The organism is Cellulosilyticum sp. ST5 (assembly GCF_046529625.1).
Classification (GTDB): Bacteria; Bacillota; Clostridia; order Lachnospirales; family Cellulosilyticaceae; genus Cellulosilyticum; species Cellulosilyticum lentocellum.
In genome coordinates, this window is the sequence record NZ_CP132338.1 from 3,400,921 (window position 1) to 3,458,591 (window position 57,671).

The window sequence follows — 57,671 nt, forward strand, 5'->3', positions numbered from 1 at the left end:
ATGTCCATACCCCGACCTTAACTCATTCCCCGACATTCCTCCATAAACATCACTTACAGCCTCATAAGTAGCACCACTAACCCCACTTGTAAATTCACTTTTTACTGCATTATATAAGAGAAGATCCGCATTACTTAAATCACTTCCACTACCTTGTTTTAATGCATCAATCACATTCTGTACATCGCCTTTACTACCACTTCCACCACTAGCAATAATTCTGTTAGCAATACTGGTTATACTATGTTCATTGTTATCATTATAATAAACGTCATATTCTATAGCCTGCCTCATGGTCACATCCTTTCCCATTGCCTCACTATATACCTTGTATTCTTCGCTATCACTTCCCAGCCATTTAGCTACATCACTAAGGTCATCTATGGCATGACCACACTCATGGAAGAATACTGTATAAGCTCCTCGTGGGTCACTAGCAAAGGAGTCTGGATAGGAATAAGTTACCGTATGCTTCCACGCCTTATAAAAAGCACTCTTGCCATCCGCATCAGCTATCTTAAACTTGGTAATTGATTCCATAAAAATGCTTCTATATGGTTCTGGTGCTGTATAAATAAGATATTTAATATTGCGTTTATCTTCCTCTGTTAAAATATCCGCACCATCTCCATTTAGGAAGTCATTTAACTCCTCCACTTCCTTCTCATGTTCTTTTTCATAGGCGGCAATTGCCTCATCCATCTCCTTCTTCGTCACATGGTTTAAAGGATTTTCTCCTCTATTAGGATTAATATTAGATACTAAAAGAATCTGATTTTCAGATTTAAGATAAGCATTTTTAACGCTATTTAAAGCAACTGCCATTCTTTTCATTTCTTGCTGAAATTGAGCAATTTTTTTCTTTTCAGTCGCAATTTCTTTAAGGATTGCCTCGGAGCAATAATCATTCCATCTACTCATTGCAAAATAAAGTATGTTCATCTGCCCCGCTATTTCCCCCATTTGAGTACTTAAGCTATTAATATCATCTGCTATTTCTTTTATATTTTCAATGCGAATATCAAATGCCATATAATATTATATTCCCCCTTTAACTATTTTGTCTTCACTCACCTGATAATAAGTACTAATTTTCTCTAATGCTTCTTTCATATATTTATATTCCATTGCTTGTTGTAATACATTTTTCCCTGCTAGATCTAATAATCTTTTTATACCAAAAAAATCACCATTCAGATAACTACAAACACTCTTAATTGCTGCTACATAATCTATTAATTTATTATAGCTTTTTTCTAATTCACTTGTCACAGTAACGAGTTTTTCAGTCTGAACTGTAAATGCCCATGGTTGACCTTCAGCAGGTTGTGTTTCATTAGGCTTAGCTGGTATAACAATATCTACTCCATTAAAACCTGCTTCTACCAATTCACCTATCATTAACAAAGTCTTTTGTTTATTTTCTGGAGATAATGTTCGTAAATAATTGTCAAGAAATTCATCAACATCTGCCATTCTCTCATCTCTAGTACCAACAGTCATTTGGACCGTTCCATCAGATTTAAAATCAAAAAAGTATTCGGATAATGATTCTCTAGGAATCCTCCTTCTCCATAATCATAACCTTTATAAAAGGTAGTGTTTCCCACATCATTTAATAGTAAATTAACGCAATCACTCTCTACATTATGATTGGATATCTTATCTTGATTCATTGCAACCTGTTAATAATATTTTGCCAATCATCGCCTGTCATATAAGAGCCATAATCCTTATTGGAGTCAAATTAATTTGAATCTGCATTTTTAGTGATATTTGAAACTAACTGTTCCACCGTCATTCCTTCTAAGTCAATCACCTGTTGTAACGGTTTATTATCTGTCATATACATTAAATTATTTAATAATAATACCTGTTCAGTTGATAATTGCTCTGACATATTAACCTCCGAACGCTTAGTTATATTTCATCAAAAGGCTTCATTAAACACTTCTTTATTCTCATTGACAGAATCATAAATGCTCACAATATAATAACCGGATACTTTCTTTTGATTGATTACCTGTTTAATTTTCTCAAACTCTTCTTTATAGGATTCATTTCCCAGCCTATTGCTATCAATATAAATAAAAGTTGTATTTTGCACATGCACGTTGCCGTTAATAATATCACTAACCTCTAGCTTTTCATTGAAGTCATTACCCTCTACAGTAGTAATACGTGCATCTACTCTATCACAAGGGATATCTTCCTGTAACAATACTGCTTTCAATTCATTTTCATACTCTTCCTCTATGATATATCCATAAAAATTATCCTCTGCAGAATACTCCCCATCCTCTACATATAAGTACAGGTCATAATAACTTTCACTGTCATCTGACTCTTGAAAAACAAATTTAGAATAGGCATTATTCAACTTATTTTTTGGTTCGCAGTCTACTATATGAAATGTATAAGAAGGATATTTGCCTAGCAAATAATCCATTGCATAATCATATTGTCTTAAAACTTCCTCCTGCCAAACAAAGAGTTTCCCTTCCTTAACTCTGTCTTCGTTTATTGAAATCTTGCATAACAAGGCTTCTTGTTCTGGTGTCATATCAACCTTTGTTTCCATGTCACTACTCTCCTCTTTCAAATTACTCTTTTCTAATACAATACCATTGCTTCCTTCTACCATACTGCCGCATGCAGTAAGTAAAATAATCATGCTAATCATTTCCCAAAATGCATATTTTATTTTCACTTCAAAGCATCTCCAATAACTTTATTCATCCGTTCAGCCCTCTGAAACATCAAAACCACTATCACCTAGATCTAATGCATAATTTAGCTTATCTTAGAATACTCGTAAGCCTTTTTATATTTATACAGAACTCCATGTATCATTTCTGCTCTCCCATAAAATGTATTACTATGAAATACTGCTCACTTTTCCCCTTTTTTAAAATAATTGGCAAGCGGAAATGTCTTTTTCCTCTCGCCAATTATTATGTACTACTATGAAATTACTGAATCTGTTAAACCTTGACCCTGTTCCATATTAAGATTTTCAGCTTGTTTATATTGCTCTGCCATTGTATTTAAATCTTGTGAATGTTCTTGGATCATACGATTCATTTTGTCAATGTCAGCTTGTAAACCTTGAAACTTACGTAAGTAAGTAGCTGATGCTTCCCCTTGCCAAGAACCACTTAAATTCTTTACGATTCCCATCATTTGATCCATTAACCCTTTAATTGTATTTCCTTTACCACTAAAGTCACCTGCAGTTGCTTGTAACTCTTCTGGGGTTACCTTTAAAATTCCTTCCATATGCTTGACGCCTCCTTGATATTTTTCTTATCTGATATTTTAATAAACACTTCTTAGTAATTTCTAGTTCTTGCAACTTCAGCGTTAGCTGATTCAGTCTTTTCATATTGTGCTGCGATTTGTAATAATGCAGCTATATAGTTCTCCACTAACTTATAGAAGTTATCCATTTGTCCTTTATCTTTTACAAATGCTGCATGGAAATTGTCATTCGCTTGGCCAACCCATTTACTCTTTAAAGCACCTTCAATCGTTTCTAAATTTCCCACCTCTCCTTTAAAGCTTCCATTTAATCCTTTTAGTTCTTCAGCTTTTGCTCTTAATTCTGATGCTGTTACTTGAAAAAATGCCATATTACTTTCCTCCTTGTTTTCCTTGATAATTGTATATTATCACAAATTTCTGTTTTCTATTATTTTTACTACCAAATGCACTTTTAAGTGTTCGAATGACCACTTTTAGCATCTTCAGATGCTTTATAGCCTATGGGGGGATATCAATAAATAGGCATCTAGATAAATCTATGGCTTTTGCCATTCTTTCTTGGCTATAGGCTCAAGTTCACTATAGTTTGTTGCACTGCCATTTGCTGTATAGCTATAACCATCATCAAAATTAAAACGCTCTTTAGTTAGGCTTCTTACCTTTCCATCACAGCTCCCAGGTTGTCAATCTAAAAAGGCCCATGAAAAGCTAAAGTATTATTGACACATATAAAATAGGTCTGAAATTTATATTTCAGACCTATTAGCTGCTTTGGCATTATAGACTTTCTAGGGGGACAAAGTCTATAATGCCAAAGCAACCCATGCGAGTCAAATTATACTCTGGGATTATCTCTATTCCGTTTAAAGTATGTTCTCACCTTCGAATCAGCAAAACAGCTACGTCATTTACATTGGTTCCTGTTGCCCCTGTCATAATCAGACCACCTACCCGTTGTAGTGCCTGATACGAATCATTCTCCTTGAGTATCTCGAAAATTTCTATACCCTGCTTTCTTAATTTTTCCTGCGTATCTTGATCTACATAACCTCCAGCCGCATCTGTAGGTCCATCTGTTCCATCTGAGCCTACACTTAATAGAGCCGTTTGATATAAGCCTCCTATTTCACGAGCTGCTGAAAGTGCTAATTCTTGATTTCTTCCTCCTTTTCCATGTCCCGTTAAATGAACTATGGTCTCTCCTCCAACAATAAAAGCTAAACTTTCTTGACTTCCCTGATAAGTTTTGGCGATAGCTGCTAGAAAAGTCCCTGCTTCTCTTGCTTCACAATTTAAGCAATCTGTTAGTATAAGTGTCTTATATCCAAGCTGCTGACAGGCCTCTGCTGCTGCCTTACAAAGTAATTTAACTGAACCCGTAATCCTAGTCTCAACATGTGTTAGATCTTTAGGTGTTTCTATATCCATCAGTTTCATCGCTTCTGCGCTTAATTTCAAATGGTATTTGGCGATGATTTTCTTTGCCATTTCATTGGTAGAACTATCTGGATAAGCCGGTCCCGAAGCAATCATATCTAGTGGATCGCCAATAATATCACTTAGTACAACACTAAATACCTTAGCAGGTAAACAGAGCTTTGCAAACTTTCCGCCTTTAACAGCTGATAATCTTTTGCGAAGTATATTTATTTCCACAATATCTGCACCACAAGCTAAAAGCTGCCTGGTTATATCCGTCAGTTCCGCCTCGCTTACAAGGGGCTTTTCAAATAAAGCAGATCCGCCACCTGATAGCAAAAACAGTACCGTATCCTCTGCATTAAGGCCTGTAATTAAATCAATCGCTACCTGAGTTGCCCTGAAGGAATTGGCATCAGGTATAGGATGCCCTGCTTCATAGCACTCTACATTAGGTAACTCACCCTTCATGTGTCCATATTTCGAAATACAGATGCCTTTTTCAATCTTCTTATCCAAACAGTCACTTGCAGCTTTGGCCATCTGCCATGCTGCCTTACCTACTGCGACCATATAAATTTTACCTTCACCAAAATCTTTAGTTTTTAGAGCCTGTCTTACTGCTTCATCTGGAAGTGCTGAGGAAATAGCCTTATTTACAATGTAGTCTGCTTCTTCTCTTAGAGTCATCTCATCATCTCCTTGTACAAAGACCAGGCACTAATCACTAGATGCCTGGTCTGTTTTTCAACTATTTATACAATAAACCTATGTAGCCAGTCTAGTGTAAAAATAATGATAATATAAAGATACCTATCATAGAACAAATACCTTCTACTAATGTAACAGCTGTTTGTGTTTTATATCCTTGTTCCGGTGTCATTTCTCCAAAGTTGGTAACTACCCAGAAGTAAGAGTCATTGGCATGAGATACTGTCATAGAGCCTGCTCCTATTGCCATAACACATAATACAGACATTACGACTGAATCCATTCCTAAAACCCCCATTAGTGGCGCCATAATACCTGCTGTCGTCGTAATGGCAACTGTTGATGAACCTTGAGCTGATTTCAAAATAGCTGCTAGAAGGAATGGGAAGAAAATACCAATACTCTCTAGAGTTGCTGCGTTTTCTGTAATAAACGCCACTAGACTTGTAGATGCAATCACTTTTCCTAATACGCCACCTGCTGCTGTTACAAATAAAATAGGACCTACTGTTTTTAAAGTTTCATTTGTAATATCGTAAAGCTGACTTCCTTTGTTAACTTGAAGCATTAATATAATTCCAAATATAACACCTACAGCTAACGCAATAATAGGTGTTCCTAGGAAGGTAAATGCTGTACTAACTGCACCACTCCATCCTAAAATGCTTGATACGTTTGACATAGCCATTAAGAAAATCGGTACAATGATAGGTGCCAGACTCATAAAACCACCTGGAAGTTTCCCATAAGAAGCTACTAACTCTTCATAGCTTTGAACAACCTCTCCTTGATTCTCCTGTTCATCCTTAGCTTTTACTCTCTTTCCTACCCATTTAGCATAAAAATAAGCACCTATTAAACCAGGAATGGAAGCTAATGTACCTAATCCCATAACAAGTAGTATATGGTCTCCGACACCTAAGGTATTTGCTGCTGCAATAGGTCCTGGAGTAGGTGGGATAAAAACATGTGAAGCATATAAACCTGCTGACAAACAAACAGTCATTGCTACAGATGAAGTCTTTGTACGTTTTACTAAGGCTTTACGAATTGGATTTAAAATGACAAACCCTGAGTCACAAAATACTGGTATGGATACTACCCATCCCATGATTTCAATAGCAAGTTCAGGATGCTTTTCACCTACTAGCTTAACAACCATATCCGCTAACTTCAAAGCGCCTCCTGTTACCTCTAGGATCGTTCCAATTAATGCACCAAATATAATGACGATTCCGATACTTGTAAATGTAGATGAAAAACCATTTCCAATAACAGTTGCAATACCACTTACCGTACTTCCATCCGCATTGGTATAGGATGCAAAAGGAATACCTCCTATTAATCCTAACACCAGAGAAATGGACATAATAGAAAGAAATGGATGAATCTTAAACTTACTAATCATAACAATCATAAGAATGATTGCTACAATAAATACAATTAAAAAAGGAATGCCCGTCATAAAAATACCCCCTTTAATAGCTTTTATCCCCAATGCATTATATACACTTGGGTGTTATCTATTAACAATATTATATTATTTGAAATATTTTGTATATATTCTCCATAACATATATTTGAGGAAATTATTGTTATTCATAATAACCTTGAATTGTTTTAAATACGTGTAAGTCGTTCTTTCTTCCGTAATCTTTGGTAAAACTCTCTGGCAATATAGTAGGCAGCTGCTTCTGAAGGAGTGCGTATGTCCTTTCCTGTAATAGTCTCCATCTTCTTCAATTTATACTGCAAGGTATTTTTATGGATATAAAGTGCATTAGCCGCCTGAGTAATTGAACCCTCATAAGTAAAATAAACATCTATCAGTTGCATATATTCTTCCACATCTTCCTCGCTTTGCCCACTAAATAATTTCCTAATATATTCTTCCATGCTCCCTAATGGAATTTCATTCATAAATAAATCCATATAAAGATCGTCATAAAATACAATTTCCCTTACCAAAGGTACTGCACAATTCGCTGCTTTTTCTGCTTCTTCACACATCTTAAATACAATACGATCATTATTCGAGTTACTATCTATGCCTATCAGCAGCGTTTCTTCATATCTGGAATAGATTTTCTCCTTTAACCGCTCAGCTATTTGCTTCATTTGTTCATTGGAGCAAATCGGTACTAACACAATTTGTTTGGGTGGCATACGTAAATACAGGCACTCACCTTCACGCTCTACACTATGCCGAATAGTGGTCTCCATCTGCTCTAGCTTTTCTTGTCCCTGCAACGTTACCGATAACTGGTGATATGTAGCAATATTAATGATCATTACACGACGAGGTCTCCTAACATCAATCCCCAGTTTTTCTCCTCGCTCCACAAATTCCCAATTATACTTATTTCTCACACCAGATATCCATTCTTCCAAGAAGCGATATCGTACTCTCCTGTCATAGCGATGTTCATCTTTTATAAGTCCATCTTCAACCATAATCTGTGTCATATGTTGTACAATCTTTCCATAGCCAACCACTCGTTCTACTTCACCCGTAATACCAATCACACCTACAATAGCTTCATGAATCACAATAGGTAAATTAACACCCGCTTTCATAGTAGGCGTTTCCATATCTGCCGTCACATATAAGCACTCCAGTTGCTCTCTAATCACTTTTTGTGCGCCTTCATGCAGCATACCAATTCTGTTTTCATCCGTACTTGCAATAATGTAGCCATCTGCATCCATAAAATTAATGTGTGCATGTATTTCATTGCCAATTTCATCTACAATTACTTGCGCTGTTAGGGGACTAATACGTCTCATAGACTATCACATCCTTTGGGATTAGTATTTCTTTTTCTTAGTATAACTATTTTTATATGTTTTTAGAAAGCCTTTATTATAAATATTTAAAAATTATAAAATTTTATAACGGTTAGGTTTTCCCCTGTTTTTTATGCCTACATAGTGATTGAACTCATCTTATTTATTGCTATGCTCAGGGGGTAAGTAAATAATAAAAGAAATGGACATAGGAAAGCCGGCAATAGCGTATCATCCATTGCCGGCTTTCTTTTTTATTCCACTAACAGCTATCCTAAAAAACGTCTAGCAGTTTTCTGCAATCTTATAAAGCAGTTTTTCTGTTTCTTCCCATCCAAGGCAAGGGTCTGTAATAGACTTACCATATACTTGATTCTCACTAATTGGCTGTGTGCCACCTTCGATATAGCTTTCAATCATAACCCCTTTTACAAGCTTCTTTAAGTCATTATTGTATGATCTACTATGAAGTACTTCACTCACAATACGGATTTGTTCCATATATTGCTTACCAGAATTAGCATGGTTAGCATCAATGATGGCTGCTGGGTTCACTAAGTCATACTTGTCATAAAGCTCCATCATATACATTAAATCTTCGTAGTGGTAGTTAGGAATAGAGATGCCTCTCTTATTCACTGCGCCACGTAAAATAACATGAGCAAGATCATTGCCATCTGTTGTTACATCCCAGCCACGATAAATAAAGTTATGAGACTTTTGAGCTGCAACGACAGAGTTAAACATAACAGAAAGATCTCCACTTGTAGGATTTTTCATCCCTACAGGAATATCCATACCACTAGCTGTTAAACGGTGTTGTTGATTCTCTACAGAGCGTGCCCCAATAGCTTCATAAGATAAGATGTCATCTAGATATCTACGATTTTCTGGATATAACATTTCATCTGCTGCAGTAAGCCCTGTTTCCTCAATAGCACGTACATGCATTTTACGAATAGCAATAATTCCTGATAATAAGTCAGGGTCTTTAGTTGGATCTGGTTGGTGAAGCATACCCTTGTAGCCTTCACCTGTTGTTCTAGGTTTATTGGTATAGATTCTAGGGATAATCATTAATCTATCTGAAACCTTTTCATTCACCTTTGCAAGTCTACTTACATAGTCACATACTGAATCTTCATTATCTGCAGAGCATGGCCCTATAATAACTATAAATTTATCAGATTCCCCTGTGAAGATTTTCCTAATTTCTGCATCTCTTTTTGCCTTTATTTCAGCTACCTTTTGAGAAATAGGATATTGCTCCTTAATCTCCTTAGGTATTGGTAGCTTCTCTTTAAAGTTCATTCCCATATTCTATTCTCCTTATCTAAATGAGTCATGCGTATTTTTATATTGTATACCATACCACAATACTTTCCAATAACTTTATCCATTATTACATTACTCTCTAGTACTTTTTGATAAGCCACTGCAAAGATTCCTCTAGCATTTTTTCATCACCTATTTCTAAGCTCCACTTTGCATCGGGTGTATCATGTTTAAGCTGTTGTAATATTGTTTGAATAGGCAGAGTACCGTATTCTAAGCCTTGATGTGCATCCCTGGTACCATCATTATTATGCAGATGTACATAACCTATTCTTTCCCCCAATGCTTTAATCCACTCTTCTACTGTTTGATTTGAATACGCATTAACATGTCCTATATCCAAACATGCTTTAAAATTGGGCTGATTTACTCTATCAACTATTTCCTTTAGTAACTCCCAATCCGTATCTAATACATTTTCTATATAAAACATACATTCCTTACTTTTGTCTTCTAAAAATTCTTTCCAAAAAGCCACTACATTCTCTAGCCAATATTTATCGATATAAACATTTGGCAGATAGCCTGTGTGAAAAATCATAGCTTTGCTCCCAAAAGCCTGAGCTGCCTTATAACTTGCGTTAAAACGTTCCTCTGTCAAACTTCTTACCTTTCCATCACAGCTTCCAGGTTGTAAATCTAAAAAAGGGCCATGAAAAGCTAAAGGTGTATTGTCTTTAAATGATGCGAATTCCTTTTGATAGTAGCTAATTGAATGTTCTAAGTCATCTAGCACCTCTCCAATACCAAAGCTAATAACCTCTAGGCCCACTGGGTACCTTTTTAATAATTTTTCTATTTTATCTGTCTCCAATAATTGCGAAAAATAAATCATGTTCTTGCTGTACCCTTTCCAAATTTGTTTTTATCACGTTCTTATCATTATAAGTATGCTTGTTTTCTGGCCACACTTCATCACTCATTATTATACTATACATATCCTCACTTTATTATATACATTCTTCTTATGTATATAACAAAGAAAATGGACATGGGAAAGCCTGCAATGAATGCTAATCCATTCAATTGCCGGCGCTTTTTTTTTCTATAACTATCTATGTGTATGGTCTAGCAAGCATCTATTATTTATACTATTTCTCTAGATACAGCCTCCATCTCTATGCATATCTTTCATACACTTCTTATATCGTGCCTTTCATAATATTCAACTGCATTTTTACCTATGTCTTTTATATTCTTAAACATGCCCCTACTCTCTATATCATTGACTCAATTTCTACCAAAAGCGCCTGCCTATCTTCAATTAAAATGTGCTCAAAAACCCACTTTTGTAATGCTTCTTTTATTTCTTTAAGCTTCTTTTGTGGATTCTGTAGTAACTCTCCACAATCTATGCTATTTACCCACGCTATAAATTGATCGTGTTCATTTTTATGTTTTCCAAATAAATGAGGGTTTAATTCTTTAATAACCTTCTCTTCCTCATAAAAATGATATGTAACATATTCCCTAATCTCACATAATAATTTTAAAAGATATTCTTCATCCGCATTCATACATTGAGTTAATATTTCTTGTTCTAACTTTCTCCCTATACTAAATAACTCTTGGTGTTGTTCATCGATAAAAGGGATTCCTACATTCAGTGACTCATCCCAATCAAATTTAAAATCAAACATTTCTTCTCCCTCTTCTTTAACTCAAATTAATTAACGTCTAAAAACCTCTTATAACCTAATTTTTGAATTTGCAATAAAAGATTACTTTAAAATTTCACTTTCTTGGGCTCTCCCTAATTCCATTAATTTTCATAATTCCTTCTCTATATTTGTTTACATAAATAAATTTTCTGCAGATATTATATATTTTTTTACGTTACATAACAATCCTTTTATTCAAAAGTTTTGTTATTTTAAATATACTTTCTAGTTTATAACTATTTACTTCTATTGCTTATTGACTTCTCTATTTGTAATATGAAATATGAGTTTATAAGAGCAATTCTTTTATTTAGTAGTTTAATTTTACTTAATGCGCTTATATTAGTAGGCGCATTAGCATTATATCTTTATCTTTGGTAATATAGTTGCCCAATAGATAAAGGCTCTAGTATAAATTACCAGAGCCTTTTCGTTTGTACAAAACCAATAATATAGAACTCCTTATAGCCCTCTACTAAATAGTAATGACCTCTTCCTTAGGTAAATTTACAACCTTCTCCTCCTATTGTAAATGTTTCTAAATCAACACTCTTTTTATAGAAAAGACATAGCTTATATCCTGAGTAGCATCAATTTGATACTGAGGCATTACATCACTTCCCCAACTGTCAATGCCTCCTACACCACGTACTTTTCCTAGTATAGAGACAACTGTTCTTCTAGGCAGTGGTAATTCTTCGTGATGTGTTGCATTTTCCAGTTCTTCTGCGGTATAAGGTATGCAAGAAAATGCAAAGGGCTCTCCTAGTGCCTCAAACTGTAAACTAAAAGTAGTCTTGTCAGTATCCGCATTATTTAAGGTAGTGGCACGTGTTACTGTCAGTTTTTTAGTTGCCATATGTACATTACAATCCTGAGGTACCATATACGGTGTTACAGGTAAGCCTTCTATATGATAAGTTCCTGGCACTCCTCCTGCCATACGATCAGGATAGGTTTCACCAGATAAACCTTCATAGGTGTACCCTACTGCTTTTGTTGGCATAATAAAACGCATTCCAAATACAGGCAGGCTAGGTAAGCCTTCTTTTCCATAATAATGCACCTTTACCTCTATGGTACCATCTACTTGAACTGTGTAGGTTACCTCTACTTCTGTAGCTGGCACTGTATTCGTTATATAGGTAAAGCAAAGACTTACACTTTCGGCATGCTCCTCATCTGTATACTTATTATTAGTAGGTGCTATAGGCTTTTCTACTTTCTTGCCATCTACTGCTACTACCACATTGCTGCATTTTATAAATAAATCAGCACCTAACCACATACCTGATTTGTAGGAAAAACCGTTTCCTCTATCATTATCTGTAGTGGCACGCCAAAAAGTTGGCTTAGGTGTGCGATAAAGCCATTCTTTACCTGCTACACTCAAAGATTCTAATCCTCCTGTTTGGTAGGAGAAAATATAATGAAAGTCTTCTCCACTCACCCCTAAGGTCACATCACCGAAAATAAGTTGTAAAGTTTGATTATTTATAGCGTTCATAGTAGTATTTTACCTCCTGCATGGCTGGTTTTTCTTCCCTAGTGGCAAAGACGATCCCATTACCTGAAAATTCATAATCTGATGGTCTGTCATCAAAGTCTCCACCATAACGAATTACCTGGGCCCCTGTCACTTCATCCTTTACCATTAAACCTTGGTCAATGAAATCCCATATAAATCCGCCTTGATACATTTCAAAACGGTCAAATAGTTCCATGTAGTCTTTCATTCCCCCAAGAGAATTCCCCATATCATGCATGTATTCACATAAAATAAAGGGTTTCTTGGGCTGATTTTCTAAATAGGCTATAATCTCTGCTGGCCTAGCATACATTCTGCTCTCCACATCAGAAATTCTATCCTCATAAGCGCGGTTGTGATGTACGCCTTCATAATGGACTAATCTACTACGATCAACTGCTTTATAGTAGTCATGCATGGCAGCTATATTCTCCTCGGCATAGGATTCATTACCTAATGACCAGAATAAAATAGAGGGATGATTTTTAAACACTTCAAAGTTAGTCTTTGCCCGATCTAAAACGGCTGCTAGCCATTTCTTATCACTTCCTGGTAGATTCCAAGAGGGCTCAACTGCCCCCATCTTTTGCCAACTACCATGTGTTTCCATATTAACTTCTGCCATGACATAAAGCCCTGCCTCATCACACAAAGTGTACCATGGGATTTGATTTGGATAGTGACTGGTACGTACCGCATTGATGCCATTTCGAAGCATGCAACCTATATCCCACACCATTTCTTCCTTAGTAATGACTCTACCTGTTTTGGCGCTCCATTCATGACGATTAACGCCAAGTAGACGTAGTCTTTTTCCGTTTAATAACATCATATTATCTTTAATCTCTATTCGTCTAAACCCTACTAGATAAGGGACTAGCTCCACTAGTATATTTGCCTCATTATACACCTCTATTAAAAATTCATATAAATAAGGTATTTCATGACTCCATGGGGTAATATCTTCTAAAGTTACCGGTGCAAAAATCACTTTTTCAGAAGCAGGCATTTGGGCTGCTAAAAGCCCTTTCCCATTTTGATCACGTAAATAAATCTTTACAGTTCCCTTCACTACTTTGCCACTTAGTTTCATTTCTACGCCAAAACTACCTGACCTCTGATCTTCTGCTAGCTCTGGTTTGACATAGAAGTCTTCTACATGAAGCTCTGGTTTGGCATATAAGGTTACATTTCTAAAAATACCAAAGAAACGGAAGAAATCTTGATCCTCTAGGAAAGCCGCGCAGCTTCTCTTATGTACCTCTACACAAAGCACATTGCCCTGTTCTTTTATAAAAGGTGTTAAATCAAACTCTGATGGTGTAAAGCTATCCTCTGCGTAGCCTATAAATACGCCATTTAACCAAACATACATAGCCTGTTCTACACCTTCAAAGCAAATGGTTATAGGCTTATTCCTTAAACCTGGTGCTAAATCAAAGGTGGTTCTATAGGCACCTACAGGATTGTAGCTTGCCTCACTAAATAACCCTATCCCCTCAGGTGTATCTTCCTTTACAGGACGTCTATAGATATGGCCTTCCCAAGGATACATGGTGTTGATATAGTGGATTTTATCATGATGATTGAGTTCGATATGGCTTGGCACTTCTATGCTGCCAAATCCACTGGCATCATACTCCGGCTTATAAAAATCAATAGGTCTTTCTTTGGCATTCTTAGCATAAGCAAACTGCCATACCCCATTTAGGCTTTGCATAAGAGAAGATTCCTTCTTAAGCATTTCCTCTTTACTAGGATAAAATAAATGGTCACTATGAGCTGCCAATTTGTTTACACCAAATACTTCTGGGTCATCTAACCACGTCATTTTTGCATTCATCGTTTATCTCTCCTTATTCTTTTACTGCTCCAGCTGAAACCCCTGCTAAAATATAGCGTTGGAAAAATACATAAAGTAAAACTGTAGGAATCATAATAATAATAATCCCTGCCGCCAAGTTCTGCCAAGAGCCTTGTTGTGCATTGGAATAATTCATTAAAAAGGTGGTTAATGTTCTTAGTTTATTTTTCGGCATATACAGATATGGAATATACATATCATTAATAATCGTAATGGCTTTGATAATACATACCGTTGCAGTAGCAGGTGCTAATAACGGAAATATAATTTTTATAAATAGTCCAAAGTAAGAACAGCCATCAATGAGTGCCGCTTCATCTAATGAAGGGGATAAATTTGAAATGAACTGTCTATAAATATAAAGTTGCATCAAATCTGAGGCAATATAAATGACAATAGGTGCCGCCAATGTATTATACAGATTTAACCCTTGAATAACCTTAAACCTGGCTATCTCTGTCACAAAGGTCGGTATGAGCATCCCAATAAAGAATAGTGCCACCACCAATTTCTTCCCTTTAAAGTCAAAACGTTCAATGATAAATGCTGTAATCGTTCCAATGATGACATTAAAAAATAATGAAACCACTAGCAAAATACCTGTATTCTTAAAACCAATGAGCAAATATTTATCTGTAAGTACCTTCTTAAAATTGTCGAATGTTATATTTTCTATTGCTGGTAAAAGAAGTGGTGAAGTCTGTACCATATCTGCCTTCGTTTTTAAAGCTGCAAATAAAGTGATTAAAATAGGTGCTAGTACAATCGCTACCATGCTTAAGCAAATCAGTTGTTTAATAAGCTGCACAAAAAATGATTTTCTTAATCTCATTGCTTTTTCCCCCTATCTTTTAATACCAGGCCATGAATGAGCTCATTTTGAATAAGATAGATGACTACAATCATAATCATAATCGTCACTGCCATAGTAGATGCCAGGCCGAAGTTAGAGAAGGTAAAAGCGGTTTTTATGGTATAGAGTGTAAACGTAGAAGAAGCATACCCTGGCCCTCCTGCTGTCATGACAAATGGGATATCAAATACTTGCAAGGCCCCACGAATATTATCAAATAGTACAAAGTCTACCATGAGCATAATAGCTGGTACCTGAATGTATCTAAAGAGATGCCATGTATTAGCACCATCTACCTCTGCTGCCTCTTCAATATCCTTTGGTATAGACTGCAAAGCTGCCATAAACAAAATAACGTGGTAACCACTAAAGCGCCATAAAGACACAAACGCTAGTACATAGTTGACAACCTTCTCGTCTGATAACCAATTACGGATCCAGCCTTCTAAGTTCACAGCTTGTAAAATGGCATCAAAAGCACCATTAATAGGTGAAAAGAAATAAGAAAATGCATAAGCAATGGCTACGCCATTAATAATATAGGGTAAAAAGACCATTGTTTTATAGAACTTCGCTGCTCTTAGCTTGCTTGTTAGTAATACTGCAAAGGCTAATTCTACTACGATCATTAATAAATGTACGACGAAATAAATACCATTATTTCTTAAAGATAACCATAAGTCCTTGTTTTTTAACATTGAAATGTAGTTCGCAAACCCTATGAAGCTACTACTTGGAGAATAGCCATCCCAGTTGGTAAAACTCATTTTGAATAAATCCATAGCCGGAAATACTACAAAAGCAATTAATAGGGTTAACGGAACTATAAGCGATACAATGATAAATAGATTACGTTGTTTAGTAAGCTTATTCATAGTTTCCTCCTTGTTTTGCAAGAGGGCAGCCCAGGCTGCCCTCTTCTTTTTTTACTGAATACCTAATTTTGCTCTTGCATCCTTCCATTTTGTATTTAAGGTTTCGAGTTCTGCCTTTAAATCAAAGCCATTCATTACCATTTGCGCTCCAAGTTTTTTGTAATCAAAAGCTGTTTCATTTTGAATAGCCGTAAAGTCATCTCCACCACCATCATACATAATAAGTACTTTATCTGAAGCAAGTGTATCTGCTTCTGCTAGTACAGGATCTTTTTCTTTAGGGAAGTTCTTCATAGCTGATGCAGAAGAAACATAAGCTAGGTAATCTGGATACCATGCATCAGAATAAAACCATTCTACAAATGCAATAGCTGCTTCTTGATTTTTAGACTGTGAAGTTACACCCATAAAAGAGTCTCCTTGAACAACCACATTATAAGGGTCATTTACAGTATCTCTAACTGGAAGATAGAAGGTACCTAGCTGAGAGGTGTCCTCTGCTGCATTTTGAATATTTTGAAGTCCCCAGTCACCTAGTGCAATCATGGCTGCACCTTTAGTAGCAAAAAGATTGGTTACTTGATCATTTCCAAGTCCTAAAGGATCTTTTCCTAGTACACCTGAAGTAAATAAGCTATTTACCTTTTGATAAGCTTTATAAATATCTGTACCTTCTGCAAATGGTTCATCTTGAGTCGCCATCGTATTCCAGTTCTGACCATTTCCTGACTCTAGTGCTGGCATGAATTCCATATAAGGATAGTCTGGCCACTCATCTTTTAAACCGCATGCTATTGCCATAAAATCTGGGTTAGCTGCCCCAAAATGGCTTTGTAGTTTTTTAGATACTTCTTCTAATTCTCCCCATGTAGTAGGCACTTCTACGCCTGCTTCCTTAAACATATCTTTCCAGTAGTAGACATATTCATAGCCTGATGTCATTGGGATGCCTAATACTTTGCCGTCTATAGCATAGCCTGCTGCTAGTTCATTATTGGCATTAGCTGTCGTTCCTGATAAATCTACTAAGTAATCTTTAAATCTAGCTAAAGTAAAGGTTTTATTAAACATCACGTCTGGCAATTGATTTGCTGATGTTCTAATCTTCATGGTATTCCAGTACTCACTATCATCTTTAATTTTTTCAACTTCGATTTCTACATTAGGGTACTGTTCTTGAAATTTTCCAACCATATCTTGTTCTTCTATAAAAGTATTTAAGTTATTATCCCATATAGCAAAAGTAATTGTTCCTTTTAAATCAGCGCCTGTACTTTGATTCGTTTCATTATTGCTTGCCGGATTAGTACTGCCCCCTGGATTAGTACCTGCTCCTGAATCACCACAACCTACTAATGTAGCCATGGCTAATGCCCCAGTTAAAAATGTTGCTACCAGTTTTCTTTTCATAAATACATACCCCCTTCGATTTGGTACCTTTAGCATATCTATTTGCTTCCAAACCCACTAGGTTTTATAGTTGTTTTTCTTGACAATTCTTCACTTTTTAAGATTAACCATTTTTCACTTTTAGTTAGAATTCCTTGCAAAAAGTAAGAAAAACCACGTATTTTACATGGTTTTTCTATATTGAAGTGGACTTATTCCATAATATTTCTTAAAAACACGATTAAAGCTTTCTACATTACGATACCCTACCATCTCAGCAATTTCATATATTTTAAAAGTAGTTGTCTTTAACAATTCTTTTGCCTTTTGCATACGAAGGCCTGTTAGGTAGTTCATAAAGGACTCTCCCGTCTCTTTAGAAAACTTACTAGTAAAATATTTCTCATTTAATCCTACATACTCTGCTACTTCTCCCAGAGATAAATCTGGATTTTCATAGTAACTACTAATATAATGCTTTGCTTTCTTAATGGTGTCTGTTTCTTTTTCCCCTAATTTACTTGCTTCATAATCCACCAACCATTCTATATAATTGGTAAGCCATAGTTTAAGGCTCTTTATATCTTCGATACGTGCTAGCTTTATTTCATAAGGGACTGCTTCTCCAAAAACCTCGTGAAAATTTGCCTGTGCTTCTTCAAACTTTTTAGCAAGTGCTAATATAACTGCTAGTACCTGCCACCTAGCTTCTTCTATTTTCTCTTTACCCATCTTATTAATGGTGCTAAATAACTTTTCTTTTTCCTTTAATATATTTCTTTCATCTGCCACATAGATAGCAGTTGCCAACGCCTCATACTGTGGTACTAGGGACATCACCTTATTTACTAGGGAATCCTCTAAAGAAAACATCACCTGTTTCCCTTTTAAATATCTATAAAGCTGTGTTTCTTTTACCTTGGCTATCTGGATATAAAAGGCTTCCCCGCCAAATACTTTTTCCCCTATACAAACATCTATCTCAATGCCAAATTCAGCTTTTGCTACTTTTTGTAAGGCACTAATCATCTGATACGTTACATCTAAATAGGCTTCTTCTGTCATACGATAAAAGGCATACATATGCATACTGTCTTCCACATATACCGTACATCTCGCACTAAATCTAGGATTTCTCATAAAACAATGAATCACTTTTTCTATTTCGATCTTTTCTATTTCTTTTCCCTTTGAATCATTTAATACAAAGTATAAAATGGCGTAGCTCTCCTCAAAAAAGTCCTTCGACTGCTGCATAACTTCTTTAGGCGTAATATTCCCTGTCATAAGTTCTTCAAAATAGGTTTCCATAGACTTTTCTACACGTTTCATCTTCTCCTCATACTCAGAAATAAGCGCCTGTAATCTACGTACCATGGCATTAAAGGAATGAATCATCGTTCTAATTTCATACTGTCCTTCTGGTGATATATGTATAGCCAGTTCCCCTTCTTCTACTTGTCTTAATCCTGTATTAATTTTTTCTATAGGTGCAACGATACTACGTATGAAATACCTAGAGCAATATCCCACTAATAGAAGCATCCCAATAGCTACTAATAGTACATATTTTGCCGTCTTCCAAAACTCACTTGTTAATTCTTTTGTAGGTATATAACTTTCAATATACCAGGTATCTTCATACAATGTAACGGGTGTCTTCACGTAGGTATACGTAGGTCTTAAAAGTATTTCTTGGTCCGTAATAGTAGAAAATATAATCTCTCCATCTGCCGAGCGTAGCTGCATTAAACCTAGCTTATTTTTGCCACTTAGATATTCCTTATTATAAGCCTTCATCTTATCTCCTGTACGTGATAACTGATAAAGGGCTATCATTTCAATCCGTTCAGATCGATCTGTCTTCCTATCTGGTGCCAAGGCAAACACTAACATCAGGTTATCTTGTTTACTTCCACTGTATAACTCATTACGCCCTTCACTTGTTATCCAGCCTACTACTACTTGGTTGTTACGTTGCAAAGCTGTTTGATACCATTTGGTCCCCTTTATTTTTTCATAGGACCAATTAATAGAATTCTTATAGAAGCTTGATTTGCCATCCTTCATATAAAAACCTACCGATATAATATCTGATACAGGCTCTAGTACTAAGCCTCCTGCTTGATTTAATTTATTTTGATAAACGTTTCTCTTCTCTAAATCATTTGTATTGGTTCCCGCTGCATAATCTAATACTTCATTATTATTGCCATGTACTAAGTGAGATAGTCTCATAGACATTGTTTGGATATCAGAGGATAACTCAGTCATAATCGTTTCTTGCGCACGAGATATATTTTCTATTGCCTGAATTTTAAATTGCTTATTTAATATATTTAGTACACCAATAAGCACAATTAAAATAGGCACCACAATAAAGCAAATAAAGGTAAGATTAAATACTGTTTTTAATCGAAGCTTAGACCAATTAATTTGTTTATTCATATCTAAATACTTCCCCCGTTTTATTTTTGTGTACTCATTTAAGAAATATCTAAGTTATACTTTTAAGCCTTTTCTTAATTGTATCATAATTTTATTATTTATTACTAAAAATTACTCTTTTTGCGAGTTAGTTTTGTAATAAATATAGTAAAAGGCGACCATTAACATTAGCTCTTACTAATGTTAATGGTCGCCTTTTGCATGATTTTTATTTTACTATAACTGATATTTCGCTCCAAATTCTAGACAGATTTTATGATTAATTTTAAGTCTGTTGAATCATATCTCTTACTTACTTTTCTATCATTTTCACATATATAGTAATACCACTCATGATCCTTGAAATGATAGGTTATTGTTTGAATTATCCCCCTAACTATCTCTATTGCCGCATTTGCTATAGCAAACTACTTATTCTCTTTGCTATTAGTTTCTACCTTTTCCATTTCAAAATTGGTTTTAGGCTCCAGATACATATATACAGGCACAGCTTGCTGCTTAGAAACTATTAAATAATAAAGCTTTAAGTCTAACATTCTAGCTAATTCTTCTCTAGTTAATGGGTCAGAAGCTGAAATCACTTTGCCTTTGTATAAATGCTTGGTATAGTATGCAATTTCTTTTTCTTCATGGTTATAGGTCAAAGAAAAACCATAATAGGGTACAGGTATACCGTTAATAAGTTGCAAATAGCTATAGTTGCCTACCGTGCCATGCGTGCTGCGTAGTTCAGCCTTTTCCCAATCCTTAGGATTTAACTTCTTTAGTAAAGCTTCTACTTCTTGAAGTTGCTTTTCTGTAGGCTTACTATCTGATTGCATATTTTCCCTAGGCAAATTTGTATTGTCATAGACCATTACCTCACCTGTTGCAGCTTCACACACTACGTCTAATACATTAATATATTTATAATCTAGCTTATTAGTTTCATATTCCTTTTTAAGACTTTCCACGTTCCCTTTATATGCCTCGGTATAGGCCATTAACTTTAGATTCCAATAGGTCTTTCCTTCTCCTTTGGTAAGTTGTTTTTCTATAATAAATGCATTATTAATGAGCGGAAAACTTTTAGCTGCTACTGACTGAGCTTGTTCTGGTGTTAATAAATAATCATACTTTATGTATTCTTTAAATGATGCCTCGTCGAACTGTAGATGTTCCTCTGAAAAAGAACCCACCTGGCTACTTAAAAGAGAATTCATAGGATTCTTTAAAGTTCCCACTTCATCTGTCCAATACTCTCTTTCAAACTTAGGCATCACTATACTACCATCTATTGCCTGAATGCCATATTTATAAGGATTCTCTAAGTGATAGACTAACACCTGCTGATAGGCTCCTGATTCATCTTTACTCAGCCAATACATTTCCTCCAATGGCATCTTATTAACAAACGCTACTCTAGCTTTCTCTATAGATAGAAGGTTTTCTAAAGGCTTGTATTCTCCAACAAAAGGTGAAATACCATTCATTAACACTACCCTTCCCGATGTGGTATAAATACCAATACTCACCTTTTCATCATAGACTGGTAGTCCATCTTTATAATATTGAAACTCAAAATACTTAATCTCCTCTTCGGGTTGCTCCTTATCTATGTATTTTAACGTCTTAAGGTCATAGCCACCTTTTTCCTTAAGATATTGAAGTGCCTTGTCATAAGCTTGCTGCTGTGTTAACTTGATCTTCCCTTCTCTTTCTGTGTCATAATAATTGGTAAAGTACTGAAGCACCTGCCCTTTCTCTGTAAAGGCAATTCTGATTTCACCGCTGTACTCTTCAGCTTTAGGATTGGTCCAAGCAATTGCCCACTCATCTACACCCCATCTTTCTGAACCTGACCATTCTAAATACTCACATCTAAAAGAAGCAGGTACCTCAAAACGTTTTTTGAGCCCATTAATTGTGCCTTCTAACCTTTTATAATTTTCGCCTTGTGTTACATCATAGTTTGTTTCTTCTTCATAAAATGATAACCATTCATTCCCCTCATCATTTAATACCTCTGCTTGTATAACCCCTATACTTAAGCTTAATACACTTAAAAATAGATAGAGCTTCATAAACCCCTTGCCTTTTTGCATATACTTCCCCCTATATTTGTATTTTCTTATTACTATCTTATTATTTTCTGAATATATTTTCAATTAAAAAAACATTCAATGAGACCTTTAACATGCCTTTTTCTTTCTGACTACACAAAAAAGCTATTTCTAACATTAGCTCTTGCTAGTGTTAAAAATAGCCTTTTGCATCTAACTATGCAAGTGTGATTGCTTCAGTTTGCTGAACCACATATTTAGTGCTTACCTTAGTAGCTACTAAACTGTCTTCACCTAAAGCATTTGCAGCAATAATATCTGTCATTGCTGAAGAAATTTCATCACTTGTAAGACCTTCTTTTGGTTTAGTGATGGTTAAAATCCTGCGTGAATATCTCTTTATCTTCATCCATCACAATAACGCCATAGTTCCTTTGTATTCTCTCCATCCGCTCATTACTTCCCCCAAAAATAATTGGCAGGAGGAAACCCCTTTTCCCTCTTGCCAACTATTATGTACTACTATGAAATCACTGAGTCTGTTAAACCTTGACCCTGTTCCATATTAAGATTTTCAGCTTGTTTATATTGCTCTGCCATTGTATTTAAATCTTGTGAATGTTCTTGGATCATACGATTCATTTTGTCAATGTCCGTTTGTAAACCTTGAAACTTACGTAAATAAGTAGCTGATGCTTCCCCTTGCCAAGAACCACTTAAATTCTTTACGATTCCCATCATTTGATCCATTAACCCTTTGATTGTATTTCCTTTACCACTAAAATCACCTGCAGTTGCTTGTAACTCTTCTGGGGTTACCTTTAAAATTCCTTCCATATGCTTGACGCCTCCTTATTATTTCACGTATCTGTTATTTTTATAAACACTTCTTAGTAATTTCTATTTCTTGCAACTTCAGCGTTAGCTGATTCAGTCTTTTCATATTGTGCTGCGATTTGTAATAATGCAGCTATATAGTTCTCCACTAACTTATAGAAATTATCCATTTGTCCTTTATCTTTTACAAATGCTGCATGGAAATTGTCATTTGCTTGACCAACCCATTTACTCTTTAAAGCACCTTCAATCGTTTCTAAATTTCCCACTTCTCCTTTAAAGCTTCCATTTAATCCTTTTAGTTCTTCAGCTTTTGCTCTTAATTCTGATGCTGTTACTTGAAAAAATGCCATATTACTTTCCTCCTTGTTTTCTTTGATAACTATATACTATCACAAATTTTTAATTTTCATTATTTTTACTACCAAATGCACTTTTAAGTGTTTGAATAACCAGTTTAGATTATTAAAACGCTCTATAGCCTATCTTCAACGTCACAAAACGTTTGCCATCTACATTATTCATAATATGAAATGGTGGTGTAACCTGTTTTAGGCTTGTAGCTTTCATGAGTTCTAGTAGTGCTGAGTAAGCTTTTTCTGTATTCTCCTCAAAGCGACTTTTAATGCGGATAGACATCATATCGTCTATAGAGAAGTAACTATAAAAACGGAGATCACTAGTCTCCTGTATATCCTCATCTTTAACTGGCACAAAGAATTCTACTTTCATTATCTTCTCCTGTGGCACATTGTTAAGGGCATAAAACACATTACCATTAGGATGTGCTCCTGCTAATCTTACTTGCCTTAAAAATTCTGATAGATGTCTCCCCATATCTTTATAATAAAAGGTATCTTTTTTTGAAATAACATTTTGGTAGCATATGCTATCTCTCATCGAAATCATGTTTACTTTCACCTTCCCTTATTGGTGCATAAATATCTATAACATATTCCCCATACACAGGTAGATAGATATAGTAATAGGGCTTTTGTAACTGTACACCCATCTTCTCTGCTATAACATCTAAAATCAGCTCAGTTGACTTAACCCCTTCTTTGTCATCTTCTTCATCTCTTTCCATATGCCTTATCTTAATACCATCTGGTATGCAGAACTTGTCTTGAAAATAAAAAACTTTATCCTCCGTCAAACTAATCCTGTGATAAATAGGAAAATAAATCGTCATTTCTGTTTTCTCTGTATCCTTATTGGTTTCTTCCCATCTAATTATAAAAGGTCCTGTTACAAATAGGTCATTATCAATAATAAAGCGCTTAAACTCTTTTACTCTGTCACCCCATTCCCTTTTATAACAGTTTGTCTTCATACTTAATACATTTTGAAATTCTAACTTGCCTCTCTTGACAGCCATACTATCCCCCTCTGCTATTTGACCACATGTGTTATGTAATATGTTCTGTAATATGTATCCTTTTTACCTATTAGCCTTCTTATATTCTCTTGATTCTTTTTGTATCATACTATATGGGTTATATAATATATGTTTCTATTCTTTATGCCCCTAATATAAACTCTGTATTTATTCCTATAATATTTAAAATCAGCTTTGCCAAACATAGTATAATAATAATAGGCATATGCTTAATAAAAACACGTATAAATATCCCCCTTGACTCCCATGTAGTAATAACATTTTGTTTATATACAGCTCTAATGCTGATCATACTAATTGCATTTATAATCATCAACATATGTATAGGTGAGTAAATGACTTGCTTTAAAATCCCTCCAGTTATTACATAGGCTATTATATAGGCCATTATGTAGTCCTTATAACCTAATCCATTTTCTTTCATAAGCTTTTTTATAGTTTCTTTCACTACTTCACTTCCTCAATGTTTTTCATTTAGCTCACGTAACTCTTTTCCCTACCTTTTATCTTCCTTGTATAATTTGTATATTCCTATTACCATCCAAAGATAAGTTCTGTGTTTATTCCACCCATGCTGCAAATCATTCTAGTTCCCCACAGTACAATAGGAATTGGCATATGTTTAATAAAAACATGTATACCTATCCCTCTAGCATCCCATGTAGTCAAAACATCTTGCTTATGAATAGCTATGAGTGAAAGTGTGATCATTGTATTTATAACCCAATATATATGTGTGGGTGAGTAAATGACTTACTTAACCATTCCTATCGCTAGTGGATATCCTATTATGTAGGCTATTATATAATTCTTATAATTTAACCTATTTTTTATAGTCTTTTTCATTATCTCGCTTCCCCTTCTACTCATTTGCCTTGTATAGCTCCAGAAATAGCAACAGATTCATTTATAGTGTCTGTCACAGGACCTTTTAAAGTTTGTATTACAGTCTCTGCTTTTTTTGCTTCACTAATTAATTTATCAATATGTATAATTTCTGTTTGCAACACATATGTTTTCTTAGTTACCTCATCAAATGCAGTTACTCTCGTTACAATTTTATTATCTTGCATACTACGTGTTATTGTTTGTGGTAAACCTTCTGGCATATTAGGTTGTTTTCTAACTATATTACTACAAACCTTAGGATTTTTAGCAAAGTCTGCAATATTATAAATGTCACTACCTATACAAATGGCTCCTGTTGCTAAAGAAACATTATTAAAGTAACTTTCTCCTTTTTCTTCACCAAACACTGGTTTGTATACCCAATCCCTCAATGGATTCAACGTTTCATCATATGGTTTATCCCATATACTATTCCATATCTTATTTGCTCCTTCTACTATATTAGATGTTCCTTCAGCACATAAATAAACATTAGCAGCTTCACCTGCACATATAATTCCACTTCCTATAGGAGCTGCAGCACCACCAGTCTGTGTTGTAACATACCCCCCTGCTATCCATCCCCCTGCTTTTACTAATTTTCCAACGCCAAAGGTTCCTGCTCCACCAACAAATTGTAATACCCCTAAGGTTCCATTCTTTAATCTGTCTCCATTTCTCCAATCTTGTAGTTTTTCTTCGTCTAGTAAAATATTATATAACTCTTCTAGCCTAGCTTCTTTCTTGTCAATATTAATGTCTAGTTCATCCATCCTTCTTCCAAAAGCTTCTTTCGCCCTTCTTTTTTCCTCTTCTTCTGAGAAAACAATTTGTAGTGCTGCTGGCTGTGTTGTTTGCATTTTAATTAAATTTGGTATATATGCTCGAGGTGTCCCATATAATTTCTCTAATTCTTCTTCTAGCCTTAAAATTTCACTTATTAAAGTTGGTGGATACTTAGGATCACTAAAATCTATAACTATTGTTGCTTGCGAATTCTTTGTTTCCTCTTCTGCTGTAACACTTAATGTTTCATTATTACTCAGTTTTTGTTCAGTTACTAAATATAATTGCTTGGTATCACTCAAAGCCTTTCCCCACTGCTTTAACTGCTCTTTCTGAAGCCGCATTTCTTTCAGTACATTGTCTATTTCAACCTTTATAGATATAAAGTTCTTTCCATATATTCCAATGCAACCTCTTACTTTATCTATATTATCGATATACTCACCCAGTTGTTTAGCACATTCTGCTATGTCATTGGTACACCCATCTACTTCTCCATACTTTATATCAAAATAAGACATTCCTTATTCCCCTTTCCCCTCACTTTACATAATCCCCATCTATCTCTCTTGCTTTTCACTCTCCTGTTTTCACCAAGATGATTGATACATTATCTTTTGCCCCGGCGTGGTAAACGCTATTCATGAGTGCATCTATCCCTTCTCGTACTGATGCACTTTTATTCATTTTTTTAAGCACTTTTAAAACCTCTCTAGGTTTAATCATCTTATATAGTCCGTCACTACATAAGAGAAATAATGCATCTTCATTTAAGCAGTCTGTCTTAATGGTTATACTTAGCTCTGGGGTTGTTCCTACTGCATTAATTAATTTGCCTCGCTTAGCACTACTTATAATTTCTCTTTCTGTAAACTTCTTCTTAGTCATAATATCGTTTTCCCATACTTCATCCATAGTAAGCTGATTAAGCTTTCTCTTTTCTAACTTATAGATTCTCGTATCCCCCACTTGAAAAATCGCATAGTTTTTTTTGTATAACAATAAAGCCGAAACGGTTGATCCGCATACGGCATTATTGTTATACTTTTCATATATGTATGTATTAGCTTGTTCAATGTAATTTCTTACAGATGTCACTAGTTTGAAGAAATCCTGTTCGTAACGATTCTCTTCTATATTTCTCCACCATATGCGTAGATTTTCTGTAATAGCTCTACTTGCTTTCTCCCCCTCAACATGTCCCCCCATACCATCTGCTACTACAAATAAAGAAACTTCTCCTTTACTAAGTGCCAGTATGCTGTCTTGGTTAACTGCCCTGATTAAGCCCGTCCTTGTATCTCCTGCATATTCCATTGTTCATCTCCTTATGTCAGTGCACTATCTTACTTCTAATTTAAATTCCAATCTACCTAATTTAATAATGACACCTGACGAGATTTCAGTTTCTGTTAGTACTCTATTTCCATTTACATAGGTACCATTAGAAGACTCTAAATCCATTATGAATAGTTTATTATCGCCTCTCATTTCAATCTCACAATGCTTACCTGATACTGACTTATCATAGTCAATAACAAGAGTTGAGTTCTTGCTACTTCTACCTACAATCACACTGTGTGCAATAGGTACTTGAAAAGTCTTAGAAGGCGATTTGATATCCGTTAAGATAAGTGTCTTTCTCTTAGGCTCATCCCAAATTCTACAGGTTCCCTCTTCTCCATCATTTCCAGCCATCTCTGTTGGCTCCTGGATTTCATCTTCTTCATAATTTGCTACTACGTGACTCGAGATAGTTTCAAAGGAATTTTGCTGCTTTTTCTTCTTAAGGAATATCATGATCATGAATCCAATCCCACCAACCACTACTACACCTATTGCTATGCAAATAAGGTAGAATTGCATTTTGTTAGCTGTTTCTACCTTTGAGGTTTCATCTTGGGGAGTTTCTACTACTTCTGAAATTAATGTGGGTGTTGGTGTTACTTGCTCTGCTTCTTTTACCTTAAACGGCATTAATACATCTGCTGTTAGGCTATACACTTCACCTGAATCTTCAAATGTAAGCTTCGAATTCTTGATACTTCCATCCAATAAGTCAGCCTCTGGTATAACTTCTAATCTCGTAATCGTTCTATCTTGTGCTATCTCCTGAACAAGTAACTCTAAATCCTTTACTTCATCCATCAAATAGTACTTGACATTTGATGTTCTCGATAAGGCAAACATATTCTTTAATGTTTCCTCGTTCTTTCCATTACTACAGCCAATGGTGTAAATAGGTATGGCTTTCTCTTTCACCTTAATATAAAGTTCTTCCTTGGTATAACCTAATGCTTTATTATCTACCCCATCAGAGATAATAATAATTCTATTGTAAACCTCTTCTGGTGTAGCAAAATCATTTTTTAACACTTCATATAATACATCCGTGAGATAAGTTTCTTGATCTTTATATGTTATAGACTGTATTGTCTTTTTTAGCTCAATATAGTCTGATATATAGTCTGTTAAATAATGAATCTCCTTGTCAAAAGTCGCAATTCTAACAAGTTCATTGTCCTTTTTCTCAGCAATGAACTCAACTAACATATCTTTGGTTTTCTGCCTATCATCCTTGGATATAGAAAAGGAATTATCAACTAAGACTAAAGTCTTCATTGCTACATCTAATTGACTAATGGCACTAGGCTTTATATGGTCACATAAGTTTACACCGAGCTGATAAGTCACTTGTTCCATCTTTCCTGCAGGTGACTTTACAAATAAAAAGATACTGTCTTCTACTGTACTAGTAGATACAATTGCTGCCTCATTTGTTTTTCCGTCTTTAATTCCTGTTCCCATCACTACTGTTTGCCCACAGCCCATGAATAACATAACCGCTAATAGTAGATAGATGTACTTTTTTCTCATTATCTCACCAACCATTTTTATATTTTGTAACATTGTCTAGTAAGTACGCTTCACTGCAATTTCAATAGCCGCCTTTTCCTTGCTATAAATAAATTGTGTTCGAGATTTAAGACGTCCTGCAATATCTCTTAGATTTTGTGCTGTAGTGATAGTATTACTTTTTAGTATTTCTCCTTTTCCAAGGTACAAATTAGCATTGTCACCTTTCCAACTTGCAGCTATGCTTTGTAAGGTAGTGTCAAAAGATTTGGACCCTAATGTCTCCATCTGTTCAGCAATTCTTTCTAAAATGCTTGCTTGCATCATCATCATTTCAAAATCTACATCTATTTTGTTATATTGGCTCATAATAACCTCCTATACGATTACATTATCCGTTAATGCATTGGCTATATTTTCTACTTCTTTCTCAGTAGTCATATAGTTGCTGGCGATGATTTTTAGATCCCTTGGATGCTCATCTAATCTACGCATCATATCTTGTATATCTTCTTTTTGATCGTTATAAAGCTTTCTATGTAAATCCCCAGCTTCACCTATCCAATAAGCCTTTGTCCCCTCGACTTTTTGCTGAATAGTTTCCATCTCTTGCTTGATAGAACTGACATCCTTTATGACTTCATCTGCTTTAGCTATAAGGATTTCTGGTGTTACTTTTAACGTCATCATACTAGCCATGATTTTAGGTAAATCCATGATACCTTCCTCCTCTACATTCCCTCAATCTTAATATTCTTGATTACTGTGTTTACACTAGATTCACACTTCTCATACTCTATCTTTGCTGTTTTTATACTCTCTACTAAACCAGTCAGAATATCACAAATTTCCTTTAAGGTACTATAGTCTTTATTAAACTGCATCATAAATGCCATATTAGCCGTACCTGACCACATACCATCTAATTCTTTCATATTAGTAAACATATTATCCATCTTTGCCTTTACGGTGCTCAGTGCCCCTTCTAGTGCAGTAATGTCATTTTGCATGATTACTGTATCTGTAGCAATCTGTTTAATCCCCATTTTCTACCTCCTAATCCAACTTAATATCCTTAAGTTCATTTGCTATACTACTAAAATCGTTTTTGTTAAAAGACACTTGAAATGCCCAGCTATCGCCTAATTCACATTTTGAGATAATGCGCTTTTCCCCTTCATTATAATAGGTCAAAACTAGGTTTAGAGCTTGTAGCAGCTGTACATACTGTCTTTGCTCTGTTTCTAATTTCTTAAGCTGACTATTTAGACTATCTCTTATGTCTTCTACCCCTGATATAGATGCTAAAGTTTTCACTACCTTCTCTATTTCCATAATCATTGAATGACGCATGTTTATTTGCTTTTCTATATCTTTATAGGACAGTTGTAATTCGTCTACTACAATATGAAACATATCAAGCTCCTTTCTTTTTTGTTATTTTAACATAACTTTGTGTCATTTTATTTTTTTCAGACCAAATACACATTTAGATGTATAGAATGCATATTTTTATATCATAAACAGGCAGTCCCCATTTCTAATATGGCACTTTCTAAGGGTTAGATTCTTAGGTAAGATCCTCTGATCCTTCTCGCTACAGAGATAAAAGTTATCACTTTTACCTTCTAAAGTCACTCTCTCCTTCTGTGAAACCATCTCACTGATTTCTTCAGTTAATACCTCAATGTTGGTATCCTCATCTAAATTAAAGTCATAGGTTTTATCTATGGATACAATATAAATATCAACCATTATCATAGTGCTTCTCCCCTTGTAATAATGTAGTTATTAATCTCTTCAAGCGGTCTAACACATATACTTCTTTGTAGGTCATCGTTTCATCCCTATATACTAGTACAGCACTTAGTGATGCCATTCCTACTTGGATCTCCACTAGCCTTTCATCGGTATCAAGGTCATATACATTAAGAACTAAATACTCTTTAAGTACCGTTTCTGCTTCATCAAGCTGCACATTTTGAATGCTAACTTCATCAAGCAGTTGCTTAGGAAGCAGCTCCGCCTCTTCTCCAACTAGAATAACCTCTTCTTTATCTATACATCTTAGTCTAATACTATTAGGATCTTCCCACCCCTTTTGTAAGTTGATACACCAATCTGCATGTGGGGTATAATAAAAAGAATGATTTTCTGAAGTAACGGGATTGACAAGACTCAGTAGTCTTGTGGCACGTTTAATGCCCTCACCTATCATTTTAATGCTAGGTGTTAATACTATTTTGTCATTGTCATATACTAATAAATCCTTTTTGTAAAGCTGATAGACTAAGGCATATATCTCTTGTTTACTGAGTTTGGCTGCTCCCATTTCTAAGGTACCAAAGAAATGAGTAATACCATATAAAGCACATAACACAGCAAATTCATCATCTTTAATCACCATAAATTTTGACTCTTTCATCACTATTTCCTCGTTCCTATGCTCTTCTTAATATTACCTCTATACCCTCTAGACAAAGGAACCACTAACTCATTCGTTAATTTAATGATATTGTCTGCTAAGGCAATACTTACTATCTTTCTAGAATTAACAATAAAGCTTCTATGACAGCGTATAAACTGCTCCCCTAACATTTGCTCTAGATTATCTACTGTGTTAATAAATGCGTATTCTTCACTTACTGTACGCAAGTAGAGTTTTCTTTTCCGTGCTTCAAAATAATAGATTTTATCATAGGGAATATACTGAACCTCACCCTTTGTTTCTATTTGAAACACATGTTCAGGATTATGCTCTTCTTGTTTCTCTACAAAATCAACTAAGAACTCTTTAAGTACCCTATTCATTTTTTTGTCTTCTATGGGACGTAATAATAAGGAGGTTGCCTTAATACTTGGTTTCATATACGCCATAGGCGAAATAGTCATATTAGCAATAATAAGTAAGACAGCTTCCTTCTGCTGGTGTCTTACCCTCTCTAGCTGAGAGACTGCATCAATCCCTGTTATATCAAAGACAAGAAGATCAATCCCTTTGCTTTTTTCCATATAACACGCGAAAGATTCGAAAGTTGTATAGAAACGTAAATCCCACTTATCCTCACTAATGATGGGAATAATATCCCCTATGATTTTTCTCATTTTCTTAATCTCTTCACTATCTTCGTTGTACACAACCATAGAAATCATACTCATTTTTCTCCCAAATCTTCTATAGTTTTACCATTGGAATAACTACCTTTTGAGTCTTTTCCTCCTCATTGGTAGATGGTATCATCCCCATACCAGCCTTCTGCACTTTGCTTTGTTGCATATACGGCATATAACTAAATTCGAATACTCTTTGGGCAGATACATTACCACCTAAGTGAATACCTGCTTTAGCTCTCACTAGGTTCTCATAGAGTGGCTTACCAATAACTTCTGTGTACTGGTCTTGGTTATACGCTGATATCCAGAATACATTATGTAAGTACCCCTTGTCTGTAATGTTCTGTAAGAAGCCACTCATATCCTGTACACCTTCACTTGGTTTATAAACACGCTTAATAAATTCCACTACATCAGCTACAAATATAAATATTTTTTGATTTTCTTGCATCTTTTCAAAGATTTCTTCGTCTTCTAGCCCTTCTTTTATCCATTGATTCTTCTTTTGGTTCCTTGGAATAAATAAATCTTTTAGTTTAAGACAATAGGTATATAGCTCTTCATCCGTTGTAATATAATCCATCTCTGGGCTTTGAACCTTAAATGACTCATATTCCTTTTGATAATCTATAATGACTAGCTGAGCCTCTTTGCTTATAGCCCCTAACATGAGAAGCTTCATTAAGTTAGACTTACCGGTTCTTGCCTTACCTGAAATAATGTAGCTATAAGTATGATTCAAGGCTATGCCATAGATGCTTGCATCTGCCATATCATAGCCTAAAGGTAAATAAGCTGGATGCTCTATCATCTTTTGTACATCCTCTAAAGCTGCAAACTCTTTCCACACTGGCTTTTCTGGAATCTCAGGAATTGCCTTTGCACGTTTTCCCTTCCATTCGTTTCTTAGTTCTACACACCTAGCATCTATAAGCTCCATACGTTTATAATCATCTTCTGCTGGTAATGCCAAAGCTGTCTGGAACTCTAGGATGTCTTCTCCAACTTCTGCAAGCCCTCTACCTTTAACCCCTACTTCTGGTAATACAGGTAAATGCATATTTCTCATTACATCTGCATATTGGAACTTATCATTCATCTCTAAGCTAATCACCTTACGAATATTATCTGCTACTCTAGTAGGAATCTCCATAGCACCAAATCCAGAAGAAGTAAGGACTAAGAAAATACCATAACCCACACCATCTCTTGATAGCTGTAATAAGAGGTCGTCATACTTACTATTCGTTTTATTTCTAAAATCAGCCACATTATCTAATGCAATTATAATAGCTGGAAGCTTAACCCCCTTTGCCTTCACATATTGACTATAGCTTCCTCCTCTAAGTAGTGTCTTACGTTCCTCTAAGAGCTGCATGATCATATTAAAGAGCTTCTCTAAACGGCTCTCTTCATTTTCAAATACAATTCCCCCTACTTGAGGTGCCTTCTCAAAGGCTCCTAGCATTTTACTACTATAATCAATACCATAGATATGAATATATTCTGCGGAATAGTTATTAACTAGTTGATAAATGAAGCTTTGTAAGAACGTACTCTTACCACTGGCCACAATACCACAGATTGCTAGATGACCGATTTCAGCTAGGTCTACCTTTAATGGCATCTGAGCTTGATTAACAGGATCATCACAAAGGCCCATCTCTACTTGCAGACTCCACTTATGCTGTTCCCCATTCCACTTGTTACCTTCTATAGCCTCTTCCTTATACTTTTCTAGGTCACTCATATAAAGCTTAAGGGGTAATACAGGTAGCCAAAGCTGTACATTGTGTGTATAGCCATTTTTAGTAGCTGTCTGCTTTAAGTAATCTATAACAACATCTAACTGAGTAGGCTCTTTCATCTCTGGTAGCTTAATATTTTTAATCTCAGCAAGGGCAATGATTCGCCTTGTAACTGCTTCATCAATCTCTTCATCTGCCTTCATACTTCTAAATAAATGAATAAGCCCTATTAATCGTTGAGAGTTATATTCTGATACTGGGTAATCAATCTTTTCTTCTTGCAGCTTAGTATACATCTGTGCTATGAGCTGATCTAGATTGTTATCCATTATCTCATTTAACGAAGTCCTTAACCCATCGGCAATACCACTCATAATGGTTAATAAGGTCATAATCCATTTGACCTTCTTCTCTTCCTTCTGCTTTCTCTTTACCTTGCTGCCAACTAATGCTGCCTTTCCTGTAATAGAAATCATCTTGGCTATATCTGTCTTCTTACTTCCCATATCTTCGTCATAAGTACCACCACTATAACCAGATTGGAAAAGTTCATATAGTTCATCATTACCTACTTGCAAGTAGCAACGTCCAGCTTGGGTAATATACGCCGCATCCGGTTTATGTAGCATATCATTACTATCTTGTCTATCTTGTACGCGCAAACAAAGCCTAAACTTAGAGTTACTCCAGATATTATCATCTACTGTACCACTGGGCTTTTGCGTTGCTAAGATAAGGTGTACCCCTAAGCTTCGCCCTACTTGTGCAACGCTTATGAGTTCTCTCATAAAATCTGGCTCTTCTCTCTTAAGCTCGGCAAACTCATCTATAATGATGAATAAATGAGGGACAGGTAGTGTTGCCTCATTATTTTTATAAAGCCTTGTATAGAGATTAATATTGTTTACACCATGTTCATTAAAGATTCTCTGCCTTCTCTTATTTTCGCTTTTAATAGAAACCATAGCTCTTCTTGTCTGGTTCCCCGAAAGGTTAGAAATCTGGCCTATAAGATGTGGTAAATTAGAAAAGAGATTTGCCATTCCCCCACCCTTATAGTCAATGATAAAGAAGCCTACATCATCCGGGCTAAAGTTAATTGCCAGTGACAAAATATAAGTTTGCAACATTTCAGACTTACCTGAACCTGTAGTCCCTGCCACAAGACCGTGTGGCCCATGATACTTCTCATGTACATCTAAGTAGCAAGGTTTCCCTCCTGACTTCTGTCCTACTAATGCCCTCATATTTTCATAAGTACGATTTTTCTTCCAACGTTCTAATACCTCTAGTTCCTCTAGAGATTGAATCTGATACATATCAAAGAAGCTTAAGGCACTAGGAATCTCACCACCCACTTCTACTTCACTTACTTCTATATTTGCCAGGTTCCTAGCTAGTCTTTCTAGTTCAATTGGGGCAATCTGGTCAAATCTCACCGATACCCGTTCTTCTTGTTTCTCTGTAATTTCATAGATGCCTTTAAATGCCTCATCGTTTTGAATCACATAGGTACAAGCATTAGGAAGCTGCTCATAATGATCTACTAATAAGATAGTAGACATCCCCAAGTTATTGTCACAGTCAAAAATATACTTAGCGATGAGCTCACCTTCTAGAAACTCTGGAGATTCTATAAATAAGATATAATGGGGTTTATAAGCTTTACTCTTTCTATTAAAAGAGCCATTCTCTTCTTGCCTAAACCTTAATATCTTAGTGAGTTCATAGAAAATATCACTGGCCTCTGATTTATTAGTAGCTACAAATCTACTTCGTTTATCCTCTGACCATACATGAGGTAACCACTTAGCAAAGTTCCAGTTCTTCTCAGCCTGATTCTCACTACCATTGTATACAAAGATCATTTTTACATCTGTATAACAGTTATTGGTAGCTATCTGAGCAGCTAAGGTATGTACAACATGAATAGCCCCCTTCTTTTCCACGCCACCAATTATACCTATGAGACTCCTGCTCATCACATCAATGCATACTGGCACCTCTTTTAGCATCTCATAGTTATCTTTAATAAACTTTGGCTTCTGTGCCAAGCTATCATTAATCAAGGTAAAGCGTTCTTTAGGAATGATAATAGGTACTTGAAATGGTATATCCCCTATTCCTATTCTCTGAGTCAAAAAGTCTTGATGTGTAAAGTTTCTCTCCCACAACTTAGGCGTTGCCTCTGTATAGTGGCAACATATAGAAGGTTCAATATAGCGTTCTTTTAAAATCCTGGTGTTCTTTTCATAAGACTCTTTGATAGTCTCTGTACATTTAATGAGATATTCGCTATATGCCTCAAATCTATGTAGCTCTTCTTCTCTATTTTTCTTCTTAGCATAATTAATATTAATAAGACTCCATAGGGTTGCAATAAGTGCGCAAGATATAGCTGTAACAAGACCTGTGTACATAAAAATCCCACTAGAACCCCCACTACGCGAAGAACCATAAATGGTTAAACCACATCCCAGTAACATAGGTAGTGCCATAGTCATAGATGGACCAACAATCATGGCCAAAGGTTGTTTCTGCATTTGCTTAGGTGCTGGCGGTACTTCAATTTCTACTGGTTCTGTATCTAATGTACTGATATAACGTGGGGATCTATGAAAAATCACCTTTTGTTTATCAGGCGCTATCTCATCTTCTTCCTCTCCCACTTCTGCAACAATCTCTTCCTCTAGGTGACTCAGCTTACTATCTACTATAACGTTAGGATGGCTTGTATTAATTGCTAGACGATCACCTAGAAATACGATTCTAAGCCCAAATATATCAATACAATCCCCAAAAGCCAATTGCTTACTTCCTTGTACCCGTAAGTGATTCACGAAGGTACCATTGACACTACGGTCTTCTATAACATAGTAACTCCCCTTCTTCACCAAAGTAGCATGACTACGTGAAATAACGCCTAAGTCATCAAAGCAGATTAGATTCTCTTTATTCTTCCCTATAGTCACTTGATTGTAACCCTTTAAGTCAAACTTCTCATATACACTAAAGTAATTGCTTACCTGACGTACAATGATGGTCATTGTCTGGCCATTATCAATTGTCATCTTAAGAACATCTCGGTCTTTAAACTGCTCCCCAAAGTAATCTATGCTCTCCTTAACCAAACTATAAGCATTGCTCCTTACAAATCTCCAGCTATTATCCATGACTTCAAGCTTAACTTCTAAGTTATTAGATATACAGAAAATATCTTTTTTAAGTACCAATTCATAATCTGTATTATCCAGCGAAGGTAGCAAAAATTCCTTAAATGCGTATTCACTATAGACTAATAATACTAAGCTCATTTTCTCTCTCCATATTCTCTATTTCTTAAGTATTCTGCTCACCCATAATCGTCACTTCTAAAACTGTATTACCGATTACAATCTTATCTCCTGTTCGCACTTTAATCCCCTTCTCATCTACATATACCTGCTGCTTCTTGCGGCTTAGCAATGTTCTATTACCACTATAGTCCTTTACATAAACATCATTTACATGTCTAAAGATCTCGCAATGAACAGGTAACGCCATGGAATCTTTTATGACAATGGTGTTTTCTTTAGCACGCCCTATTTTAATAACGTCTTTAAGCTCTATCATGAACTTCCTCTTGGACAACTCAGAACATGCTGTTATCTGAATCATCATCTTATCTCGCTTTGTTTGACGATTATTTAATTGACTTTGGTTATAGTCCACTTCATAAGGCAAGCTCTCTATATTCTCTCCAGCTTCTTTATCACCATATAGATCATTGGCAAGTGCTCTATTTAGGGCATGATCTCTTAGTTTGTCTTCTGCAATCATTTTTAGTTCTTTATCTTTTGCCTTCTTTACTTTTAACCAAATCATCACTATTACCAAGATGGCAATAGCAACGAGTATCTTATAATCACCTAACACAGTTCCCTCCTATTTGATTCTCATAATTTTAAATTGAGTGGCATCTGTTAGAAGGATACCATCATCACTCATACAAAAGTCCATAGGGTTAACAGTGGATAGTAATAATTCCTCACTAGCACCACTACTCATCTTAGGATTAACTGCCCCTGTAGCTTTACCTGCTATCGTCTGCCATGAACCTACTACACCTGTTGCACTTACAGAAGCTTTTCGAAGAACGTTATAGTCTAATACGTACAAGCTTCCCTTATAATATTTAAGTTTTCGTGGTTGGCAGAATAACTCCTCTTCACCATCTCTAAACTGATGTACATTATTTTTTCCTGCTACTACAATCATTGTCTTCATTTTTATATCATAATAATAGATACTTCCATTCTTACTGCTTAGGTACACTCTGTCACCATCTGCTGCTAAACAAGTAAAGGCTTCCTTCACTTCTACTTTGACGGGTTTAGTATCCTTGCTTAAACTAATCATCTCTATATACTTTTCACCTGTAGTAATATCCTCTTTGAGGATACACATGGTACTAGTAGAGGCTACGTCAAAGTCTATGATTTTAGCTTGCTTTGCATTTTGTGTATGTATTTCCTTTAGGTTATTACCTTCTATTTTAAAGATGCCATATTGCTCTTCTTTTTTAGCACTTGTGTACTTAGTACTTAATGCATAAACTTCATTATCAAGTCCCTTTAGTGCTGCTAGCTTTATGTTCTTTGGTTGCATCTGTAAGGTTTCTACTGCATCTCCACTTATCTTTCTAAGTATTCCAGAATCTGCTACATAAGTCGTCTTATCCTTAGTGGTATAGATACTTTGTGCATATTTAAACTGACTTTGTCTTAAAGTGCCATCTTGGTTACCCTTTTTGCCCATTCCTGCATAGACACTTACCGTACTACTTTGTATATAGTTAAGCTGCGCATCATGAATAATACTATAAATATTTTTTTCTCCATCCCAGCCTACTTTACCACCCGCTACTATTGTAAAATTACCAATAGGCACATAGAGCTTTCCATCTATTAACCTTGGCACCGAATTAGCATCAAATTTCAAAGTCGTCATAGTACCATTCTTAGTCTTCTTGGAATACCACTGATTATTGGCCTCAATTCCTATAATCATATTCTCATTTTTTAAATTAATTGCCTTTTTATCAGCAGCCCATTTGATTTCAAAATTGAGAGCTTTTGCTATATCTCCTAAATAGATGTAAATGGACCCATCTTTCATAATAAGCTTTTCCTCTAGCTCTAATGTTTCTCCATTGACGATTACCTTGGGCTGTGAAGCTGCAAAGCTAGTGATGCCTAGTATTGTCAGTAAAAATATTAATAAACCTACTTTTAATAACCTTTTCATATATTCCTCCTCGAACACCTACTCAAACTCTGTATAGATTTCTGGTGGTGTATTTGGCGTTGGCGTTGGCTGTACAGGTATTTCTTGTTTAGGTGCTTCTTCTTTATTTGGATTTTTAACCGATGTTTGAGTTCCAACTTTAGGGGTTGCCGTTGGCTTTGGTGTTGGCTTTGGTGTTGGTTTTGGTGTTGGTTTTGGTGTTGGTGTTGGTGTTGGCTTCTCTTGGACAGGCTTACTTTCTTCTAGTGGTGTTTGTTCTGGTTCTGCTTTTACTTCTTCGTTTTTTACTTCTTCTGGTTTGTTCTCTTCTACCTCCACTGCTTCTGGTTTTATTCCTTCTGCTGCCTTCTCTTGAGTAGTTGTTTCTTTTGGTTCTACTTTCTCAGCAGGCTCTGACTCTTTATATTCTCCCTTTTGCTGCTCTATATAAGCTTGGGTATCGGCTTCCTCTATCTTTGGCGTATGATCATTACTAAATAGGACATAGATGGTGCTAACTATACCTAATACTGCTATTACTAAACCACCTATTATAACGCCTCTTCGTTTGTCCTTAGTCGGCGCCTTAGGTAACTGAACGGGTGTCACTACAGGTAGTTCTTCTTTATCAATCAGAACAGTTTTCTCAATCTCTTCCTCTTGAACCTCCTCTTGTCCTTCTTCCCCTAATGCCTCTTCCATTCTGCTCCAGTTCCTATTATTTAATGGTGGTTCCTCTGTAGCTGGTGCCAAGATGATGGTATCTTCCTCTGTCTCAAGAAGCTTCATTAGTTCCGCCTTCATCTGGGTAGCATCCTGATACCTTTCCTCAGAATTAAATTGACATGCCTTTCTTACAATCTCCAATAGCTTCCCTGACTTTACACCCTCTGGTATAGGGAGCTTCTCTCCTCTGATCCTCTTAGCAAGGGCATTTTCTCTATCTGTATAAACAATAGGTATAGGATATGGTGGCATGAAAGGTATACGGTTACAATTCATAAATTTATACATGACGATTCCTAGAGAATAGATGTCTACTGTGGTGGTGTAATTTTCCCCCTTATAGACCTCTGGCGCCATATAAGTATAGGTCCCTTTTTTAGATAATCCTAATGTGGCCTTTTCAATACTTCTAGCAATGCCAAAATCACCTAGTTTAAAATCGCCATTAGGTGATACAAAGATGTTCTCTGGCTTTATATCTCTATGTACTATATTGTGCTTCTCACATAATTCTAGGGCCGTACAGATATCTATTCCTAATTTGATAAGATTTTTCTTAGTAAAACCATTTTTCTTAATATACTTATTAATAGGTTCTAATAATTCCATCTTCATCATAATATCCCAGCCTAATTTATCTTCATGCTCTATAACCTGATGATCTTCATAACTTACAATATTAGTATTTCCTTTTAATTTGGACATTAGGACGAATTCACTCATGATATCTTGTGCAGATTGTTTAATATACTGCTTTGTTTCCGCAACACTCATACCACTAGACATGAGTTCCTGGAGTTCTGTCTCATCTACAGGAATAACAATTATCTTTAAGGCGGCTTTATAAGTGGTTCCAAAATTAGTTCTCTCAATCTCATAAACCTCTCCAAAACTACCTTTACCGATAAGTCTACTAATTTTCCAATCCCCAAATAAAGGTTCATACTTCTTATACTGCTCGTTCATATTCCCCTCCTGCTTTTTTACAATTGACCAATACTACTCAACCAGCCTTTTCTTACTTCTAATAGCATTATTGTGATATTATCTTTTCCTTTAGCCTTTAGAGCCTGTTCTAACAAGCGTCCCATGGCTATCTCTGTACTTTTACTACTTGCTAGCACTTGGCCTATAGCTTCATTATCTAAACATCCTGTGAGTCCATCACTACAAAGTAATAAAATATCTTTATTCTTTGGTTTTAATTTGAAATAATAAGGCTCTATTACCATCTCCTCCGGTCTTATCCCTAGGTATTGTGTAAGGCCTGAATTTTGCCCACTTTGCCCTTTATTCAGATGAAGCTTCTCCATTAAGGCCTGTTCTGTATGATCTATAGATAACTGCTCTAATCTATTGTCCCTGAATAAGTAAATGCGACTATCTCCTACATTGGCCCCATAAAACAAATCTTTATAAAACCATATAACCGCCGCAGTTGAGCCGCTAGCACTCACTTTCTTTTCATCCATCATCTCACATATTTTACTATTGGCATCTTTAAAATACAGCTCCAAATATCTACTGGCGGTCTTTATCTCTTTGTCTTTCAAGTTTTTCCTATAGTATTCCGCTACCTGATTACTGATTAACGCTGCCTCATCTCCGTAGCATTCTCCGCCCATACCATCAAACACAGCATACATTTGAAATTCATCTTTACTTTCTAATCTATAGTCTACATCTTCTGTAAGCTTACCTATATGATGCGCACCATTTAGTAAAAAGTTGTCTTGATTATTTCTCCTAACATTTCCCTTATTACAGGTAACAATAGCAATAATTTTCACTTTATTCATTTACAATTCCTTTTACAAAACTTTTTTGGATCATTAAACCCATTGCTTGTATTATAATACTTTTTATTTTCACTATCTATAGATTTTATAGAATATTGTTTATATTAGTTTATTTTGTCTTGTTTATTCATTTATTTTTTTAATATTAACAACAAAAATATTAACAACCAAAAAGACTCTTTCAATTGAATAATCCCAAAAATATACTATTCAAACATCTAACTATGCATTTGGTCCTATAAATCATATATTGACTTTAAAAAAAGCTATAATGAATGGAGTCATATGAATGGAGGAATAAAAAATGAAAATATCACATTCTATTTTAAAAGGTATCGCCCTGTTAGGTTTATCCACTAGCTTAGTATTTCCAGCTATGGCAGATAATAATGATGAGGCCTATCAAAAGTATCAAATCTATAATATGAAGGCAGTTCCTAATATTATTAACATTACAGTAGATGCTGTTTATCAAGATGTCAGCGTTCCACCTTATGTCCAGAATGGTAGGACCTTAGTACCTGTACGCATCGTAGCAGAAGGACTAAAGTGCAAGGTCAACTGGGATACAGCCACCAAAACTGTTACTATTGTGAGTGAAGATGAATCTAACGTCATCATTGCAAAGCAAGATACTCGAGCAGTAACCGTTAATGGTATGGAGCAAACACTAGATGTTCCTGTAAGCTACAAGTCAGGCAGGTTATTTGTCCCTCTTAGATTTATCTCTGAGACATTTAACTGCCTTGTGGTTTCAGATTTAGGAGAATACTATAAAGAGATTAAGATTATTACCCCTTCTGATCCTTCCTATGAAGCTTATAAAAATAAACTAATTGAACATTAAAGTATACTATAAAAGCTACTTTTAACACCCAGTATGACCTGTGTTAAAAGTAGCTTTTATTTTCACATTCTCTCCCAAGAAATCTCTATTACAATAACTTTATTACAAAAAATAGTATGACTCCTATGATAAGAAGCATGGCTCCTATGATTTGAAAAGCCATAATAAGTTTTCCTGTATGCTCTTTAGGCACATAAAACTCATTATAATCATTGGCGTTATAATAAATTTCAACCTCTTCTCCAGGATAAAAGGCTTGCTTTGCTTGCCCAAAAGAACTTCTTTTCCTAATGATGTGTTCATCAGCTGTGTATTCATAAACTGGATACCAGGAAAATGTAGCAACACCATCTGTATTAGATGTAGATGCTTCTCTTTGCATATCTACCACGCGTCCTTTAGTTAAAACTTTACACCTTTGGACTTTCTTTTTGTTTCCATGATTAACACCTATGGAAACGACTGTGAAAATCACACCCACTAAGACAATTACTACGTTTATTAGATACATTATACTTTTGGCCGTCAATATTTATCTCTCCTTTGGTACGATTTGTCCATTCACCACTTCTAATTCACCCAGATTTTCTAAAAACCCTTTAAAGCTCATTTCCTCTGTATCTTGGAAACCAATGAAAAATACATTTTCTATACTTTCTGTATTAAAAAAATACAGCTCAGAAGTAGTCAATATTCCCTGTGGATATAAACATCCTATATAATCATATATCTTGTTATCATCTTCCTTACAAACAACTCTTCCAACTACCATAAGCTTTTTTTGGCCGCCCTTAAGAAGTACTACTGAGCCAATTGGTAATAAGTCTTTATACATTTTATTTCCTCCTAAATAGATTATTATTAATCTTTACCAGCCTAATTTAAAATTACTCCAGTCTATAGAGATATCCAGTCCTAATCCTACTCCTAACCCTGCACCAACGGAACCCTTAACACCTCCGGTTGTAGCAGTGGCACTTGCCTTAGCCCCTGCTCCTCCAGCTTTGCCCGTTACACCAACATCAAATTGTATACCTAGAATTTCAACCCCACCAGATACCTTCCCTGTAGCAGCATAAGCTTCTGCACCTGCTGTTGCAGTAGCACCATAGGCTGTTGTGGTATTTCCTTCACTATCCTTAACTGTTATTTTCCCTGCAGCGACTTCTGCACTTGCCTTTGCTGTTCCTAATTCACCAGAAGCTTTGGTATGTATGTTATTATTGTCTGAACCTATACTATTTGAAACACTACCTTTTGCTGCTACCGCAGATGCTTGAACTTTTGCATATACTTGAGGACTTAACTTGCCATCTTTATAAAGATTGGCTCCTATAGCTCCAACTGCACCAACTTCACCAACAGTTGCAGACATTTCATTAGTAAAACATCCCACACTCTGCTTGAGCTTACCACTTGCTATATGAGCTTCACCAGAAATGCTAGCTTGTGCTCCTACCGTATCTAAAACATACTTGCCATTGCTATCAGGCTTATAGGTTACCCCTGTTGTTACTTTAGTGTCATATGAAGCTGAAAACAAATCCCCAGATATCTTGGAACTATAAGGGATACCTGGTATGCTCCCTGCCCCAATAATCATTTCACCTTCTGCATAGGAAACTTTCTTAGAACCTCCCGGCTCTTGTGTCTCTTCTCCATTAGGCGCACTATTCTGTGACTCCCCCTCCTCTTTTTTATCTGTAACATTCATATTACTTACTATTTTATTTTCTGTTTTGTTATACAAATTAATAACAGATACAAATCCTCCATTAAAGCCCCTAGTATCATCCGCCAACGTTAGTATCTTTTTTGTATTGGCTTCAAGGGTACTTTTAATATCTTCTATGCCAAATTCCTGATAAGCTATTTTTTTGCTTATTGAGTCAGCCTCTTCATAGAGCTGCTGTAAACACTGTTCTATTTCCTTTAAATCTGTTGTTATCGCATTTAGATTTTGAGGAACAATCTCAAACCTCAATGTGCATCACCCATCTTCTTTTTTAGGATTTTAATTACTTATATTCATTATACCTACTTAAATTCTCTTTTTCATATTTTAAGACGAAATACACATTTAGATGTCTGAATAACATTTAGACGTCATCTTTTGAAGCACTTACATTATAACCTACCTGAGTAATATAATAAACAAATCTAATCATAAAGCAGTAGATAGTTCATCTACACCCCATCTTTTTGCATATGCTTCCCCCTATATTTGTATTTTCTTATTACTATCTTATTATTTTCTAAATATACTTTTAATTAGAAAAATATATTCAATCAGACCTTTAACATCAATTTTTCTTGCTGACTACACAAAAAGGCTACTTTTAACATTAGCCCTTGCTAGTGTTAAAAGTAGCCCTTTGCATCTAACTATCCAAGTGTGATTGCTTCAGTTTGCTGAACCACATATTTAGCGCTTACCTTAGTAGCTACTAAACTGTCCTCACCTAAAGCATTTGCAGCAATAATATCTGTCATTGCTGAAGAAATTTCACCACTTGCAAGACCTTCTTTTGGTTTAGCGATGGTTATTTTTACTTCTTTACCAGCACCTGTGCCAAAAGTAAGTACAAGGTTTTTCTTTGTAATTTCTGCCATGAGTGTTTCCTCCTTTCTTTAAAAATGAGGTTTAGGATTACTCTTCAATAAGAGAAGTTTCCTCTACCTTCGTTACTGCTTCTAGCTCTTCCTGAAGTAAAGCTGCTACTGCTGTACCTACGCTATAAAGCCCTTCAGCTGTAGCCGTTTTGCTACAATCAGAAATAGTTTGACTGCCCTTTGCTAGATTAAGTACTACTTTGACATTTTTAACATCTGCTGTAATCGCCATGATTCTCACCTCCTTTACTACTTATTCACTTCTATATATGTAGTGGGGGAGGTGACTCCCTAAAATTATTTTTAGTTTTTTACAAAATAAAAAGGTAGGAGACTTAAAGGCTATTTTGCCTTTAAGTCTCCTACCTTTTACTGTCGCTCTTACGATGGAGCAATGACAAATATCTATTACTGAGTTAGAACAGTTCCTGCATCACTTATACAATAGAATATATCACAAGATTATATACTGCTTGAATCATTATAGTTAAACATATGGCATTCCTTTTATTACCTTTACCACTTACATATGAATAAATATAAATTAACCATAATCCTGTAATATATATTTTCTCCAATAGTAGCAAGTCTATATGAATTCCCCATATAATGCCACATAAAATAGGTACTGCAATGGTATTTTCTCTTATGAATTTTATTTTTGACATAAATTCTATTGGAATATAAATACCAAGAATAGTCCGTATTATTGGAAACATAATCCCTACAACCAGTAATGTCCATCTTCCACAAATCTTTTCTACATCAAAACGCTTAATTAGTAGTATGATTTGTTGAATTTGTGTACTAGGAAAGATTATCCCACTCATCATAGATATAACTACAAGTAGTAGCCATTGCATCATAAACATAAAAATTATAACTTTAAAACTATGTAATCTTTTCATGCTATTAATTGTTTCATTTTCTTTATGATGCATACTTTTACCTCTCAATAATACTTTAATATGCACAATAAAGTAGCTACTCTTAACTTATCATGTATATAAAGATTATAAACAATATTTATATGCTAACAAGTTAAGACTTTGCTACTATAAATAATAATTACTCCTTAAAAACTATCTATCCAATTTTCTGGTCTAGATGGTGTAGGCTCTGAAGGTCTTGGTAGAGTAGCAACATAATTGCTCACTGCCTCTGCAGCCTCTTTCACTACCACAGTCGCTATTTTCCCCAATAAAAATCCTCCAACCTTTTTAACTATCGTCGGTACCCCACCACCATTAACTTGTAATAACTGGCTTTCATTCATTTCCTTAAACATATAATTCCCTTCTAATTATTTTAAATTTTAAATAAAATCTTATTAGATTAAATATACAATAACTATTATTTTCTTTTCTACAAAACTCCTCAAGATGCCTTTGTAGGGCTATATCATGAAACTCTTAGTTTAAAAATGCTACTTTTCTATGGCTACACGCCACTACTATAACGCTCCTCATAAGCAAATACTTCATCAAAACTAAAGGCTTCTGCTTGCCACCATTTGCGCAAAATTCCTTGGGCATAGTCAAAGGATTTATTCTTAACACCAGCTAGCTCAAAAGCATAAAGCACCACAGAGTGCTCAAAACGATTGAGGAACATACGAATCACTTCTTGGGCTTTCATAGACACTTTGCCCATGCCAAAAGAACGATGAAATTCACTCAGTACTTCCCTATCTATCAAATTTCCCTCCGCTAAAACAACCTCACTTACTACTGGTAGTAGTGTAGCTTTAGCCTTATCTTCATGATTTTTAATAAAAGTATTCTTATTATGTGTCGGCTTTTCCGCTACCTGGACTTCTGTTTTATCTTCTTCAGCAATTCTATTTTCTCGCTTTCCAAAAGAAGTTCCACTGCTCCCACCTTCACTTTTATCCTCACTTACCTCTTCTAATAAATCACTTTCTAGATAATGTTCATTTAATTCCTTGGCATTATAAATATAGATTTCATTGCACTTATTACAGCCTATGCGCTTTTCCATAATCAGCTCTAGCTCCCTTAGTTCTTTAAAGACACTACTCATCTTGTCCTTCTTAATCCCTAAACGGCTCATTAGCCTTTCTCTACTAATCTTTACAAAGATTTCTCCCTTCTCATTCACCCAGCCACTTTTTACAGATAAGCCTAATAAATTACGTAAAATAGCATATGTCTCCCGAGCACTACCACTCATGCCTGCATACTTAGGATGATAGTAAAATGCCTGTGGAATCTGGTAAAAGGCAACACTATTAAGTTTTTCTACAGTAATAAGCTCTGACATCTGAATTTCCCCCTCATACTTTCATCAAACGATCTTATTTACTCCTTTATATGTTCGGAAAAATCCAATTCCCTAGAGCTATTTTAACCTTTGACAAGAAAGTGGACTAGCGCCCACATTTCTTCCGCTAGGGAACCCTAGGTTTCCTTCGGCGCTGACAAAAAAACATGTCAGCTGAGCACCCTCCTGAATACGGCAGGGAATACTTTCCCTGCACCCCTTATAGTCTAGGAAAATTCTATTTTTATACAAAGACAGAACTTTCCTAGACTATAAAAATAAAGCGCTAACCCTGTATCCCTTATACGTGATTAGCACTTTGTTATGTTTTTAGTTTTCCTGCTCTACTTGCTTCTTAATCTCTTCTATCTGCTCACTTGAAAGCTCTGTGGCTTCACATATGAGATATATTCCTTTTCATAGTCTTCCCATAAATGAAATGAACTATGATAGCTCTTGATACTTTCCTACTATCTACTGTGTTAAATAATCATATAGGTGGTCTGGTACACTATGTGCCATATCAAAAAGAATATTAACGATTGGCTTGTCCTCACCCTTATCATTTTTAATGGTTGTCTGAGTAATAGCCAGGGGTTCTACATCTCCCATATAGTAAAAATCAGAGCCTTTCCCATCACTCTTTTTAACAAACAAAGCTATACGAAGGCCTGTTTTATCATGATCTCTAATGGCAATGGTTTCCTTTTTTCAGCTATAAAATTTTTTTAATAAACCTATTTACACTTATAGCTGATCTGAATATGGCAAGGAATACTTCCCCTGCACCCCTTGTAGTTTATGAAAGGGACGAAACTATCCCGTATGCTTATTAAGTATGATTAGGCTTACAGCTTTAACCACAAAGCAGGACGGACGCCGCCTGTACATTTGCCATCGCTGATGTTGCCTTTCAATATATTATTGCCTTGAATACCTATATTACCATCACCATGAATATATACAGCTTTTACACTAACACGACCAGGTGACCGAAGCCACCACCAACTCCCCCATGTCTCACCCTCAAACCTTGCTATTCGCTTACTGTTATTTTCATCTTTTCTTTCAAACCAATATCTTTGATTTTTTCCTCGGTTATATAGTTTTGAACGGCTATCACCGAAATATTTGCACACTTCCTCAACGCTTAATAAAAATATACTGTCCTTTGTGTCTACTCCACCCTTTGAGCCATACCACTGGTTATCAAGATTTTTATTTAACACCGGCATTATTCTTGACTTATCAGCTTCGCTGAATTTGTCATAGAACTCACCGTTAAGATACTTTCTTAACGAGCAGTCAGCCCATGTTATCTCTTTATAAGCGTCATGATAAGCACGTTGTTCTATAATATCTTCGGTTATAAGCAATGCCACATTATCTTGTATGTCAAGTACACGCCAGTTGTAACCACCAAATGATAGGGTTGAGTCCATTTTAATATCTTCCATTGTGAACCTCTTTCTTATATGTACCTCTTATTTATTTTTCCCTAATCGGAAACAACAAGTCTAGTTGCATATCTTCCATTCTAAATCCGCGGTTAGCATTACCCCAGTAATTCAACTGTTCTTCAAATCCTTGTCCTGAACCAGTTTCGTCTGGTGTCCATCTGGGCTCTCCCCATGCATTATCGTATTTGTCGCTTGAATCTACCCATTCCTTCAAAAGACGCCAATCCTGAAAGTCCCATGTCCTTAATACATGTGCAGCGTACATACCACCGTTGAACTTCCGTTTTATAAGGTGCCCTGGCACTTCCATGTCATCAGGAATAGACACCCATATTTCATAAGCCTTCGACGGCTCCCCTACACCTATTGCCCCATCAGAACAGTCAAATCCAAACTGACGTAAATCCGGTTTGATTTTTGTCAGACCTGCTTCCATTACGAACTTATTGATTACATCATTGGCCTTTCCCTCGCATCCTTCGCCTCTAGCACAATAAGTTGCTACAGTCATCGGTGGCAGAAATATAATACGCACGTCCTTGTCCATCATTTTATTAAGCGTTTCACTGGCATTGTTTAATTCTTCCATTGATAATTCCTCCTTGTTTTCCTTAATTTGATTATTAGGAAAAGAAAGCGTATCTATAATAGAAAACAAAGCTTCGTCACCGATTAATTTTAAATTGACATCGGCTTTTTCGTTAATTTCCTCTGCAAAGCGCATTAATATGGATTTAACGGTAGAAAGCGCTGTGATTTCCTTATCAAGCTGACTTATATTCTGCCTAAAAATTTCTACAATCTCAACTGCATCGGCATTATTAAGTATGCTTATGATTTGCTTCACTGGAACACGTAGCTTACGTAGGACTATTATTTGTCGTAAACGACTTACAGCACTTTCGTCATAAACCCGATAAGCATAATCTTCTTGCCGCAGGCTCTTTATTAATCCCACCTGCTCGTAATAACGTAGCATTCTTGTAGAAATTCCGTAATCCTTGGATACTTGACTTGCTTTTTGTAGCTCCATGATGTAACCTCCTTTCCTTTTCCTTAACCTTATCATAAAGGACGACACGGTGTCTTTGTCAAGAGCTTTTAGCTTCTTTCCCTCTTAACTAAAAATTTGACATATCTCCCTATACACTTCACCCTAAAAGGCAAAAGATCTTGGTGATGTGTGTATTCAACCAAGATCTCATCTATTGATGTATTAAATAATTTACTAAGTGCAAATAAATTGTCTACTGATGGTAAACTCTGCCCCCACTGCCACTTATAAATAGCCTGAGGACATTCAAACCCAAAATAAGCTTGTAATTCCTTTACAGATAATCCTTTTTGCTTTCTAAGGCGTAAAATATTAGCTCCTGTAGCTTCTAAATCAATGACTGGGAATATATTCATCTGCTACCTCCTAATAATTTAGATAATTCATTATATATTATCTCTAACCGCATTACAAGCCTTTACATTATATATTGCAGCTACATAGCCATGGGAAAAATCCAGCAGTAATAAGTCAGCCTGACAAAACCTTTGTCACGGATTTTATCAATCATTGACGCCTCATACCTTAGCATTCAATCAAAAGAATATTAAAGATTGAGCATTAACTCCTAAAAATTAAGCATTCAACATTTATTTGATCAGAATACTCCTATTTTAGAGCTAATCTCCATCATCGCCCTTGATGGAAGGGGACTTAATTTAGGATTTACATGTAACTGCACTATATGCTATTAACTACTCATTTCTATCATAGTCGTACTATTGGAAATTTGGAGTGCTGTATCCACTTCCGACTCAAAGCTTTGGATATCATCTTTCATTCTTTTAATCAGTACCTGTATTTCTAGTGCATCTACAAGTCCATATTCATTGGCAGCTCGGTATGGCTCTGCTATGGCATGATGACTGGCTTCAGTAATCTTTTCTTTTCCTTCCTTACCATAGGCTGTATTAAGTAGTTGTTCTATACTTTCATCTACCTTTTCATTTTCTACGATAACTTTATTTAATGCCACTAAAAATTGTGTACTCAGCTGTTCTAATAAAGCTTTCTCATATTCAATGCTACTTTTCTTATCAATAGCCTCTGCCACTGTCATCTGCTTTCCAGCAATATCTACCATTGTCGTTGCATTAGAAACGATAATAGCAGCCTTAATAGCATTTCTTCTTTTAATGAGGTCCGTAATAGATTGGTAATCTGCTTTGGCATTAGCTTTAAATGCCTCTTTGCTAATCTTCCCCTTTACATTAGGCACGGATACCTTTGCAGCCCCTACGAATTCCCCTTCATTGATCTTGCGGTAAATGCGACTATCTAACAATTTTAGTTCATTTAATCCTTTGGTCACTAACATCTGTTCCATATAACATCCTCCCTACGCCATTACACGCTCTATACCTGACTTACTCATAAGTCTATTTTAATCAGTAGGCAAATTGGTTTCATTAAACTCTTAGTTTAAAAATGCTGCTTCTCTATTGTTACATGCCACTACAATAATGCTCCTCATAAGCAAATACTTCATCAAAGTTAAAGGCCTCTGCTTGCCACCACCTGCGCAAGATGCCTTGGGCATAGTCAAAGGATTTATTCTTAGCACCTGCTAGTTCAAAGGCATAAAGCACCACAGAGCGTTCAAAACGATTAAGGAACATACGAATCACTTCTTGGGCTTTCATAGACACTTTGCCCATGCCAAAAGAACGATGAAATTCACTGAGGATTTCCCCATCTACCAAATTCTCCTTGGCTAAAACCGCCTCTTTTACTATTGGTAGTAGTGTATCTTTAGTCTTATCATCATGATTTTTAATAAAAGTATTCTTATTATGTATCGGTTTTTCCGCTATCTGGACTTCGGTTTTAGCTTCCTTAGTAATGCTATTTTCTCGCCTTCCAAAAGGAGTTCCATTTCCTCCACCTTCACTTTTGTCCTCACTTATCTCTCCTAATAAATCACTTTCTAAATAATGTTCATTTAATTCCTTGGCATTATAAATGTAGATTTCATTGCACTTATTACAGCCTATGCGTTTTTCCATAATCAGCTCTAGCTCCCTTAGCTCTTTAAAGACAGCACTCATCTTGTCCTTCTTTATCCCTAAGCGGCTCATTAGCCTTTCTCTACTAATCTTTACAAAGATTTCTCCCTTCTCATTTACCCAACCACTCTTTACAGATAAGCCTAATAAATTACGTAAAATAGCATAAGTCTCTCTAGCACTCCCACTCATGTCTGCATACTTAGGATGATAGTAAAATGCCTGTGGAATCTGGTAAAAGGCAACACTATTAAGTTTTTCTACAGTAATAAGCTCTGACATCTGAATTTCCCCCTCACACTTTTATAAATCCTATCTTATTTACCTCTTTATATGTGCGGAAAAATCCAATTCCCTAGAGCTATTTTAACCTTTGACAAGAAAGTGGACTAGCGTCCACATTTCTTCCGCTAGGGAACCCTAGCTTCCCTTCGGCGCTGACAAAAAAACATGTCAGCTGATCACCCTCCTGAATACGGCAGGGAATACTTCCCCTGCACCCCTTATAGTCTAGGAAAATTCTATTTTTATACAAAGACAGAACTTTCCTAGACTATAAAAATAAAGTGCTAACCCTGTATCCCTTATACATGATTAGCACTTTGTTATGTTTTTAGTTTTCCTGCTCACTTGAAAGCTCTGTGGCTTCACATATGAGATCTATTCCTTTTCATAGTCTTCCCATAAATGAAATGAACTGTAATAGCCCTGGGTACTTTGATATCATCTACTGTGTTAAATAATCATATAGGTGGTCTGGTACACTATGTGCCATATCAAAAAGAATATTAACGATTGGCTTATCTTCACCCTTATCATTTTTAATGGTTGTCTGAAAAATTGCCATGGGTTCTACATCTCCCATATAGTAGAAATCAGAACCTTCCCCATCACTCTTTTTCACAAATAAAGCTATACGAAGACCGGTTTTGTCATGATCTCTAATAGCAATGGTTTCCCTAGATTCAGTAGTTACACCACTCCTGGTCATCCAGCTAAACTGCTTTTTATTAATGAAACAATCCTCGTATTTTGTACTTTCACTAATATCATCTTGTTTATGATAGGTTACAAAAATAGGGCAAGTATTATACTTGATTCGATAACCATACATGGTAGAAGACTCATCACTTTCCCAGTTTAAAATACGGCAAACATCCTTTCTAGAATACTTTTGATATCTTATAAAACCTTTTTCATAAGCTTCTAGGGTATAGGTCTTATTAAATCTATCGATTCCATAAGCTATAAGATCTAAAAGATAGGTTTTAAAATCAGGATTTCTAAGATCACTTTTTAACTCCTCCGTCATCTTAAAACTTTCATTTTCCACTAAGATACTCTGTGGCTTAGCATACTTTTCTTGGTCCTGTTTCTTAAAAAAGTCGCCATTTAAATAATGTACACTAGATTCTATAGTTGCCTGTGACATGTCATAGCCATAAGCTTCTTTGATCAGTTGCCTTAAATGACTACTAGCTAACTCCCCTTCTCTAATGAGTACATCAAGTAGCATAAGCTCCTCTATACGCTTACCACTTCCTAATTCCTTTGAGTAGAATTCTAGGTGAGCCCTTTCCACTGCTGATAAACTAGACTCCAAAGTCTGTTCAACACTAGCTACAAACTGATAATACGAGCCTGAATACTCGACAAAAGCAAAGGGATCACGGCTTCCATGAAGGATAAAATCCATCATCATAGGTACCCTGCCTAATTTGAATTTCAGTAGTTTATACTCCTCTACCAAGGCTTTCTTGGTAGCCATGTTAGACTTATTAATGGCTTCATAAATACGTTCTTTCGTAATACAGTCAAAATTCACCGTAGAAACCCCTAGTATACTACAACTGCCATTACTCATCAGCTTTCTAAGTTGGTCTTTATTAAAAGAACGATCGCCATATAATGCAATAGGGACTAAAAAGTTATTGGCATAATTGCCGATAAAGTCAATGACCACTACATATTCTTTGCCTTCACTTTTTCTAAGCCCACGCCCTAATTGCTGCACAAATACAATAGAGGACTGAGTGGGACGCAGCATGATAATTTGATTAATAGAAGGAATATCTACGCCTTCATTAAAAATATCTACTGTAAAGATGTAGTCTAAGTAATCCCCCTCTGGTGCATCCTTTTCCAGCCTTTCAATAGCTTCTTCTCTTTCATTTTCACTACTACTACCATCTAAAGCAACAGTTCGATAGCCTCTTCGATTAAACTGCTCTGACAGCTCCTGAGCTTCTTTAACACCGCTGCAAAAAACCAGCCCTTTGACTCTGCCATGGTCGCAGCCATATAACCTAGCTTTATCTATAATATGCTCTACCCTTTCATCACAAACCAGATGATTAAAAGCTGTTTTTTCATCGATGACCTCTCCATTTATTTCAAGTTCACTTACCCCATAATAATGGAAAGGACATAACATTTGCTCTTCTAAGGCTTTATTTAATCTGATTTCATAAGCAATGTTATAATCAAAGGTTTTATAAATATCATAGCCATCTGTTCGTTCTGGCGTAGCTGACATGCCTAGCAAAAACTTGGGCTTAAAGTAATTTAAAATCTTTTCATAACTACTAGAACCCGAGCGATGAACTTCATCAATGACGATATAATCAAAATGATCTGGCTTAAACTGCTCTAGAATATAATCCTTAGATAAGGTTTGAATCGTAGAAAATAAAAATCTAGCCTCATAATCCTTATTATTACCACTCAGTATCCCCATGGTGACATCTCTGCCAAATATTCTTTTATAACTCCTTAGAGAAGCTCTAGTGATATTTTCCCTGTGTACCACAAATAAAAGTCTTTTAGGATTCACCCTTTTGGCATCAAAAGCAGAAAAATAGGTTTTCCCTGTTCCTGTCGCTGATATTAAAAGGGCCTTATCCTTACCTTCGCTTCTTAGTTTATCAAGGGCTTCTAGCGCTTCTAACTGCATTTTATTCGGCAAAATAGTTTTAGTGGTTTGTATGTCATAAACCACTTGTCTGCTAGCTTTGTACTGGTCTTTATAAAGGATTTCATAGTCTGCAAGCCACTTATCAGTAACTGGTATAGCTGACTCAAAGGTACGATTAAACTCCTTCATGGTATATTTCAAAAGGTCTCCATCCTCCGCCGACGATACCTTTAGATTCCATTCCTTATTATAGCTCAGGGCATTTTGAGTGAGATTACTACTACCAATGATTAAGGTAAATCTCGTTCCTTTTCTAAAAATATAACTCTTGGCATGAAAATTATCTTCTGTCACTATTTTAAGCTCTATATTAGAAAGAGCCTTCAAACGTCTAAGTGCCTCGGGCTGAGTAAAGTTCTGATACTGAGAAGCAATAATCCTTCCCTTTACCCCTCTCTCCTCAAGTTCCTTTAAAACATTAATAATAGGAGCAATGCCACTATTGGTGATAAACGCCACAGAGAAATAAAAGGCATCACATTCATTTAACTCTTTAATAAGCGTGGTTAATACTCTTTTCTCTTCTTGTCTATCATTAATCAGTAAACTAGGCTGATAGTCTTCTAATGAAGCTTTTTGAAAATTAATAAACCCTGTGTGCAAGCCTTTTTTAATTCCTCTATGAAGTTCATTCACAATCCCCCTGTAAACGCCTTACAATAGGTAGATCTGCTGGTGCCCAATCTAAACTCATCAGCTCCTCGCGAGTAAGCCACTTATGATCCACATGCTCTTTTCTTACAAAGGTCTGACTTTCTACGCGGCAAATAAAACTATGCATGGTAAGAGCAAAGTCAGGATACATATGCTCTACGCTCATGTAATAATCTTCTTCCCTTATGTCTACTTCTAAAGCCATTTCCTCTATTAACTCCCTTTGAAGCGCCTGAGCTCTGGTTTCTCCTGGCTCTATCTTTCCACCTGGAAACTCGTATTTATAAGACATATACTCATACTTTCCCTTGTTACGCTGCATACATAAAATTTTATCCTCATACATAATAATAGCTGCAACTACTTCAGTTTTTTTCATTAGCTTTCTTCTCCCATAACGTTCTCTTTTTATATTTATTGTAGCAGCTTATATATAAAAAGGCTATTCCCTCCTATTTTAAAACAAAAAAAGTGATAACCCTGTATTCACTATACTCGGCTATCACTTTTTACCTAATAAAATTATTTATCCCTATAATGTGATCCACATTGTATGATGATAAGTTTATTATCGGCTATTTTATAAACTATTCGATTACATTCATCAATTCGTCTGCTCCAATAGCCACTAAGATTGCCTCTTAACGGCTCTGGCTTTCCTATTCCTTCGTACTTATTACGATCTATATCTTTTATGAGCTGATTAATTCTTTTTAGTGTTTTCTTATCTTGAGTTTGCCAATATAAATAGTCTTCCCAAGCCTCTTCATCCCATATTTTAATCATCATCAACCTCAATTAAGTCATGAACTACTCCCGCACCTGTTTCTACACGCTTTGCGGCCTCTATAAGACGATTTTGGTTAACCTCTGAATAAAAAGGATCATTTCCTAACCCGATTTCAAATGGTATTCTATTTTCTCTAATAACAGTTTTCACAAATAAATTAATAGCAACAGATGTATTCATACCTACAGCATTGCAAAATGCGTCAAATTGCTTTTTAACATTCTCATCCATGCGTACACTCAAAGTTGTTTGTGCCATAAAACCACCTCCTACTTTATTATAGTTAATTTTAATACATTATATTCACGTTTGCAATACATTGTTCGTACATTCAATATATTTTTTCTCCCATAACGTTCTCTTTTTTTATATTCATTGTAGTAGCTTATATATATAAAGGCCATTTCTAAAATTAGCATTTGCTAGCTTTAGAAATAGCCCTCTTTGGTGTAAGTCATGCCTACTCCTGTACAACTGGAGTTATAACCACCTTACCTTCAGCATCTAAAAGTGGTGTTATACCCTCACCTGCTGTACCTGAAATTACTAAATAGTTGACTCCTGTTTCTTGGTCAAGAAGAATGGTAGTTACACCACTAAATCCAAATGCTTCTTCACTGACTACCTTAAATCGTTTTGCTTTCTTATCTTTCTTTACCTTTTGCTCGAACATCATGTGCTCCTCCTTTAAAGTCTAAAACTTCTATTTTGTATTTCGCTTACTTCTTTATTATGAGTCTCCGGATATATCATCAATATTACAATGAAGTTTTTCACAGTTAACTTATTCTGTTTTCCCAAAACCAAACTGCCTTGCTTGTTCTATCATATGTCCAATATTTCCTTCTCCTGCGAAACGATTTATATCAAAGAAATTCTCATTCATATCAAGCCAATAAAGTGGATGGATCTCTTCTTTTAAATCCACTTCTTCTGCTAATTGTCCCACATATACTTCTACATAACAATCTTGATTGTAGTAGGTAAAATCCATCATATGAAATAATTGAATCTGCCCTTTACGAATACCAGTTTCTTCTTCTAGCTCACGATATGCTGAAATAAACCCATCTTCTTTCGACTCAATTTTGCCACCAACAAAATTATATAAGCCTTTATAAGGGTCTTTTCTTCTTTTACAAAACAATACTTTATCTTTGTATTGGTTATAAACCATAATACAGTTATATCCTTGCATAATTCCTCCGTTTCTTCTCCTCATATATAGTGAAAAAGTCGCTTCCCTATAGTTACTTAGACGTTTGTATTAATTTTAAATCTGCAGCGTAGTATCTCTTACTTACCTTTTTATTATTTTCGCATATAAAATAATTCCACTCTCGGTCCTTAGAATGATAAGTAACAGTATGAATTATCCCCTTGTGATATGTTATAT

Annotated in this window: 63 protein-coding genes (2 of these 63 only partly in view); 1 reads left to right on the forward strand and 62 read right to left on the reverse strand. The window is 35.6% G+C overall.

Going from position 1 to position 57,671, the window contains the following annotated elements; all coding sequences use genetic code 11:
- From QTL86_RS16485 to QTL86_RS16685, 41 genes are all read right to left on the reverse strand, one after another.
- Positions 1 to 1,032: the 5' portion of a hypothetical protein gene (locus tag QTL86_RS16485; RefSeq protein WP_410495481.1), read on the reverse strand. It extends 165 nt beyond the left edge of the window; the window shows 1,032 of its 1,197 coding nt (coding positions 1-1,032); the start codon lies at positions 1,030 to 1,032; the stop codon falls past the left edge of the window.
- Between the two features lie 6 nt (positions 1,033 to 1,038).
- Entirely contained in the window at positions 1,039 to 1,503 is a 465-nt protein-coding gene (locus QTL86_RS16490) for a hypothetical protein (protein ID WP_410495482.1), read from the reverse strand.
- Positions 1,504 to 1,747: 244 nt separating this feature from the next.
- Positions 1,748 to 1,900, reverse strand: coding sequence for a hypothetical protein (locus QTL86_RS16495; RefSeq protein ID WP_410495483.1), 153 nt, complete (start codon positions 1,898 to 1,900; stop codon positions 1,748 to 1,750).
- Between the two features lie 30 nt (positions 1,901 to 1,930).
- On the reverse strand, positions 1,931 to 2,710 hold the full coding sequence (locus QTL86_RS16500) for a hypothetical protein (protein WP_127065351.1): 780 nt from the start codon (positions 2,708 to 2,710) through the stop codon (positions 1,931 to 1,933).
- A gap of 254 nt (positions 2,711 to 2,964) precedes the next feature.
- Positions 2,965 to 3,279, reverse strand: a complete 315-nt coding sequence (locus QTL86_RS16505; protein ID WP_127065350.1) for a WXG100 family type VII secretion target — start codon at positions 3,277 to 3,279, stop codon at positions 2,965 to 2,967.
- A 53-nt stretch (positions 3,280 to 3,332) separates the two neighbouring features.
- Entirely contained in the window at positions 3,333 to 3,632 is a 300-nt protein-coding gene (locus QTL86_RS16510) for a WXG100 family type VII secretion target (RefSeq protein ID WP_127065349.1), read from the reverse strand.
- Between the two features lie 508 nt (positions 3,633 to 4,140).
- Positions 4,141 to 5,373, reverse strand: coding sequence for a glycerate kinase (locus QTL86_RS16515; RefSeq protein WP_410495484.1), 1,233 nt, complete (start codon positions 5,371 to 5,373; stop codon positions 4,141 to 4,143).
- A 91-nt stretch (positions 5,374 to 5,464) separates the two neighbouring features.
- Entirely contained in the window at positions 5,465 to 6,859 is a 1,395-nt protein-coding gene (locus QTL86_RS16520; protein ID WP_013655308.1) for a GntP family permease, read from the reverse strand.
- Between the two features lie 155 nt (positions 6,860 to 7,014).
- The gene (locus QTL86_RS16525) at positions 7,015 to 8,181 is read right to left on the reverse strand and encodes a CdaR family transcriptional regulator (RefSeq protein ID WP_410495485.1); all 1,167 of its coding nucleotides are present in this window, start codon (positions 8,179 to 8,181) and stop codon (positions 7,015 to 7,017) included.
- 285 nt (positions 8,182 to 8,466) lie between these two features.
- A complete protein-coding gene (locus QTL86_RS16530; RefSeq protein ID WP_013655306.1) occupies positions 8,467 to 9,498 on the reverse strand; it encodes a 3-deoxy-7-phosphoheptulonate synthase in 1,032 nt (343 codons plus the stop codon).
- A gap of 97 nt (positions 9,499 to 9,595) precedes the next feature.
- Positions 9,596 to 10,330: a sugar phosphate isomerase/epimerase family protein gene (locus QTL86_RS16535; RefSeq protein WP_410495486.1), complete on the reverse strand. Its 735-nt coding sequence runs from the start codon at positions 10,328 to 10,330 to the stop codon at positions 9,596 to 9,598.
- 403 nt (positions 10,331 to 10,733) lie between these two features.
- On the reverse strand, positions 10,734 to 11,156 hold the full coding sequence (locus QTL86_RS16540) for a bacteriohemerythrin (protein WP_410495487.1): 423 nt from the start codon (positions 11,154 to 11,156) through the stop codon (positions 10,734 to 10,736).
- A gap of 559 nt (positions 11,157 to 11,715) precedes the next feature.
- Positions 11,716 to 12,684: a beta-galactosidase small subunit gene (locus QTL86_RS16545; protein WP_410495488.1), complete on the reverse strand. Its 969-nt coding sequence runs from the start codon at positions 12,682 to 12,684 to the stop codon at positions 11,716 to 11,718.
- Positions 12,668 to 14,548 (reverse strand): glycoside hydrolase family 2 TIM barrel-domain containing protein, encoded by a 1,881-nt coding sequence (locus QTL86_RS16550; RefSeq protein ID WP_410495489.1) that lies wholly within the window; start codon positions 14,546 to 14,548, stop codon positions 12,668 to 12,670. The genes QTL86_RS16545 and QTL86_RS16550 overlap by 17 nt, the downstream gene beginning before the upstream one ends.
- Before the next feature lie 13 nt (positions 14,549 to 14,561).
- Positions 14,562 to 15,401: a carbohydrate ABC transporter permease gene (locus QTL86_RS16555; protein ID WP_013655301.1), complete on the reverse strand. Its 840-nt coding sequence runs from the start codon at positions 15,399 to 15,401 to the stop codon at positions 14,562 to 14,564.
- On the reverse strand, positions 15,398 to 16,297 hold the full coding sequence (locus QTL86_RS16560; RefSeq protein WP_410495490.1) for a carbohydrate ABC transporter permease: 900 nt from the start codon (positions 16,295 to 16,297) through the stop codon (positions 15,398 to 15,400). The genes QTL86_RS16555 and QTL86_RS16560 overlap by 4 nt, the downstream gene beginning before the upstream one ends.
- A 51-nt stretch (positions 16,298 to 16,348) precedes the next feature.
- Positions 16,349 to 17,707: an ABC transporter substrate-binding protein gene (locus tag QTL86_RS16565; RefSeq protein ID WP_410495491.1), complete on the reverse strand. Its 1,359-nt coding sequence runs from the start codon at positions 17,705 to 17,707 to the stop codon at positions 16,349 to 16,351.
- A 162-nt stretch (positions 17,708 to 17,869) separates the two neighbouring features.
- Positions 17,870 to 20,134, reverse strand: coding sequence for a helix-turn-helix domain-containing protein (locus tag QTL86_RS16570; protein ID WP_410495492.1), 2,265 nt, complete (start codon positions 20,132 to 20,134; stop codon positions 17,870 to 17,872).
- Positions 20,135 to 20,541: 407 nt separating this feature from the next.
- Positions 20,542 to 22,218, reverse strand: coding sequence for a YcdB/YcdC domain-containing protein (locus QTL86_RS16575; protein ID WP_410495493.1), 1,677 nt, complete (start codon positions 22,216 to 22,218; stop codon positions 20,542 to 20,544).
- A gap of 175 nt (positions 22,219 to 22,393) precedes the next feature.
- Complete coding sequence (locus QTL86_RS16580; protein ID WP_410495494.1) at positions 22,394 to 22,585, reverse strand: DUF2922 domain-containing protein; 192 nt, start codon at positions 22,583 to 22,585, stop codon at positions 22,394 to 22,396.
- 113 nt (positions 22,586 to 22,698) lie between these two features.
- On the reverse strand, positions 22,699 to 23,013 hold the full coding sequence (locus QTL86_RS16585) for a WXG100 family type VII secretion target (RefSeq protein ID WP_127065333.1): 315 nt from the start codon (positions 23,011 to 23,013) through the stop codon (positions 22,699 to 22,701).
- 53 nt (positions 23,014 to 23,066) lie between these two features.
- Positions 23,067 to 23,366 (reverse strand): WXG100 family type VII secretion target, encoded by a 300-nt coding sequence (locus tag QTL86_RS16590; RefSeq protein WP_127065332.1) that lies wholly within the window; start codon positions 23,364 to 23,366, stop codon positions 23,067 to 23,069.
- A 112-nt stretch (positions 23,367 to 23,478) separates the two neighbouring features.
- On the reverse strand, positions 23,479 to 23,922 hold the full coding sequence (locus tag QTL86_RS16595; protein WP_410495495.1) for a DUF5085 family protein: 444 nt from the start codon (positions 23,920 to 23,922) through the stop codon (positions 23,479 to 23,481).
- Entirely contained in the window at positions 23,903 to 24,391 is a 489-nt protein-coding gene (locus tag QTL86_RS16600; protein ID WP_127065330.1) for a hypothetical protein, read from the reverse strand. The genes QTL86_RS16595 and QTL86_RS16600 overlap by 20 nt, the downstream gene beginning before the upstream one ends.
- A gap of 142 nt (positions 24,392 to 24,533) precedes the next feature.
- Positions 24,534 to 24,860 (reverse strand): hypothetical protein, encoded by a 327-nt coding sequence (locus QTL86_RS16605; RefSeq protein WP_127065329.1) that lies wholly within the window; start codon positions 24,858 to 24,860, stop codon positions 24,534 to 24,536.
- A gap of 86 nt (positions 24,861 to 24,946) precedes the next feature.
- Positions 24,947 to 25,123: a hypothetical protein gene (locus tag QTL86_RS16610; protein WP_190283487.1), complete on the reverse strand. Its 177-nt coding sequence runs from the start codon at positions 25,121 to 25,123 to the stop codon at positions 24,947 to 24,949.
- Positions 25,124 to 25,278: 155 nt separating this feature from the next.
- Positions 25,279 to 26,607 carry a hypothetical protein gene (locus QTL86_RS16615; RefSeq protein WP_410495496.1) on the reverse strand — a complete coding sequence of 443 codons (1,329 nt, stop codon included), beginning with the start codon at positions 26,605 to 26,607 and terminating at the stop codon, positions 25,279 to 25,281.
- Positions 26,608 to 26,662: 55 nt separating this feature from the next.
- Positions 26,663 to 27,403: a PP2C family protein-serine/threonine phosphatase gene (locus tag QTL86_RS16620; protein ID WP_127065327.1), complete on the reverse strand. Its 741-nt coding sequence runs from the start codon at positions 27,401 to 27,403 to the stop codon at positions 26,663 to 26,665.
- Positions 27,404 to 27,427: 24 nt separating this feature from the next.
- Complete coding sequence (locus QTL86_RS16625) at positions 27,428 to 28,996, reverse strand: FHA domain-containing protein (protein ID WP_127065326.1); 1,569 nt, start codon at positions 28,994 to 28,996, stop codon at positions 27,428 to 27,430.
- Between the two features lie 3 nt (positions 28,997 to 28,999).
- Positions 29,000 to 29,311 (reverse strand): WXG100 family type VII secretion target, encoded by a 312-nt coding sequence (locus tag QTL86_RS16630; RefSeq protein ID WP_127065325.1) that lies wholly within the window; start codon positions 29,309 to 29,311, stop codon positions 29,000 to 29,002.
- A gap of 9 nt (positions 29,312 to 29,320) precedes the next feature.
- Entirely contained in the window at positions 29,321 to 29,659 is a 339-nt protein-coding gene (locus tag QTL86_RS16635; protein ID WP_127065324.1) for a WXG100 family type VII secretion target, read from the reverse strand.
- Positions 29,660 to 29,673: 14 nt separating this feature from the next.
- The gene (locus QTL86_RS16640) at positions 29,674 to 29,988 is read right to left on the reverse strand and encodes a WXG100 family type VII secretion target (RefSeq protein WP_127065323.1); all 315 of its coding nucleotides are present in this window, start codon (positions 29,986 to 29,988) and stop codon (positions 29,674 to 29,676) included.
- A 10-nt stretch (positions 29,989 to 29,998) separates the two neighbouring features.
- Positions 29,999 to 30,358 (reverse strand): hypothetical protein, encoded by a 360-nt coding sequence (locus QTL86_RS16645; protein WP_127065322.1) that lies wholly within the window; start codon positions 30,356 to 30,358, stop codon positions 29,999 to 30,001.
- Positions 30,359 to 30,454: 96 nt separating this feature from the next.
- Positions 30,455 to 30,703 (reverse strand): EsaB/YukD family protein, encoded by a 249-nt coding sequence (locus QTL86_RS16650; protein ID WP_127065321.1) that lies wholly within the window; start codon positions 30,701 to 30,703, stop codon positions 30,455 to 30,457.
- Positions 30,690 to 31,367: a hypothetical protein gene (locus tag QTL86_RS16655; protein WP_127065320.1), complete on the reverse strand. Its 678-nt coding sequence runs from the start codon at positions 31,365 to 31,367 to the stop codon at positions 30,690 to 30,692. Before QTL86_RS16655 ends, QTL86_RS16650 begins: the two co-directional genes overlap by 14 nt.
- A gap of 2 nt (positions 31,368 to 31,369) precedes the next feature.
- Positions 31,370 to 32,095, reverse strand: coding sequence for a LytR/AlgR family response regulator transcription factor (locus tag QTL86_RS16660; RefSeq protein WP_190283485.1), 726 nt, complete (start codon positions 32,093 to 32,095; stop codon positions 31,370 to 31,372).
- A gap of 22 nt (positions 32,096 to 32,117) precedes the next feature.
- A complete protein-coding gene (essC, locus tag QTL86_RS16665; protein ID WP_410495497.1) occupies positions 32,118 to 37,118 on the reverse strand; it encodes a type VII secretion protein EssC in 5,001 nt (1,666 codons plus the stop codon).
- A 25-nt stretch (positions 37,119 to 37,143) separates the two neighbouring features.
- Positions 37,144 to 37,719: an FHA domain-containing protein gene (locus tag QTL86_RS16670; protein ID WP_410495498.1), complete on the reverse strand. Its 576-nt coding sequence runs from the start codon at positions 37,717 to 37,719 to the stop codon at positions 37,144 to 37,146.
- A gap of 9 nt (positions 37,720 to 37,728) precedes the next feature.
- Positions 37,729 to 39,090: a stalk domain-containing protein gene (locus QTL86_RS16675; RefSeq protein WP_410495499.1), complete on the reverse strand. Its 1,362-nt coding sequence runs from the start codon at positions 39,088 to 39,090 to the stop codon at positions 37,729 to 37,731.
- 18 nt (positions 39,091 to 39,108) lie between these two features.
- The gene (locus QTL86_RS16680) at positions 39,109 to 40,761 is read right to left on the reverse strand and encodes a serine/threonine-protein kinase (protein WP_127065315.1); all 1,653 of its coding nucleotides are present in this window, start codon (positions 40,759 to 40,761) and stop codon (positions 39,109 to 39,111) included.
- Between the two features lie 17 nt (positions 40,762 to 40,778).
- Positions 40,779 to 41,594 (reverse strand): PP2C family protein-serine/threonine phosphatase, encoded by an 816-nt coding sequence (locus tag QTL86_RS16685; protein WP_410495500.1) that lies wholly within the window; start codon positions 41,592 to 41,594, stop codon positions 40,779 to 40,781.
- Between the two features lie 304 nt (positions 41,595 to 41,898).
- Here QTL86_RS16685 and QTL86_RS16690 point away from each other — a divergent pair, with 304 nt between their 5' ends.
- On the forward strand, positions 41,899 to 42,441 hold the full coding sequence (locus QTL86_RS16690) for a copper amine oxidase N-terminal domain-containing protein (RefSeq protein ID WP_410495501.1): 543 nt from the start codon (positions 41,899 to 41,901) through the stop codon (positions 42,439 to 42,441).
- An 88-nt stretch (positions 42,442 to 42,529) separates the two neighbouring features.
- On the opposite strand, the gene QTL86_RS16695 is transcribed toward QTL86_RS16690, so the two are convergent.
- From QTL86_RS16695 to QTL86_RS16795, 21 genes are all read right to left on the reverse strand, one after another.
- Positions 42,530 to 42,952, reverse strand: a complete 423-nt coding sequence (locus tag QTL86_RS16695) for a DUF3592 domain-containing protein (RefSeq protein WP_410495502.1) — start codon at positions 42,950 to 42,952, stop codon at positions 42,530 to 42,532.
- A gap of 21 nt (positions 42,953 to 42,973) precedes the next feature.
- The gene (locus QTL86_RS16700) at positions 42,974 to 43,276 is read right to left on the reverse strand and encodes a DUF4176 domain-containing protein (RefSeq protein WP_127065311.1); all 303 of its coding nucleotides are present in this window, start codon (positions 43,274 to 43,276) and stop codon (positions 42,974 to 42,976) included.
- Between the two features lie 33 nt (positions 43,277 to 43,309).
- Positions 43,310 to 44,425: a hypothetical protein gene (locus QTL86_RS16705; RefSeq protein WP_410495503.1), complete on the reverse strand. Its 1,116-nt coding sequence runs from the start codon at positions 44,423 to 44,425 to the stop codon at positions 43,310 to 43,312.
- 401 nt (positions 44,426 to 44,826) lie between these two features.
- Positions 44,827 to 45,054, reverse strand: a complete 228-nt coding sequence (locus QTL86_RS16710) for a DUF2922 domain-containing protein (protein WP_127065309.1) — start codon at positions 45,052 to 45,054, stop codon at positions 44,827 to 44,829.
- Positions 45,055 to 45,091: 37 nt separating this feature from the next.
- Positions 45,092 to 45,286, reverse strand: coding sequence for a hypothetical protein (locus QTL86_RS16715; protein ID WP_127065308.1), 195 nt, complete (start codon positions 45,284 to 45,286; stop codon positions 45,092 to 45,094).
- A gap of 205 nt (positions 45,287 to 45,491) precedes the next feature.
- Entirely contained in the window at positions 45,492 to 45,995 is a 504-nt protein-coding gene (locus QTL86_RS16720) for a hypothetical protein (RefSeq protein WP_410495504.1), read from the reverse strand.
- A gap of 134 nt (positions 45,996 to 46,129) precedes the next feature.
- Positions 46,130 to 46,342, reverse strand: coding sequence for a class IIb bacteriocin, lactobin A/cerein 7B family (locus tag QTL86_RS16725; RefSeq protein WP_127065306.1), 213 nt, complete (start codon positions 46,340 to 46,342; stop codon positions 46,130 to 46,132).
- 152 nt (positions 46,343 to 46,494) lie between these two features.
- Entirely contained in the window at positions 46,495 to 47,337 is an 843-nt protein-coding gene (locus QTL86_RS16730) for a replication initiator protein A (protein ID WP_410495505.1), read from the reverse strand.
- A gap of 474 nt (positions 47,338 to 47,811) precedes the next feature.
- A complete protein-coding gene (locus QTL86_RS16735; protein ID WP_410497317.1) occupies positions 47,812 to 48,036 on the reverse strand; it encodes a DUF3427 domain-containing protein in 225 nt (74 codons plus the stop codon).
- Positions 48,037 to 48,185: 149 nt separating this feature from the next.
- Positions 48,186 to 48,794 (reverse strand): DUF6273 domain-containing protein, encoded by a 609-nt coding sequence (locus tag QTL86_RS16740; RefSeq protein ID WP_410495506.1) that lies wholly within the window; start codon positions 48,792 to 48,794, stop codon positions 48,186 to 48,188.
- Between the two features lie 31 nt (positions 48,795 to 48,825).
- Positions 48,826 to 49,830, reverse strand: a complete 1,005-nt coding sequence (locus QTL86_RS16745) for a MerR family transcriptional regulator (protein ID WP_410495507.1) — start codon at positions 49,828 to 49,830, stop codon at positions 48,826 to 48,828.
- Between the two features lie 68 nt (positions 49,831 to 49,898).
- Complete coding sequence (locus QTL86_RS16750; RefSeq protein WP_410495508.1) at positions 49,899 to 50,207, reverse strand: helix-turn-helix domain-containing protein; 309 nt, start codon at positions 50,205 to 50,207, stop codon at positions 49,899 to 49,901.
- 335 nt (positions 50,208 to 50,542) lie between these two features.
- Complete coding sequence (locus tag QTL86_RS16755) at positions 50,543 to 51,178, reverse strand: hypothetical protein (RefSeq protein ID WP_410495509.1); 636 nt, start codon at positions 51,176 to 51,178, stop codon at positions 50,543 to 50,545.
- 118 nt (positions 51,179 to 51,296) lie between these two features.
- Complete coding sequence (locus QTL86_RS16760) at positions 51,297 to 52,139, reverse strand: replication initiator protein A (protein WP_410495510.1); 843 nt, start codon at positions 52,137 to 52,139, stop codon at positions 51,297 to 51,299.
- Positions 52,140 to 52,584: 445 nt separating this feature from the next.
- Complete coding sequence (locus QTL86_RS16765; RefSeq protein WP_410495511.1) at positions 52,585 to 55,467, reverse strand: DUF3427 domain-containing protein; 2,883 nt, start codon at positions 55,465 to 55,467, stop codon at positions 52,585 to 52,587.
- A complete protein-coding gene (locus tag QTL86_RS16770; RefSeq protein WP_410495512.1) occupies positions 55,460 to 55,864 on the reverse strand; it encodes a (deoxy)nucleoside triphosphate pyrophosphohydrolase in 405 nt (134 codons plus the stop codon). Before QTL86_RS16770 ends, QTL86_RS16765 begins: the two co-directional genes overlap by 8 nt.
- Positions 55,865 to 56,007: 143 nt before the next feature.
- Entirely contained in the window at positions 56,008 to 56,271 is a 264-nt protein-coding gene (locus QTL86_RS16775; protein ID WP_410495513.1) for a Txe/YoeB family addiction module toxin, read from the reverse strand.
- Positions 56,264 to 56,533, reverse strand: a complete 270-nt coding sequence (locus QTL86_RS16780) for a type II toxin-antitoxin system RelB/DinJ family antitoxin (protein ID WP_127065295.1) — start codon at positions 56,531 to 56,533, stop codon at positions 56,264 to 56,266. Before QTL86_RS16780 ends, QTL86_RS16775 begins: the two co-directional genes overlap by 8 nt.
- 202 nt (positions 56,534 to 56,735) lie before the next feature.
- Positions 56,736 to 56,948 (reverse strand): DUF6440 family protein, encoded by a 213-nt coding sequence (locus tag QTL86_RS16785; RefSeq protein ID WP_207669756.1) that lies wholly within the window; start codon positions 56,946 to 56,948, stop codon positions 56,736 to 56,738.
- A 111-nt stretch (positions 56,949 to 57,059) separates the two neighbouring features.
- Positions 57,060 to 57,497 carry an NUDIX hydrolase gene (locus QTL86_RS16790; protein ID WP_410495514.1) on the reverse strand — a complete coding sequence of 146 codons (438 nt, stop codon included), beginning with the start codon at positions 57,495 to 57,497 and terminating at the stop codon, positions 57,060 to 57,062.
- A gap of 28 nt (positions 57,498 to 57,525) precedes the next feature.
- Positions 57,526 to 57,671: the end of a hypothetical protein gene (locus tag QTL86_RS16795; RefSeq protein ID WP_410495515.1), read on the reverse strand. 286 nt of this gene lie beyond the right edge of the window; the window shows 146 of its 432 coding nt (coding positions 287-432); its start codon lies beyond the right edge, outside the window — the gene reads right to left on this strand; its stop codon occupies positions 57,526 to 57,528.

What these genes read in the sequence shown, in the direction of transcription:
- QTL86_RS16490 (WP_410495482.1), bottom strand. Translation starts at nt 1,503, where the DNA reads ATGACTGTTGGTACTAGAGATGAGAGAATGGCAGATGTTGATGAATTT.
- QTL86_RS16495 (WP_410495483.1), bottom strand. Translation starts at nt 1,900, where the DNA reads ATGTCAGAGCAATTATCAACTGAACAGGTATTATTATTAAATAATTTA.
- QTL86_RS16505 (WP_127065350.1), bottom strand. Translation starts at nt 3,279, where the DNA reads ATGGAAGGAATTTTAAAGGTAACCCCAGAAGAGTTACAAGCAACTGCA.
- QTL86_RS16510 (WP_127065349.1), bottom strand. Translation starts at nt 3,632, where the DNA reads ATGGCATTTTTTCAAGTAACAGCATCAGAATTAAGAGCAAAAGCTGAA.
- QTL86_RS16515 (WP_410495484.1), bottom strand. Translation starts at nt 5,373, where the DNA reads ATGACTCTAAGAGAAGAAGCAGACTACATTGTAAATAAGGCTATTTCC.
- QTL86_RS16520 (WP_013655308.1), bottom strand. Translation starts at nt 6,859, where the DNA reads ATGACGGGCATTCCTTTTTTAATTGTATTTATTGTAGCAATCATTCTT.
- QTL86_RS16525 (WP_410495485.1), bottom strand. Translation starts at nt 8,181, where the DNA reads ATGAGACGTATTAGTCCCCTAACAGCGCAAGTAATTGTAGATGAAATT.
- QTL86_RS16530 (WP_013655306.1), bottom strand. Translation starts at nt 9,498, where the DNA reads ATGGGAATGAACTTTAAAGAGAAGCTACCAATACCTAAGGAGATTAAG.
- QTL86_RS16540 (WP_410495487.1), bottom strand. Translation starts at nt 11,156, where the DNA reads ATGTTTGATTTTAAATTTGATTGGGATGAGTCACTGAATGTAGGAATC.
- QTL86_RS16545 (WP_410495488.1), bottom strand. Translation starts at nt 12,684, where the DNA reads ATGAACGCTATAAATAATCAAACTTTACAACTTATTTTCGGTGATGTG.
- QTL86_RS16550 (WP_410495489.1), bottom strand. Translation starts at nt 14,548, where the DNA reads ATGAATGCAAAAATGACGTGGTTAGATGACCCAGAAGTATTTGGTGTA.
- QTL86_RS16555 (WP_013655301.1), bottom strand. Translation starts at nt 15,401, where the DNA reads ATGAGATTAAGAAAATCATTTTTTGTGCAGCTTATTAAACAACTGATT.
- QTL86_RS16560 (WP_410495490.1), bottom strand. Translation starts at nt 16,297, where the DNA reads ATGAATAAGCTTACTAAACAACGTAATCTATTTATCATTGTATCGCTT.
- QTL86_RS16565 (WP_410495491.1), bottom strand. Translation starts at nt 17,707, where the DNA reads ATGAAAAGAAAACTGGTAGCAACATTTTTAACTGGGGCATTAGCCATG.
- QTL86_RS16570 (WP_410495492.1), bottom strand. Translation starts at nt 20,134, where the DNA reads ATGAATAAACAAATTAATTGGTCTAAGCTTCGATTAAAAACAGTATTT.
- QTL86_RS16575 (WP_410495493.1), bottom strand. Translation starts at nt 22,218, where the DNA reads ATGCAAAAAGGCAAGGGGTTTATGAAGCTCTATCTATTTTTAAGTGTA.
- QTL86_RS16580 (WP_410495494.1), bottom strand. Translation starts at nt 22,585, where the DNA reads ATGAAGATAAAGAGATATTCACGCAGGATTTTAACCATCACTAAACCA.
- QTL86_RS16585 (WP_127065333.1), bottom strand. Translation starts at nt 23,013, where the DNA reads ATGGAAGGAATTTTAAAGGTAACCCCAGAAGAGTTACAAGCAACTGCA.
- QTL86_RS16590 (WP_127065332.1), bottom strand. Translation starts at nt 23,366, where the DNA reads ATGGCATTTTTTCAAGTAACAGCATCAGAATTAAGAGCAAAAGCTGAA.
- QTL86_RS16595 (WP_410495495.1), bottom strand. Translation starts at nt 23,922, where the DNA reads ATGATTTCGATGAGAGATAGCATATGCTACCAAAATGTTATTTCAAAA.
- QTL86_RS16600 (WP_127065330.1), bottom strand. Translation starts at nt 24,391, where the DNA reads ATGGCTGTCAAGAGAGGCAAGTTAGAATTTCAAAATGTATTAAGTATG.
- QTL86_RS16610 (WP_190283487.1), bottom strand. Translation starts at nt 25,123, where the DNA reads ATGATCACACTTTCACTCATAGCTATTCATAAGCAAGATGTTTTGACT.
- QTL86_RS16615 (WP_410495496.1), bottom strand. Translation starts at nt 26,607, where the DNA reads ATGTCTTATTTTGATATAAAGTATGGAGAAGTAGATGGGTGTACCAAT.
- QTL86_RS16620 (WP_127065327.1), bottom strand. Translation starts at nt 27,403, where the DNA reads ATGGAATATGCAGGAGATACAAGGACGGGCTTAATCAGGGCAGTTAAC.
- QTL86_RS16625 (WP_127065326.1), bottom strand. Translation starts at nt 28,996, where the DNA reads ATGTTACAAAATATAAAAATGGTTGGTGAGATAATGAGAAAAAAGTAC.
- QTL86_RS16630 (WP_127065325.1), bottom strand. Translation starts at nt 29,311, where the DNA reads ATGAGCCAATATAACAAAATAGATGTAGATTTTGAAATGATGATGATG.
- QTL86_RS16635 (WP_127065324.1), bottom strand. Translation starts at nt 29,659, where the DNA reads ATGGATTTACCTAAAATCATGGCTAGTATGATGACGTTAAAAGTAACA.
- QTL86_RS16640 (WP_127065323.1), bottom strand. Translation starts at nt 29,988, where the DNA reads ATGGGGATTAAACAGATTGCTACAGATACAGTAATCATGCAAAATGAC.
- QTL86_RS16645 (WP_127065322.1), bottom strand. Translation starts at nt 30,358, where the DNA reads ATGTTTCATATTGTAGTAGACGAATTACAACTGTCCTATAAAGATATA.
- QTL86_RS16650 (WP_127065321.1), bottom strand. Translation starts at nt 30,703, where the DNA reads ATGATAATGGTTGATATTTATATTGTATCCATAGATAAAACCTATGAC.
- QTL86_RS16655 (WP_127065320.1), bottom strand. Translation starts at nt 31,367, where the DNA reads ATGAAAGAGTCAAAATTTATGGTGATTAAAGATGATGAATTTGCTGTG.
- QTL86_RS16660 (WP_190283485.1), bottom strand. Translation starts at nt 32,095, where the DNA reads ATGATTTCTATGGTTGTGTACAACGAAGATAGTGAAGAGATTAAGAAA.
- essC (WP_410495497.1), bottom strand. Translation starts at nt 37,118, where the DNA reads ATGAGCTTAGTATTATTAGTCTATAGTGAATACGCATTTAAGGAATTT.
- QTL86_RS16675 (WP_410495499.1), bottom strand. Translation starts at nt 39,090, where the DNA reads ATGAAAAGGTTATTAAAAGTAGGTTTATTAATATTTTTACTGACAATA.
- QTL86_RS16680 (WP_127065315.1), bottom strand. Translation starts at nt 40,761, where the DNA reads ATGAACGAGCAGTATAAGAAGTATGAACCTTTATTTGGGGATTGGAAA.
- QTL86_RS16685 (WP_410495500.1), bottom strand. Translation starts at nt 41,594, where the DNA reads ATGAATAAAGTGAAAATTATTGCTATTGTTACCTGTAATAAGGGAAAT.
- QTL86_RS16690 (WP_410495501.1), top strand. Translation starts at nt 41,899, where the DNA reads ATGAAAATATCACATTCTATTTTAAAAGGTATCGCCCTGTTAGGTTTA.
- QTL86_RS16695 (WP_410495502.1), bottom strand. Translation starts at nt 42,952, where the DNA reads ATGTATCTAATAAACGTAGTAATTGTCTTAGTGGGTGTGATTTTCACA.
- QTL86_RS16700 (WP_127065311.1), bottom strand. Translation starts at nt 43,276, where the DNA reads ATGTATAAAGACTTATTACCAATTGGCTCAGTAGTACTTCTTAAGGGC.
- QTL86_RS16710 (WP_127065309.1), bottom strand. Translation starts at nt 45,054, where the DNA reads ATGGCAGAAATTACAAAGAAAAACCTTGTACTTACTTTTGGCACAGGT.
- QTL86_RS16715 (WP_127065308.1), bottom strand. Translation starts at nt 45,286, where the DNA reads ATGGCGATTACAGCAGATGTTAAAAATGTCAAAGTAGTACTTAATCTA.
- QTL86_RS16720 (WP_410495504.1), bottom strand. Translation starts at nt 45,995, where the DNA reads ATGCATCATAAAGAAAATGAAACAATTAATAGCATGAAAAGATTACAT.
- QTL86_RS16725 (WP_127065306.1), bottom strand. Translation starts at nt 46,342, where the DNA reads ATGTTTAAGGAAATGAATGAAAGCCAGTTATTACAAGTTAATGGTGGT.
- QTL86_RS16730 (WP_410495505.1), bottom strand. Translation starts at nt 47,337, where the DNA reads ATGTCAGAGCTTATTACTGTAGAAAAACTTAATAGTGTTGCCTTTTAC.
- QTL86_RS16740 (WP_410495506.1), bottom strand. Translation starts at nt 48,794, where the DNA reads ATGGAAGATATTAAAATGGACTCAACCCTATCATTTGGTGGTTACAAC.
- QTL86_RS16745 (WP_410495507.1), bottom strand. Translation starts at nt 49,830, where the DNA reads ATGGAGCTACAAAAAGCAAGTCAAGTATCCAAGGATTACGGAATTTCT.
- QTL86_RS16750 (WP_410495508.1), bottom strand. Translation starts at nt 50,207, where the DNA reads ATGAATATATTCCCAGTCATTGATTTAGAAGCTACAGGAGCTAATATT.
- QTL86_RS16755 (WP_410495509.1), bottom strand. Translation starts at nt 51,178, where the DNA reads ATGGAACAGATGTTAGTGACCAAAGGATTAAATGAACTAAAATTGTTA.
- QTL86_RS16760 (WP_410495510.1), bottom strand. Translation starts at nt 52,139, where the DNA reads ATGTCAGAGCTTATTACTGTAGAAAAACTTAATAGTGTTGCCTTTTAC.
- QTL86_RS16770 (WP_410495512.1), bottom strand. Translation starts at nt 55,864, where the DNA reads ATGAAAAAAACTGAAGTAGTTGCAGCTATTATTATGTATGAGGATAAA.
- QTL86_RS16775 (WP_410495513.1), bottom strand. Translation starts at nt 56,271, where the DNA reads ATGATTAAAATATGGGATGAAGAGGCTTGGGAAGACTATTTATATTGG.
- QTL86_RS16780 (WP_127065295.1), bottom strand. Translation starts at nt 56,533, where the DNA reads ATGGCACAAACAACTTTGAGTGTACGCATGGATGAGAATGTTAAAAAG.
- QTL86_RS16785 (WP_207669756.1), bottom strand. Translation starts at nt 56,948, where the DNA reads ATGTTCGAGCAAAAGGTAAAGAAAGATAAGAAAGCAAAACGATTTAAG.
- QTL86_RS16790 (WP_410495514.1), bottom strand. Translation starts at nt 57,497, where the DNA reads ATGAGGAGAAGAAACGGAGGAATTATGCAAGGATATAACTGTATTATG.